The organism is Pseudomonas sp. FP215 (assembly GCF_030687795.1).
Classification (GTDB): Bacteria; Pseudomonadota; Gammaproteobacteria; order Pseudomonadales; family Pseudomonadaceae; genus Aquipseudomonas; species Aquipseudomonas salmasensis.
Genome location: NZ_CP117447.1, coordinates 2464089 through 2521759, shown reverse-complemented (window position 1 = coordinate 2521759; position 57671 = coordinate 2464089). Strand labels below are relative to the sequence as shown.

General features: G+C 61.2%; 35 protein-coding genes and 1 pseudogene (2 of these 36 cut by a window edge). 19 read left to right on the top strand and 17 right to left on the bottom strand.

Translation table 11 applies throughout. The features are described from left to right. The 3 genes in view from pvdM to PSH76_RS11540 are tightly spaced (at most 29 nt apart) and all read left to right on the top strand, a layout consistent with a single transcriptional unit that may run on beyond the window. A protein-coding gene (gene pvdM, locus PSH76_RS11550) for a pyoverdine-tailoring dipeptidase-like protein PvdM (protein WP_305494107.1) crosses the window boundary here: on the top strand, positions 1 to 1252 show its 3' portion. Its footprint begins 98 nt before the window's first position; 1252 of the gene's 1350 nt are visible here — the last part of the coding sequence; the start codon falls outside the window, past its left edge; it ends in the stop codon at positions 1250 to 1252. Between the two features lie 18 nt (positions 1253 to 1270). After that, complete coding sequence (locus PSH76_RS11545) at positions 1271 to 2539, top strand: aminotransferase class V-fold PLP-dependent enzyme (RefSeq protein ID WP_305494106.1); 1269 nt, start codon at positions 1271 to 1273, stop codon at positions 2537 to 2539. 29 nt (positions 2540 to 2568) lie between these two features. After that, positions 2569 to 3441: a formylglycine-generating enzyme family protein gene (locus PSH76_RS11540; RefSeq protein WP_305494105.1), complete on the top strand. Its 873-nt coding sequence runs from the start codon at positions 2569 to 2571 to the stop codon at positions 3439 to 3441. 123 nt (positions 3442 to 3564) lie between these two features. Here the strand turns inward: PSH76_RS11540 and PSH76_RS11535 are convergent, their stop codons facing one another. Next, the gene (locus PSH76_RS11535) at positions 3565 to 4392 is read right to left on the bottom strand and encodes a N(5)-hydroxyornithine transformylase PvdF (protein WP_044274493.1); all 828 of its coding nucleotides are present in this window, start codon (positions 4390 to 4392) and stop codon (positions 3565 to 3567) included. Positions 4393 to 4594: 202 nt separating this feature from the next. Here PSH76_RS11535 and PSH76_RS11530 point away from each other — a divergent pair, with 202 nt between their 5' ends. Then, on the top strand, positions 4595 to 6247 hold the full coding sequence (locus PSH76_RS11530) for a cyclic peptide export ABC transporter (protein ID WP_032896790.1): 1653 nt from the start codon (positions 4595 to 4597) through the stop codon (positions 6245 to 6247). 154 nt (positions 6248 to 6401) lie between these two features. Beyond that, positions 6402 to 8792, top strand: a complete 2391-nt coding sequence (locus PSH76_RS11525) for a TonB-dependent siderophore receptor (protein WP_305494454.1) — start codon at positions 6402 to 6404, stop codon at positions 8790 to 8792. A 307-nt stretch (positions 8793 to 9099) separates the two neighbouring features. On the opposite strand, the gene PSH76_RS11520 is transcribed toward PSH76_RS11525, so the two are convergent. From PSH76_RS11520 to PSH76_RS11510, 3 genes are read right to left on the bottom strand one after another with little or no spacing between them, the layout of a single operon-like run. Then, entirely contained in the window at positions 9100 to 13230 is a 4131-nt protein-coding gene (locus PSH76_RS11520; protein ID WP_305494104.1) for an amino acid adenylation domain-containing protein, read from the bottom strand. Further along, positions 13230 to 24245, bottom strand: a complete 11016-nt coding sequence (locus PSH76_RS11515; protein ID WP_305494103.1) for a non-ribosomal peptide synthase/polyketide synthase — start codon at positions 24243 to 24245, stop codon at positions 13230 to 13232. Before PSH76_RS11515 ends, PSH76_RS11520 begins: the two co-directional genes overlap by 1 nt. Positions 24246 to 24248: 3 nt before the next feature. Further along, positions 24249 to 35246, bottom strand: coding sequence for a non-ribosomal peptide synthetase (locus PSH76_RS11510; RefSeq protein WP_305494102.1), 10998 nt, complete (start codon positions 35244 to 35246; stop codon positions 24249 to 24251). A 210-nt stretch (positions 35247 to 35456) separates the two neighbouring features. Between PSH76_RS11510 and PSH76_RS11505 the strand changes: the two are divergent. Together PSH76_RS11505 and PSH76_RS11500 are read left to right on the top strand one after the other, a co-directional pair. Continuing rightward, a pseudogene (locus PSH76_RS11505) lies at positions 35457 to 35708 on the top strand (type II toxin-antitoxin system HicA family toxin). Further along, complete coding sequence (locus tag PSH76_RS11500; protein ID WP_014718824.1) at positions 35705 to 36070, top strand: type II toxin-antitoxin system HicB family antitoxin; 366 nt, start codon at positions 35705 to 35707, stop codon at positions 36068 to 36070. Before PSH76_RS11505 ends, PSH76_RS11500 begins: the two are co-directional and overlap by 4 nt. Here the strand turns inward: PSH76_RS11500 and PSH76_RS11495 are convergent, their stop codons facing one another. The 3 genes from PSH76_RS11495 to PSH76_RS11485 all read right to left on the bottom strand — a co-directional run bounded on the left by PSH76_RS11495 (position 36071) and on the right by PSH76_RS11485 (position 39551). Next, a complete protein-coding gene (locus PSH76_RS11495) occupies positions 36071 to 37243 on the bottom strand; it encodes an MFS transporter (RefSeq protein WP_305494101.1) in 1173 nt (390 codons plus the stop codon). Positions 37244 to 37284: 41 nt separating this feature from the next. Next, entirely contained in the window at positions 37285 to 38640 is a 1356-nt protein-coding gene (locus PSH76_RS11490) for an MATE family efflux transporter (RefSeq protein WP_032896782.1), read from the bottom strand. An 80-nt stretch (positions 38641 to 38720) separates the two neighbouring features. Then, positions 38721 to 39551: an IclR family transcriptional regulator gene (locus PSH76_RS11485; protein WP_098951094.1), complete on the bottom strand. Its 831-nt coding sequence runs from the start codon at positions 39549 to 39551 to the stop codon at positions 38721 to 38723. A gap of 241 nt (positions 39552 to 39792) precedes the next feature. Here PSH76_RS11485 and PSH76_RS11480 point away from each other — a divergent pair, with 241 nt between their 5' ends. Genes PSH76_RS11480 through PSH76_RS11450 form a run of 7 tightly spaced genes read left to right on the top strand, consistent with a single transcriptional unit; the run spans position 39793 to position 46231 of the window. Further along, the gene (locus PSH76_RS11480) at positions 39793 to 40821 is read left to right on the top strand and encodes an ABC transporter ATP-binding protein (protein ID WP_098951092.1); all 1029 of its coding nucleotides are present in this window, start codon (positions 39793 to 39795) and stop codon (positions 40819 to 40821) included. Next, a complete protein-coding gene (locus tag PSH76_RS11475; protein WP_032896776.1) occupies positions 40818 to 41663 on the top strand; it encodes an ABC transporter permease in 846 nt (281 codons plus the stop codon). The genes PSH76_RS11480 and PSH76_RS11475 overlap by 4 nt, the downstream gene beginning before the upstream one ends. Positions 41664 to 41667: 4 nt before the next feature. Next, positions 41668 to 42462, top strand: coding sequence for an ABC transporter permease (locus PSH76_RS11470; protein ID WP_278918056.1), 795 nt, complete (start codon positions 41668 to 41670; stop codon positions 42460 to 42462). Then, entirely contained in the window at positions 42462 to 42752 is a 291-nt protein-coding gene (locus PSH76_RS11465; protein ID WP_305494100.1) for a (2Fe-2S)-binding protein, read from the top strand. Before PSH76_RS11470 ends, PSH76_RS11465 begins: the two co-directional genes overlap by 1 nt. Next, on the top strand, positions 42749 to 44092 hold the full coding sequence (locus PSH76_RS11460; RefSeq protein ID WP_305494099.1) for an FAD-dependent oxidoreductase: 1344 nt from the start codon (positions 42749 to 42751) through the stop codon (positions 44090 to 44092). Before PSH76_RS11465 ends, PSH76_RS11460 begins: the two co-directional genes overlap by 4 nt. After that, positions 44089 to 45186, top strand: a complete 1098-nt coding sequence (locus PSH76_RS11455; protein WP_098951085.1) for an FAD-binding oxidoreductase — start codon at positions 44089 to 44091, stop codon at positions 45184 to 45186. The genes PSH76_RS11460 and PSH76_RS11455 overlap by 4 nt, the downstream gene beginning before the upstream one ends. 13 nt (positions 45187 to 45199) lie before the next feature. Next, positions 45200 to 46231 (top strand): ABC transporter substrate-binding protein, encoded by a 1032-nt coding sequence (locus PSH76_RS11450; protein ID WP_032896768.1) that lies wholly within the window; start codon positions 45200 to 45202, stop codon positions 46229 to 46231. Between the two features lie 3 nt (positions 46232 to 46234). Here PSH76_RS11450 and PSH76_RS11445 read toward each other — a convergent pair whose 3' ends face one another. Together PSH76_RS11445 and PSH76_RS11440 are read right to left on the bottom strand one after the other, a co-directional pair. Next, a complete protein-coding gene (locus tag PSH76_RS11445) occupies positions 46235 to 46882 on the bottom strand; it encodes an isochorismatase family protein (protein ID WP_032896766.1) in 648 nt (215 codons plus the stop codon). Positions 46883 to 47528: 646 nt separating this feature from the next. Beyond that, positions 47529 to 48302 carry an L-iditol 2-dehydrogenase gene (locus tag PSH76_RS11440; protein WP_305494098.1) on the bottom strand — a complete coding sequence of 258 codons (774 nt, stop codon included), beginning with the start codon at positions 48300 to 48302 and terminating at the stop codon, positions 47529 to 47531. 255 nt (positions 48303 to 48557) lie between these two features. Between PSH76_RS11440 and PSH76_RS11435 the strand changes: the two genes are divergently transcribed. Beyond that, positions 48558 to 49466, top strand: a complete 909-nt coding sequence (locus PSH76_RS11435) for an AraC family transcriptional regulator (RefSeq protein WP_044274524.1) — start codon at positions 48558 to 48560, stop codon at positions 49464 to 49466. On the opposite strand, the gene PSH76_RS11430 is transcribed toward PSH76_RS11435, so the two are convergent. Then, positions 49451 to 50260 (bottom strand): aminoglycoside phosphotransferase family protein, encoded by an 810-nt coding sequence (locus tag PSH76_RS11430; RefSeq protein ID WP_098951080.1) that lies wholly within the window; start codon positions 50258 to 50260, stop codon positions 49451 to 49453. The two genes, PSH76_RS11435 and PSH76_RS11430, sit on opposite strands and share 16 nt — an antisense overlap. 212 nt (positions 50261 to 50472) lie before the next feature. Here PSH76_RS11430 and PSH76_RS11425 point away from each other — a divergent pair, with 212 nt between their 5' ends. Together PSH76_RS11425 and PSH76_RS11420 are read left to right on the top strand one after the other, a co-directional pair. After that, positions 50473 to 51423: a nucleoside-specific channel-forming protein Tsx gene (locus PSH76_RS11425; RefSeq protein ID WP_305494097.1), complete on the top strand. Its 951-nt coding sequence runs from the start codon at positions 50473 to 50475 to the stop codon at positions 51421 to 51423. 14 nt (positions 51424 to 51437) lie between these two features. Then, positions 51438 to 52469 carry a purine nucleoside permease gene (locus PSH76_RS11420; RefSeq protein WP_305494096.1) on the top strand — a complete coding sequence of 344 codons (1032 nt, stop codon included), beginning with the start codon at positions 51438 to 51440 and terminating at the stop codon, positions 52467 to 52469. 114 nt (positions 52470 to 52583) lie between these two features. On the opposite strand, the gene PSH76_RS11415 is transcribed toward PSH76_RS11420, so the two are convergent. From PSH76_RS11415 to PSH76_RS11390, 6 genes are all read right to left on the bottom strand, one after another. Then, positions 52584 to 53543 carry a zinc-binding alcohol dehydrogenase family protein gene (locus tag PSH76_RS11415; RefSeq protein WP_305494095.1) on the bottom strand — a complete coding sequence of 320 codons (960 nt, stop codon included), beginning with the start codon at positions 53541 to 53543 and terminating at the stop codon, positions 52584 to 52586. Between the two features lie 28 nt (positions 53544 to 53571). Further along, complete coding sequence (locus tag PSH76_RS11410; protein ID WP_014718843.1) at positions 53572 to 53745, bottom strand: DUF1427 family protein; 174 nt, start codon at positions 53743 to 53745, stop codon at positions 53572 to 53574. A gap of 69 nt (positions 53746 to 53814) precedes the next feature. After that, a complete protein-coding gene (locus PSH76_RS11405) occupies positions 53815 to 54591 on the bottom strand; it encodes a helix-turn-helix transcriptional regulator (RefSeq protein ID WP_305494094.1) in 777 nt (258 codons plus the stop codon). A 115-nt stretch (positions 54592 to 54706) separates the two neighbouring features. Then, positions 54707 to 54877, bottom strand: a complete 171-nt coding sequence (locus PSH76_RS11400) for a putative metallothionein (RefSeq protein WP_019816816.1) — start codon at positions 54875 to 54877, stop codon at positions 54707 to 54709. A gap of 88 nt (positions 54878 to 54965) precedes the next feature. Then, complete coding sequence (locus PSH76_RS11395; RefSeq protein WP_032896753.1) at positions 54966 to 55421, bottom strand: DMT family transporter; 456 nt, start codon at positions 55419 to 55421, stop codon at positions 54966 to 54968. 4 nt (positions 55422 to 55425) lie between these two features. Then, positions 55426 to 55914 (bottom strand): DMT family transporter, encoded by a 489-nt coding sequence (locus PSH76_RS11390; RefSeq protein ID WP_032896751.1) that lies wholly within the window; start codon positions 55912 to 55914, stop codon positions 55426 to 55428. 118 nt (positions 55915 to 56032) lie between these two features. Between PSH76_RS11390 and PSH76_RS11385 the strand changes: the two genes are divergently transcribed. Together PSH76_RS11385 and PSH76_RS11380 are read left to right on the top strand one after the other, a co-directional pair. Continuing rightward, positions 56033 to 56965, top strand: coding sequence for a LysR family transcriptional regulator (locus tag PSH76_RS11385; protein ID WP_032896749.1), 933 nt, complete (start codon positions 56033 to 56035; stop codon positions 56963 to 56965). A 142-nt stretch (positions 56966 to 57107) separates the two neighbouring features. Next, positions 57108 to 57365 (top strand): type II toxin-antitoxin system Phd/YefM family antitoxin, encoded by a 258-nt coding sequence (locus tag PSH76_RS11380; RefSeq protein WP_032896748.1) that lies wholly within the window; start codon positions 57108 to 57110, stop codon positions 57363 to 57365. A 12-nt stretch (positions 57366 to 57377) separates the two neighbouring features. Here the strand turns inward: PSH76_RS11380 and PSH76_RS11375 are convergent, their stop codons facing one another. Next, positions 57378 to 57671 carry the final stretch of an Nramp family divalent metal transporter gene (locus tag PSH76_RS11375; RefSeq protein WP_305494093.1) on the bottom strand. 1026 nt of this gene lie beyond the right edge of the window, so 294 of the gene's 1320 nt are visible here — the last part of the coding sequence; the start codon falls outside the window, past its right edge; its stop codon occupies positions 57378 to 57380.

Genomic DNA, 57671 nt, shown 5'->3' with positions numbered 1-57671 from the left:
CAAGGGCAACGCCGGCTACCCGCTGGAGGTGATCAAGCAGGCCAATGAAATGCAGGATCGCCTGTTGTCATTCGACAGCCACATCACCCTGCCCCTGGATTTCGGCACGGCGGGCAATGAGGCCGACAAGGATGGCAGCGGCCAGTTCGACCTGGCCAAGGCCGCCCGCGGGCGATTGTCGGGCGCCGCGCTGACGATATTCGGCTGGCCGGAAATCTGGAACGGCGCCAACGCCCCGCACAAGCCCACCGACGGTTTTGTCGAGGAGGCCCGCCACGAGCAGGAGGTGTGCTATAAGATCATCTCCGGCATGGTGCGTGACTTTCCCAACCAGGTGGGCATTGCCTACACCCCGGACGATATGCGCCGCCTGCACGGCGAAGGCAAGTTCGCGATCTTTATCAGCATGCTCAACGCCTACCCCCTGGGCAATGACCTGAACCAGCTGGACCTGTGGGCCGCACGCGGCATGCGCATGTTCGGCTTCAGCTACATCGGCAATAATGCCTGGTCCGACTCCTCGCGCCCGCTGCCGTTTTTCAATGACTCCACCGACGCCCTTGAGGGCTTGTCGCCTATCGGCCAGCAAGCGGTGCATCGCCTCAATGACCTGGGGGTGATCATCGACGTGTCGCAGATGTCGACCAAGGCCCTGGAACAGGTCGCGCAGTTGAGCCGCACGCCGATGGTGGCGTCCCACTCGGCGCCACGGGCGTCGGTGGACATCCCGCGCAACCTCAGTGACAAGGAACTGCAACTGATCAAAAACAGCGGCGGCGTGGTGCAAGTGGTGGGCTTTCCCGCCTACCTGCGGCCCTTGAGCCAGCCGACCCAAGACAAGCTCAACGTCCTGCGCGCACGCTTCGACCTGCCGCCACTGCCCAACCTGGCCATGGCCTTGATGCCCGGCGATGCAATCATTGCCGCCTGGCCCGAGCAACGTTTCGGCCAATACGCCAGCGCGCTGTACGGCATTCTCGAGGAAGAACCCAAGGCCACCCTCAAGGATCTGGGCGATGCCATCGACTACACCGTGCGCAAGATCGGCATCGATCATGTCGGCATTGCCTCGGACTTCAACGACGGCGGCGGCCTCCAGGGCTGGGAGAACGTCGGCGAGGTGCGCAACGTCACTGCCGAACTGATCCAGCGCGGCTACTCCGAAGCCGATATCGCCAAGCTGTGGGGAGGCAACTTCCTGCGGGTGTGGGACCAGGTACAAAAAGCCGCCAAGCCATTGGCCAATCGCTAACTACCATGAAGTAAGTCCATGACCGACCGCCGTACATTTCTCAAGCAGGCCGGCGTCTTTGCCGCGAGCCTGCCGCTGGGCACCGCGTTGCTGCCTCAGGCAGTGGCCGCCGTTACGAACGACCCATGGACGGGATTGAAACAGCTGTTCAACCAGGACCCGAGCTACCTGCACTTTTCCAACTTCCTGGTGGCCTCGCACCCAAGGCCCGTGCGCGAGGCCATCGAGCGCTACCGCCAGCAGATCGACCGCAACCCTGGCCTGGCCATGGACTGGGACCTGCAGGAAACCTGGAAGCGTGAGGGCCAGGTGCGCGAGTGGGCCGGCCGTTACCTGAACGCCAAACCGGCGCAGATCGCCCTCACCGGCAGCACATCCGAAGGGCTGGCGATGATCTATGGCGGGATCAAGGTGCGCGCCGACCAGGAAATCCTCACCACGGTGCATGAGCACTACGCCACCGCGTTCAGCCTGGATTTCAGGGTGCGCAAGGAGCGGACCCAGGTACGTAAAATACGCCTGTTCAACAACGCCCATCAGGTCTCGGCCGACGAGGTGCTGGGCAATATCCAGCGCAATATTCGCCCCAACACTCGCGTGCTGGGCATGACCTGGGTGCAGTCCGGCAGCGGCGTGAAATTGCCCATCGGTGAGATCGGCAAGCTGGTGGACGAACACAACCGCAACCGTGACGAGCCAGATCGCCTGCTCTATATCGTTGATGGCGTGCACGGCTTCGGCGTGGAAGACCTCGACTTCCCCGCTATGCACTGCGACTTCTTCATCGCCGGCACCCACAAGTGGATGTTCGGCCCGCGCGGCACCGGCCTGGTGTGCGCCCGCGAGACCGAAAACAAATACGTCACACCGATGATTCCGACCTTCTCCGAAGACAAGGACTTCGCCACGACCATGACGCCCGGTGGCTACCACGCCTTCGAACATCGCTGGGCCGCCGATGAAGCCTTCAAATTGCACCTGCAACTGGGCAAGGCGCCGGTGCAAGCGCGTATCCATGCCCTCAACACCGAACTCAAGGACCAACTGCTGGCCCACCCGCAGATCGAACTGGTCACGCCGCGCAGCCACGAGCTGTCAGCGGGTTTTACCTTTTTCCGAGTCAAGGATCAGGACAGCGATGCCGTCGCGGCCTACCTGATGAAAAACCGCGTGGTGGTGGACGCGGTGGACCGTGACGTTGGCCCGGTGATTCGCACCTCACCGGGCCTGCTTAACAACTCCGATGAGATCCAGCGCTTCATGACCCTGCTGAGCCAGCGGTTATGACCCCTTTTCCCTTTGAACGAGATGCCTCCATGATTTCATCCCAACTCAAACCCCTCACCGCACTGGCACTCACCGCCCTGTGCGGCGCGCTGCTGCCCGGCCTGGCCCAGGCCGCCGCCCCACAACCTGGCAAGGTGTTCAAAGACTGCAAGGACTGCCCGGAAATGGTGGTGCTGCCCGCCGGCACCTTCACCATGGGCACGCCCGAAGACGAAGTGGGCCGCGAGCCCGACGAAGGCCCGATGCATGAGGTGACCTTCGCCAAACCGTTCGCCATGAGCCGCTTCCATATCACCGCCGGCGAATGGGACAGCTACGTGCGCCAGACCGGAGTCAAGATTGCCAATGGCGACGACCGCCCCGGCCGCGAATGCATCGCCAGCAAGCCGCGTTACCCCCAGGGGCCACGTCAGCCGGCGGTGTGCATGGACATGGACGACATCAAGCAGTACGTGAGCTGGCTGTCGAAGAAGACCGGGCACACCTACCAGATGGTCAGCGAAGCCCAACGCGAATACGCCGCCCGCGCCGGCACCAGCGGCCCGTTCCCCTTCCCGTTCGATGAGGGCAAGGGCTACAGCATCGCCCAACACGCCAACACCTACGGCCCGGCGGACGGCTACAGCTATTCGTCGCCCGTGGGCAGCTACCCACCGAATGCCTTTGGCATGTATGACATGCACGGCAACGTGTATGAGCGGGTGGCTGATTGCGAGCATCCGAACTACGTCGGCGCGCCGACGGATGGCAGTGCCTGGGTTGAGCCCAACTGCGAGGCCTACCAGATTCGCGGCAATGACTGGGGCGAGGCGCCGGTGTTTTCACGCTCGGGCAATCGCAACAACATCTACCCGCAGACGCGCGGGGATTGGATCGGCTTTCGCGTAGTACGCGAGCTCTAACACCTTGTAGGAGCGAGCTTGCTCGCGAAAAACGTCAACGATTACGCGTGTTTCCTGAATAAACGCGGCGTCTGTGAGTTTTTCGCGAGCAAGCTCGCTCCTACAAGGTTCCAGCACGCATGTTCAGCCTTGTTTGGCCAACAGCTCCAAGCCTTCATGCAGCGCCGGGAACAGGCTGTTGTTGAAGTTGTTCCAGCGCAGCTCAAGGATGGTGTCCTCAGGCGAAATCTCGGTCTTGAGCACGTCGTGGAACACCTCTCCCGAATCGATGCCGTTATCCACGTAGTGGAATGACGCACCGGTCCAATACAACGGCTCGCACGCCTGCGTCGCTTTGCTCGCCCAGTCGGTGATTGCCTGCCCACGTGCGCCGTACAGCGCATTCCAAGTGGCGTACGCCCCACGGCGTTCGTACGGCGACTCGAGGCGGGTGATGCCCGGATGAATGTTCATGATGCGCCGCGCAAACGGCGCACCTGGGCGCACCAGTTCGTCGAGGATCACCAGCAAACCATCCAGCACCACGATGTCAGCCTTCAACTCCACCAAAGTGTCATGCAGGCGACGCTCGAAATCCTGCTTGCCGGCGACATGCTCGGCGCTGCCCCGTGGCAGGCGACGATAGGTTGACGGCACGCTCAGCAGCAGGTCATTGACCAACGTGCCCTGCACACGTAAATCCGCCGGATACAGCCACTGGCGACCCGGCTGGTAAGCAAAGCCATAGTCCGCCACCAACTGCTGATCACGCGGGTTTTGCTCATCGTCGTCATACACCACGCCCACCAGGTTGTAAGCCTCGCCCAGCGGCGTGTCGTTGAGCGAGCCCACCAGAAACTCCAGCACCGATTTCATATAGCGCTCGTGGTCTTTATAGGCCACCGGCTGCCCTGCCTTGTCGGCGGCGGCATTTCTCAGGGACCAGACATACACCAGGTTCTTTTTCGTCATGTGTTTCGCTCTCGCTCAAAGGGCCACGCACGGCATTGATGCACGTGCGCCTACAGAACAAGAACGAACCAGGCCCCGGGCAATTTATCGCCCACGGCCACCGCCCGGCACGCCGCGCTAAATAGTCACGCCACAGCTTCGTTTGTCATGGGTAAGGGTCTGTGTGCCCAGCCCCCTCTTTTTCACTTTCCGGGAAGTATTTATGACCGACCCCAAGCGCGGCGCCTTCAAAGGTTTGCTCGCATTGCTCAGGCCCTTTCGCACTATCGTGACGGTCTCCGTCGCCCTTGGCATGGCGGGTGGCCTGGCCATTACCTTGCTGCTGGCGACGATTAACACTGCGCTGCATTCGTCTACCGGCATGACGCACGGTGTGATTCTGACCTTCGCTGCGCTGTGTGCGCTTGCCCTGGTCAGCTCGATCGTCTCAGATATCGGCACCAACTACGTCGGCCAACGCATCATCGCCGCACTGCGCAAGGAGCTGGGAGAAAAGGTGCTGTCAGCACCTATCGAACAAATCGAACGCTACCGCACCCACAAACTGATTCCGGTGCTGACTCACGACGTCGACACCATCAGTGATTTCTCCTTTTCTTTCACCCCGCTGGCCATCGCCAGTACGGTGACTTTGGGCTGCCTGGGATACCTGGCGTACCTGTCGGTGCCGATGTTCCTGATGATGATCGTGGCGATTTTAATCGGCACGTCCGTGCAGTACGTCGCACGCTCTGCTGGGATCAAGGGTTTTGAAGCAGCTCGCGACCAGGAAGATGAGCTGCAACGCTACTACACCGCAATCGCTTCTGGCGCGAAGGAGTTGCGCATTCACAGGCCTCGCCGCTACCGGATGAATACCCATCGAATCCAGGCTACCGCTGATCGCATCAGCGATATCCAGGTTCGCTCGGTGAACATCTTCATTGTGGCCAAGACCTTCGGCTCCATGCTGTTCTTTGTGGTCATCGGCTTGGCGCTGGCGTTCCAGGCGTATAACCCAAACCCCGACCCGGCTGTGATTACCGGCTTTGTGCTGGTACTGCTGTATATGAAGGGACCGCTTGAACACGTGGTCACCGCCTTACCGATCGTCAGCCGCGCGCAGATCGCGTTCTCGCGCATCGCTGAATTGTCCGACCGCTTTTCGTCGCCCGAACCGCATTTGCTGCTCGAAGACAGCGAAGCACCAAAACCGGTGGTCCACAGCCTGGAACTGCGCGACGTAAGCTACAGCCCTCCACCCGTGGAAGGCAGCGAGCCGTTCCACCTGGGACCTGTCAACCTGAGCATCAAGCAAGGCGATATCGTGTTTATCGTCGGCGAGAACGGCTGCGGTAAAACGACGCTAATCAAGCTGCTACTGGGGCTTTATCAACCGCAGTCGGGCGAGATCCACCTTAACGGCGAGGCAGTGATCGCTCCTACCCGCGACGATTACCGCCAGTTGTTTACAACCGTGTTCGCCGACTATTACTTGTTTGATGACCTGGTTCAGGGCGGCGGGCAGCAATCGATGGACAGTGCGGCCCAATACCTGGAACGCCTGGAGATTGCGCACAAAGTGACCATCAAGGACGGCTCATTCAGCACTACCGACCTGTCCACAGGGCAACGCAAACGTCTCGCCTTGGTCAATGCCTGGCTGGAAGAGCGTCCGGTACTGGTGTTCGATGAGTGGGCTGCAGACCAGGATCCGGCTTTCCGGCGAATCTTCTACACAGAGCTGTTGCCGGATCTCAAGCGCTTGGGCAAGACCATCATCGTCATCAGCCACGACGATCGCTATTTCGATATCGCCGACCAACTGGTGCGTCTACGCGCGGGCAAAGTGGTGCCTGAAATGGAACCCGCTTGAATTTTTTTTCCGGTTTAATGAAGGAGGAACGTCCCATTAAAGTTAATGAGAACCAACCTCAATAAATACCTATAATCTGCTAACCAAAAATACAGAAGTGAACGCATCCATGTCAGTACGACTCGGTCTCAGCCCCCTGAGCAAAGCGCTGTCCATGCGACGGGCCATGAGCTTTAACTTGAAACCCTGTACGCTTGCCCTTGCGATCTCCCTGCCCATCGCCGGTTACGTACAAGCCCAAGAGATCGACGTCAACATTCCAGCCCAGCCACTGGGAGCGGCGCTGCAGGAGTTTGGCCGCCAGACCAATCTGCAGGTGCTCTACAGCCCGACGGATGTGCAAGGCAAAAGCAGCAATAGGGTAAAGGGCAAGCTGGCACCGACCCGGGCTATCGCCGCCCTGCTCCAGAACACCGGCATCAGTTATGGGCTGCAGGGCACTACCATCACCATTACGGCCAGTGCCAGTGAATCTTCCACGCTGGAATTGGGTGCAACCCAGGTTAGCGCCAACCAGTTGGGTACGGTGACTGAAGACTCAGGCTCCTATACGCCGGGCACTATCGCCACCGCTACGCGAATGGTACTGACCCCACGAGAAACACCTCAGTCGATCAGTGTTATCACACGCCAGCACATGGATGATTTTGCGCTGACCTCTATCGATGATGTGATGCGTCATACGCCAGGCGTCACTGTATCGAGGCTCGACAGCGAGCGGACCCAATACTTCGCACGTGGGTTTTCGATCGAAAACTTTCAATATGACGGCATCCCAACCCTGCGTAACGCGGCTTATTCGTCTGGCCAGACCCTGACGGACATGGCGATCTACGACCGTGTTGAAGTACTCAAGGGTGCCAATGGCTTGTTGTCCGGCGCCGGGGCCCCCGGGGCAACGCTCAACCTGATCCGTAAAAAGCCAACCAAGGACTTCAAGGCCAGCCTCGAATTGGGGGCGGGCAGCTGGGATAACTACCGTTCCCAGGTCGACGTCAGTGGGCCACTCACACAAAGCGGCAATATCCGCGGCCGTGCGGTGGCTGCTTATCAGGACAAGCACTCGTTCCTGGACCACTATGAACGCAAAACCAACGTGTATTTCGGCACGATTGAAGCCGATCTCAGTGAAGATACCCTGCTGACTGTCGGATTCGATTATCAGAACAGCGACCCATCCGGCGCAGGATGGGCAGGCAGCCGTCCGTTGTTTGACCGTAGCGGTAACCGCATCGACGTAAAGCGTTCGTTTAACAGCGCTGCCAAGTGGAGCAGTTGGGAGCAGTTCACCCAAAGCGCGTTCGCCACGCTGGAGCACCAATTTGCCAATGACTGGGTGGTCAAGGGCCAATACACCCATCAATTCAGTGGTTACGACGCACAGATGGGGTCGATCCAGACAGGCCCATTCGTAGCGACCGGCATGTCGACGCTTTATGCGAACAAATTCACCGGTGATACCCGCGCCGATTCCGGCGATATTTACGCCAGCGGCCCGTTCAGCTTGGGTGGTCGGGAACACGAACTCGTGGTGGGCGCCTCTGCGTCTAACTCCCACTGGAAGGGCAAAAACTACGCCAACCCGATTCACGCTAATGGACGAATCGTCGACTTCTGGAACTTCGACGGTGATTTCCCCAAACCCGACTGGGGCGCAGTGACCCAGAGGTTCGATGAAACCACCCGACAAACTGCCGGCTACGCGACTGCACGCTTGAACCTTACCGATGATTTTAAAGTGATCCTCGGCAGTCGCGTGGCCAATTATTGGCTGACAGGCACCAGCGACAGTACGGAAACCGGCAAACTGATTCCCTATGTCGGCGCCACTTACGACCTCAACGACAACTTTACCGCCTACGCCAACTACACCGAAATCTTCTACCCACAGACGGCGCGCGACCGGGACAACAAGGTACTGGAACCCGATGAAGGCAAGAACTACGAACTCGGTGTGAAAGGCGAGTTCTTCGACGGTGGGCTGAACACCAGCCTGGCCTATTTCGAAGTGCATGAATCCAACCGCGCGGAATCTGACACCGAATACAACGCCAACCCGACCAACCCAGCGATCAACGATGCCTCCAGAGGCATCAAAGCCAAGACCAAAGGTTTCGAAGCCGAGCTGTCCGGTGAGCTTGCACCTGGCTGGCAAGCCCAAGCGGGCTATACCCACAAGGTCATCCGGGACGAGCACGGTGATAAAGCGTCAACCCTGGAACCCCAGGACCAGATCAGCTTCTTTACCACGTACAAGCTCAGCGGCCCGCTGGACCGCTTGACCATCGGCGGCGGCGCTCGCTGGCAGGGTAAAACCTGGCAATCGGTCTACAACAACGCGAGATCTCGATCCGAAGACGTTCGCCAGGAAGCCTACTGGGTGGTCGACGCCATGGCCAAATACCAGTTCACCGACAAAGTCTCCACGACACTGAACGTCAACAACCTGTTCGACAAGCATTACCTCACCAACATTGGCTTCTTCAACACCGGCTATTACGGCGATCCGCGCAACGTCATGCTGACCACTCGCGTGGACTTCTGACTCCGGCGCTGCCGTTCGAGCAACCCAACCCCCGCTAATCGGCGTAATGCCGTTCAGTTAAGGCTTTTTGTAGGAGCGAGCTTGCTCGCGAAAAACTCACAGGCGCCGCGTTCAATCAGGAAACACGCGTTATCGTTGAGGTTCTTCGCGAGCAAGCTCGCTCCTACAAAGGGCGATATACGCTTAAGTGAACAGCATTACGCCAATCGGCGGGGGTTTTGTTTGGCCCCGCCAAACCTGGTCACTATCTGAGACTGCAAGAGAAACACCGGTACGAAGCCGGTGTTCCAAGCCCGAACGCCAGGCCTCACTTGCGTATGACGCGCTTTACCGCGGATACAAACGAAGCGATGAACTCAGGGTTGTGGACGATCTTGTCATGGGTCGTATCGATCACCACCGAAGCCTCAACCCCATGGCCAATGCCTGCTTCAAGCGCCGTGCCAATAACGTGGCGATCCACTTCGGACTTGCTTTGAGCGGCCCACCAACAGCTCACTGGCGCGGCAATGCTCACGTAGTCGGCCTCTTTCAATCGCTCATCCAGCGCAAGTTTCAAAGCCCATGAAACATCCAGCTCTCCACCTTGCTGCAACTCACTGCGCAGGCTGGTGAACGTCTCACCCAGGAACGCATCGGCCCACTCACAGAACATCGCCCACTGTTGATCAGCTGTGGCGCCGCCGTGCTCGACATCCCGCCAGGCATGGGCAATGGCCTGTGCAGCATCAGGGAACATCACCGCCAGCAATGCCACACGCCGGTCCACTAACGTATCGCTGATTGCCTCTGGCTCGGCAATGGGACTCAAGGATTTTTCCCTTTCCCAGAACGCCGTGACGCGCAAGGGTGGAGGCGCATCGATACACCCCACAAACGCGACTTCGGCGCCCTGCTCTTCCAGGACCGCCGCCACCTGCAACGCCAGATTGCCTCCCAGCGACCAACCTCCGAGGTAATACGGCCCCTGCGGCTGAGCCACCTGAAGCTGCCGGGCATATTCGTCGACCATCGCATCCCAGGTCGGCACTTCGCTCAACGGATCAACCAATGCACGGCAAATGACGCCGCGTACCGGCATCTCCAGGCGCAGCGCCATGCCAATGGCTTTATAGCAGTGTGCCGAACCGAAGCTTGGATGAAACAGGAACAATGACGGGACACCCTGATGGCCGTTCAGCTCAACAATCAGCGAATGATGAACCCCATCCGGTGCATCGCTTGCCAGAGCCCTGACGGTGGGGCGTGTCATCAGTTGGTTGACCGTGAGCACCAACCCGCAGTGAGCAGCCAGGCGTTCTTTCACCACCAGAAGCAGCAACGAGTGCCCACCCAGCTCGAAGAAGTTATCGTCAAGGCCCACACGCTCAACACCCAGCACTTGCTGCCAAACCTGCGCCACCTGTTGTTCCAGCGCTGTGAGCGGCGGCGCATAGTCGCGGTGCTCTGTACCCGCTTCAGGACGCGGCAGCGCCTTGCGCTCCAGTTTGCCGTTGGGGCTGAGCGGCATTTTCTCCAACAACACCCATTGGGCGGGCACCATAAAGGCCGGCAGGTGGATTGATAAATAGCCGCCAAGGGCTTCACGCCACTGAGGCACAGTCTCGTCAAGTACCACATACCCAACCAGTTGAGTGCCATCGAGCGCCACGACTGCCGCTTCACGTACCAGTTGATGTTCAAGCAGGCGTGCCTCTATCTCACCCAGCTCGATGCGCAGGCCACGCAGCTTGACTTGATGGTCGATACGCCCGGCGTATTCGATCACCCCATCAGGGCGGTAGCGCGCCAGGTCGCCGGTACGATACATCCGCTGCCCCACCCCGAAAGGGTTCGCGACAAAACGCTCGGCGGTCAACGCAGGCCGACGGTGATATCCGCGCGCCAGCCCTTTCCCCGCCAGGTATAACTCGCCGAGCACGCCGACGGGTACAGGCTCCAGGTTAGCGTCCAGTACATGGCAACCCAGGTTTGCGATGGGTTTGCCGATGGGCACGGCATCTTTGCCCTCATCGACACAGGTCCAGTGGGTGACGTCGATGGCCGCTTCCGTGGGGCCATAGAGGTTGTACAACCGGGTCTTGGGCAGCTTCGCAAATACCTGGGACTGCGCGTCGACGGGAAGTGCCTCACCGCTGCAAATGATGCGCTGTACACTGGTGCAACGCCCCACTTGGCCGTCCTGCAAGAAGGCTTGCAGCATCGACGGCACGAAGTGCAACGTCGTGACACGTTCGCGCACGATCAGGTCGACCAACTTTCTCGGATCCCGATGATCGTCGGGCAGCGCCACCACCAATCGGGCGCCGCTGAGCAAAGGCCAGAAAAACTCCCACACCGACACATCAAAGCTGAACGGTGTCTTCTGCAGCACGGTATCGCTGGCGTCCAATGCATAGGCTTGTTGCATCCAAAACAAGCGATTGGCCAGGGCTGAATGACTATTTCCCGCGCCTTTAGGCTTGCCGGTCGAACCCGAGGTGTAGATCACATAGGCAAGGTTTTCACCGCCGAGCGCCACGTCGGGGTTCACCTGGCTGTATGCACTCAGCCAGGCGTCATCAAGATCCAGGTCAATACGCACCACATTGTCGGCCGTCGGCAGATTCACGTGCGACTGGCTCAACAGCAGCTCTACCGCACTGTCCTCAAGCATGTAGGCCTGACGCTCCTGGGGATAGTGCGGGTCCACAGGCACATAGGCGCCCCCGGCCTTGAGGATGGCTATCAAGGCCACGACCATCTCAACGGAGCGCTCCATCGCCACGCCCACCAGACTATCGGGGCCGACACCGTAAGCGATCAAGGCATGGGCCAGGCGGTTTGCGCGATGATTCAAGGCCGCATAGGTCAATTGTTCTGTGCCAAACACCAGGGCAGGCCGGTCCGGAGTACGTTCGGCGTGCTCTTCAAAGCAATGATGCACCTGCTCGAGAGGGTAATCAGTGGCGGTCGCATTCCAGGCATCGACCATCTGCCAACGCTCTTGGGCATCCAGCAGTGCCAGCGAATTGATCGAAGCGTGCGGCGCCGCAATCATTTCATTCAATAGGCGCTGCCAGTGATGCGCCATGCGTTCGATGGTTGTGGCCTCGAACAGGTCGGTCGCATAGCCAAATGAAGCCTGGATACTCGAACCCTCCTCGCAGACATTCAAGCTGAGGTCGAACTGCGCCGTGCGGCTTTCCCACTCCAACCCTTCCAGTATGAGACTGGATGCCTGTGCCTCGCTGTCGCTGCCGGCCCCTCGGTTCTGATGATTGAACATCACTTGGAACAACGGGTTGTAACTCAAGCTACGCTCAGGACGCAGTGCTTCAACCAACTGTTCAAAGGGTAAGTCCTGATGCGCCTGGGCCTCGAGTACCCGCTGACGAGCCTGGCGCAACAGCGTCAGAACAGTGGTGTGCTCGTCGATATCGGCTTTCAACACCTGGGTATTGACGAAGAACCCGATCAGACGCTGCGTCTCCACCCGGTTACGGTTCGCGGTCGGCACACCTACACGGATATCCCGCTGCCCGCTGTAGCGATACAACAGCGCCTGGAAGGACGCGAGCAGCAACATGAAACTGGTCGCCCCCTCGCGCTGGGCCACAGTTCTGACACCCGCAGCCAGTGCGTCATCCAGTACCAGCTCCAGGGACGCGCCGCGATAGCTCTGTACAGCAGGACGCGGGCGATCCAACGGCAACTCCAGTACGGGTTGCTCACCACCGAGCAGCTTGAACCAGTATTCCAGTTGCCGCTCCTTCTCCCCTGCTTCCATCCAACTGCGCTGCCAGAGGGCGTAGTCTGCGTACTGGATCGGCAAGGCGGGCAAGTCAATCCCATGTCCATGGCTGAGAGCGGTATACGCCTGCACCACTTCTTGCACCATGACTTGCATCGAACCGCCGTCGGAGATGATGTGGTGCTGCACCAGCACCAACACGTGCTCCTCCTCGGCCAGGCGCAGCAATGTGATGCGTAACAGCGGGCCTTGTTCAAGATCGAAGGGCCGCGCAATCTCTTGTTCAATCCGCGCTTTGAGGTGGCCTTCATCGATCTCCTCAGGTGCCAGGACGATCGAAAATCCTGGCAGCACCGCCTGCTGCGTGACCTCACCGGCCCGTCGAAACCGCGTGCGCAAACTTTCGTGTCGCGCGATCAGGTACTCAAAACTCTTCTGTAGCGCGGCGATATCCAGGCGTCCCTTGAGTCGCAAGGCACTGGGAATATGATAAGCGGCACTGTGCGGGTCCAACTGCCAGAGGAACCACTGACGCTCCTGGGCGTACGAGAGCGGCAATGCAGCCGCTTCAAGCCGCACTTGCGGAATAGGCAGGTTCGCGGGGGAAACACCCTCCTGCAACATCCTCTGCAGATAAACCTTGCGCTGCTCCAGCCCCAGGCCGATAAAGCGCTTCATGATTTTCTGAGCCATCTGGCTATCCATTACACCTCCTCCATTTCGTCGAGGAGCGAATCCAGGAACGACAATTTTTCTGTACTGACACGGGTGCCCTTCCCCTGCAGGTGGTCTGCTAGCAGTTTGAACTGAGCATGCTGGAACAGCTCATGCACGCTGATCTTCACCCCCAATTCCAACTGAATGCGTGACATCACATTGATCACCAATAGCGAGTGCCCGCCCAGCTCAAAGAAATTGTCGTTGAGGCCTACCTGTTCGACGTCCAGCACGTCTTGCCAGATCCCTGCCAACTGTTTCTCAAGATCGCTTTGAGGTGCTACATACTCGCTCTGCGATACTTGGTTACCAGGCTCGGGCAACGCTTTGCGGTCCAGCTTTCCACTGGGGCTCAACGGCATGCTGGGTAGGCGCACGAAGTATTTGGGCACCATGTAGTCCGGCAGTTGTGCCTGCAGGGCGTCGCGCAGTGTCTGGTTGTGCTCGGGTTCGTCAGAGGCCGACGGCTGGGCAACGTAGTAGCCAACCAATTGGCCGCCGCCGCTGCCCGAGCGCAGAATCACTTCGGCGTGCGCCACTTGTGCCTGACGCAGCAGCAAGGCGCGCACTTCCTCCAGCTCCACACGGAAGCCGCGAATCTTGATCTGCTGATCCAGGCGTCCCAGGTACTCCAAGGCGCCATCATCCCCCCAGCGCACTCGGTCGCCTGTGCGGTACAAGCGCCCTCCCGCACTGCCGAATGGGTCGGCAATAAAACGCTCGGCCGAAAGCCCCGCACGCCCGAGGTAACCGCGAGCCAAGCCTTCTCCGCCAACGCACAATTCTCCGGCAACGCCGGCAGGCACCGGGTTCAGGTCACCGTCCAAGACCCGACAAACCACATTGCCCAAGGGCCGGCCGATCGGCGAACGCGCGCCGTCCTCCAAAGAGCATGCCCACCACGTTGCATTGATCGTCGTTTCAGTCGGGCCGTAACGGTTGTGCAGCTCAACGGCCGGAAGGGTCCGCAGGATCTGATTGCGCAGTTCAGCACTCAGCGCTTCGCCACCAGAGAACATTCGGCGCACATGCACGCACTGCGCAACACCCGGCGTGTCCATGAACAGCTGCAGCAACGAGGGGACGAAGTGCAACGTGGTTACGCCGAATGCCTGGATCAACTCCATCAGGCGCACCGGGTCCCGGTGTTCGCCCGGCGCCGCTATCACCAGCCGGCTGCCGCTGATCAATGGCCAGAAACACTCCCATACCGATACGTCAAAACTCATCGGGGCCTTTTGCAGCAACACATCGTCGGCCTGCAAATGGTAGGTTTCCTGCATCCACGCTAGACGTTGTGCCAATGCGTCATGTGTCACCCCCACCCCTTTAGGGTTGCCAGTGGTGCCTGAGGTGTAAATCACATACATCAGGTTCTGGCCGCTCACTGCAACCTGCGGATCGGCATCGCCGCCGGCACTCAACCAAGCTTGATCACCGTCCAGGCTCAGGCACTGCACGCCTTCAGCCGGCGGTAGGTCCAGGTCCGACTGAGTCAGCAGCCATTTAACGCCACTGTCCTTGAGCATGTAGGCGAGGCGTTCTTGCGGATAGTCCACGTCAAGCGGCACATACGCGCCGCCAGCTTTGAGAATCGCCAGCAAACCCGCCAGCATGTCGAACGAGCGCTCCAGCGCGATACCCACCAGCGAGTCAGGACCCACACCTTGTTTTATCAATCCGTGCGCGAGGCGGTTGGCGCGCCGGTTCAACGCATCGTAGGTCAATTGCTGGTCGTCAAAGATCGCTGCGATTGCCTTTGGCGTACGGCGTACTTGCTGCTCGAATTGGTGCTGGACAAGACTGTAAGAGCCGCTATTGACCCCTCCATTGCCTTGCGCCATCAGCGCCCGGTGCTCCGGCGCTGTCAATAGCGTCAATTGCGCCAGCGCCTCCTGCGGCCTGGCAACCATTGCCATGATCAGATGCAGTAAATGTTGGTGCAGGCGTTCAACCGTAGTCGCCGCAACTTGGCCAAGGTCATAGGTGTAGTGCAGGCTAAGCGTTTCACCGGAACCGACGGCAATCGACAAGGGGTAATGCGTCTGCTCGCGACTCTTCACCTCGCCGAACCGAACCCCCAGCGGGGCACCCTGCTCCAGGACCTCTGATACCGGATAGTTCTCAAACACCAGAATGGTGTCGAACAACGCCTCACCGCCCAATCCGGCCAGGCGCTGTAGCTCGAACAACGGCGTGTGCTCGTGCTCGCGCAATGCAAGATTCTGTCGCTGGACTTGCTGCATCCATTGCGCCGCGGTCATGTCTGGCCGAGGTGTTGCCACAACCGGCAGTGTATTGATGAATAAACCGACCTGCTGCTCCACGCCGCGCAGGTCCGCGGGACGTCCCGAGACGGTGGCACCGAAGGCCACGGTGTCCTGCCCAGTGTAGCGTTGCAACAGTAATAGCCAGGCCGATTGCACCAAGGTGTTGAGCGTAATCTTCTGCCCCTGGGCAAATGCTTTTAGCCTGGTCATCTGCGCCACTTCCAGCTCATGCGCGTACTCCCCAAGGCACGATGCAGTCTGCTCCTTGTTGCGCGGCAGTGCCTGGAACAACCGTGTCGGTTCGTCCAGATTGGCCAGTTGCGTCTTCCAGAAGGCTTCGCGCAGGGTTTTATCCTGGGACTGCACCCACTCGATGAAGTCGCGGTAGCGCGTGAGCTGAGCTTGCGGAGTCACGCCTGCGTAACGCTCCAGTACTTCGCCGAGCAGCTGGGAACTGCTCCAGCCATCCATCAAAATATGGTGGCTGGTGTAGATCAACTGACAACGCTGCGGCCCGGTGTGGGCCAGTGCGATACGCACCAGCGGCGGATGCTCCAGGTTGAAACCTTGTACGCGTTGCGCGTCGGCCAGACGGTCCAGCATTTGCTGCTGCCCGGCGCCCTCAGGACATTCGGTTTCAATAAACGGCAACTGCACGTGGCGATGCACGACTTGCAATGGATGCTCCAGGCCGCCCTGCCAGATAAAGCCAGTACGCAGGATGTCATGGTTATCCAACGCGGCCTGCCAGGCATCGCGAAAGCGCGGAACATCCAAGCCATCTACGTCCACGCGCATCTGGTTAACGTAATCACCCGCCTGCGGTTCATACAACGCGTGAAACAACATGCCTTGCTGCATGGGCGACAACGGATAGACGTCTTCGGCGCCCGCCAATTCGAACTGCTCCAGTTGCGCTTGAGTGAGCGCGGCCAGCGGGAAGTCGGACGGCGTCGCCCCCTGATGGGATGACAGGCAGCAATGCTCGATCAGTTGCTTGAGTTCTTGTGCATACGCGTCAGCCAACCGCTGCACAGTGGCTTCACTGAACATTTCACGGCTAAAGCTCCAACTCAGGTTCAGCTCACCGCCGTAGACCTGGCCGTTAATCTCCAGCCAGTTACCCAACTGGGCCTGTTCGCTTTGTTCAGGCCCAGCCTCCTCGCCCGTCGGAGTAAAAAAGGCCCCCGTGGCATCCTCTTCGAAGGTCCCGTCGAACTGGCCCAAGTAGTTGAACGTAATGCGCGGCTGTGCCAGCCCGCTCAACACCTGCCGAGCATGATTATCACCCAGGTAGCGCAGCGCGCCGAAGCCGATGCCTTTGTCCGGCACCGCGCGTAACTGCTCCTTGATCCCCTTGATCGAATCCGCAAGGTTCGCCGCCGGCGTCAACGCCAATGGGTACATACTGGTGAACCAGCCGACAGTGCGGGTCAGGTCCATATCGTCGAACAGATCTTCACGGCCATGGCCTTCCAATTTGACCAGTAGCGAATCACTGCCTGTCCAGCGGGTAATCACGCGGGACAAGGCGGTCAACAGCAAATCGTTGACCTGTGTGCGATACGCCGCTGGCGCCTCTTGCAAGAGACGACGGGTAAAGGACTGATCCAGGTGGGTGGTCACAGAAATTGCCAGCGCGTTATTCAGGCCACCCTGCGGGTTGTCGCATGGCAGACCGGCATCGGCGCCCTGCAATTGTGTTTGCCAGAATCGCAGCTCTTCCTGCAATGCCGGGCTCTGTGCATGGGCCTGCAAGCGTTTTGCCCAGGCCTGGGTTGAACTGGTCTTGGCCGGCAATGCAATTGCCTGCCCGCTTTGACGCTGGGTATAGGCGGTCTGCAGGTCCTCGAGCAGAATGCGCCACGAAACGCCGTCCACCACCAGGTGATGGATCACCAGCAATAGTCGTTGGGACGCATCCGGCAACTCAACCAGCACCGCACGCATCAACGGTCCTTGCGCCAAGTCCAGACTGCGTTGTGCCTCCCGGCCTAGAGACTCAAGCGCCCCAACAGTTTCCAAGTGCCTATGCCAGAGCAGATCGCCGTATGAGGCTACATCGCGATACTCAGCCTTCCAATGGCCCGATAACTGACTGAAGCTCAGGCGCAATGCGTCGTGATGCTCGATCAACGCCAACAACGCAGCGTTCAAGGTCGCTTCATCCAACCGTGTACCGGGGCGTAGCACCACGGACTGATTCCAGTGGTGACGTTCGGCAATGTCTTCCTGGAAAAAGTACTGATGAATCGGCAACAGCAGTGCTTCACCCGTGGCCAAGCCTTGCTCGATGATGAGCCCCTGCCCACCTGTCTGAGCGACGGCCGCCAGGCTCTGTACCGTTTGATGCTGGAACAGATCCTTGGGGGTGAAGCGAATACCGATCTGTCGGGCACGGCTGACCACCTGGATCGAGATGATCGAGTCGCCGCCCAACTCAAAGAAGTTGTCATTCAACCCCACACGCGGCAGGCGCAGTACATCGGCCCAGAGGCTGGCAATCTGCTGTTCCAACCCATTCTGTGGCGCCACATACACCTGCTGCAATTGGCTGGCATCCGGCTGTGGCAAGCCTTTGCGGTCGAGCTTGCCGTTGGGCGTCAGCGGCATTTGTGCCAGAAACATGAAATGCGCCGGCACCATGTAGTCCGGTAAGCGAGCCTTCAGTACACGACGCAAGGCATCACGGAACTCAACCTCGTTAGCTTGAGTGGCGGCAGGCACCACGTAGGCCACCAGTTGCTTTCCATTCGGCCCCTCTTGGGCGACCACTACGGTTTCGCCCACGCTGTCCTGTTCACGCAGACGCGCTTCGATCTCACCCAACTCAATACGGAAACCCCGGATCTTCACCTGATGGTCAACACGCCCCAGGTAATCCACCACGCCATCCGCACGCCCACGGGTCAGGTCGCCGCTGCGATACACGCGGCTGCCCGGTTTGCCGAACGGGTCCGGTACGAAACGCTCGGCAGTCAGTGCCGGACGCTCCAGGTAACCCCGGGCCACGCCCTCACCGCCCAGGTACAGCTCGCCGGCCACGCCGATGGGTTGCAGGTTCAGTTGCGCATCCAGCACGTAGCCACTGCGGTTGCCCAACAAGGTGCCGATGGGCGCGTAGACGGCGCCACATGGGTCGCCTTTACGGGCCTTCCACAGCAGCGGCGTAACCACGGTTTCGGTAGGCCCGTAGCCGTTGAACAGGTATTTGGGTTTCAGCGCGCGCCACGCCAGGTCATAGCTGGCTTGAGCAACGGCATCACCACCAAAGCAATACACCCGCACCGGCGGTGGGTTGCCGTCGCGCTCGGCGTGTTCGGCCAACTGTTGCAGGTACACCGGCGGGAACACCGCCATGGTCACGTTGTGGCGATGCATCTGCTCGTAGGTGTATTCCGGCAGCCATAGGCTGTCATCACGGATCAACACGCTGGCGCCGTTGATCAGCGGGTGCATCCAGCCTTCGTGGGAGCCGTCGAAGGCAAACGACATGAAGTGCAGTTCGCAATCGCTTGGTGAGGTTTCATAACGCTCGCCAGTGGCGATGATATGCGCCACCAACGGCCCGTGGGACACCGCCACGCCCTTGGGCAAGCCGGTGGAACCGGAGGTGTAGATCACGTAGGCGAGGTTGTCGCCATCCAGCGCCACATCCGGCGCTGTATCGCTGTAACCGGCCCATTCTTCGGTGCGATCAATGGCCAGGGTATCCAGGCCCTCGGGGACCGGCAGTTGCTGCAACGCACGGCTGTGGGTCAGCAGCAATTGCGCACGACTGTCTTGCATCATGTACAGCAGGCGATCACGTGGGTATTCGATATCCAGCGGCACATACACGCCACCGGCTTTCATCACCGCCAGGAACGCCACCATGCTCTCGGCACTGCGCGGCATGGCGATGGCCACCCGCACTTCCGGGCCGACGCCACGGGCAACCAGGGCATGGGCCAGGCGGTTGGCCTGGCGATCCAGCTCGCCATAAGTCAGGGTTTGCGCGTCGAATTTCACGGCAATTGCTGCCGGATTCTCGCGGGCACGGTCGGCCACGAGCTCGTGCACCAGGCGCTGGGCCGAAAAGCCTGAGTCGGTACGATTGCAAAGCTGCAGGATATGCTGCTGCTCGTCGACACCGAGCAGGTTCAACTGGCCAATCGTCTGCTGCTGATCGGTAACCAACGCCCGCAACAGGTTTTGCCAATGACGAGCCATGCGTTCGATGGTGGCAGCGTCAAACAGATCGGTGCTGTAACCCAGGGAGGCCCAAAGCCCGTCACGGCTGTCATGAGCATCCAAGTCCAGATCAAAGTGAGCCGTGCGGCTTTCCCAAGTGAGGTTTTCAAAACGCAGTTGCGTGAATGTCGGCGCATCGACGGTGGGTCTGTCGGCCTGGTAATTGAACATCACCTGAAACAGCGGGTTGAGGCTCAGGCTGCGCTCCGGTTGCAACGCCTCCACCAGTTGCTCGAACGGCAGGTCCTGATGAGCCTGGGCTTCCAAGGCGCGCAGACGTACCTGAGCCAGTAACTCGCGCACGGTGGTGTGCCCGTCAATGTCAGCCTTGAGCACTTGGGTATTGACGAAAAAGCCGATCAGACGCTCGGTCTCAACCCGGTTTCGATTGGCAATCGGCACGCCGACGCGGATGTCTTGCTGGCCGCTGTAACGATGCAAGAGGGCTTGGAAGGAAGCCAGCAGCAGCATGAACATCGTCACGCCTTCAGCCTGGGCCACCCCTTTAAGGTCTGCAGCGAGCGTGGCCGGCAGCAACACCTCCAAACGTGCACCACGATGGCTTTGCTGGGCCGGACGCTGATGATCGAACGGCAACTCAAGGACCGGCTGTTCACCGCCCAACAAGTCACGCCAATAGCTCAGTTGCCGCTGCTGTTCCCCGGCCTCCATCCAGTCGCGCTGCCATAGGGCGTAGTCGACGTACTGGATCGGCATTTGCGGCAGCTGCAGGTCCCGGCCTTGGCTGTAAGCGGCGTACAACTGCATCAGCTCCTCGACCATGACTTGCATCGACCAGCCATCGGAAACGATATGGTGCTGCACCAACACCAGTACATGTTCCTGCGCAGACAGGCGCAGCAAGGTCACGCGCAACATCGGCCCCTGCTGTAAATTGAACAGCCGTGCGATCTCCGCTTCGACCCGCATTTGCACATCGGCCTCTTCCACCTCGGCCAACACGATAGAGACAGGGGCGCACGCTTGAATGACCTGCACGGCCCCCTCGTCCGTCTGCTGCACATGTGTGCGCAAGCTTTCGTGGCGTGCCACCAGGGCATCAAAACTGCGCTGCAAGGCAGCAATATCGAGTTGGCCGTGCAGGCGCAATGCGCTGGGGATATGGTAAGCAGCGCTGTCAGGGTCCAGTTGCCACAGGAACCATTGGCGCTCCTGGGCATATGACAATCGCAACGGCTGATCACGATTGGCCACTCGCATCGGCGGCGCCGACGGCGCTGCGTGCGCCGTGTCAGCCACCACGCTGGCCACAAAGCCTTGCAGACGCGGCTGCTCGAACAGGCTGCGCAGCGGCACATCACGCCCAAACAACTGACGCAACTGCGAGATGACTTGCATCGCCAGCAACGAATGCCCACCCATTTCAAAGAAATGGTCCGTCAACCCCACTCGCTCGACGCCCAGAATCTTGGCCCACACGGCCGCCACTTGCTGTTCCAGCGCAGTCACCGGTGCGACCCATGCCTGCTGTAACTGGCTGACATCCGGTTTGGGCAGGGCTTGGCGGTCGAGCTTGCCGTTGGGGTTGAGCGGCATGTATTCCAGGAACATCAGATGCGCTGGCACCATATAATCAGGCAGTTGCTCGCGTAGCACGCGTTTAAGTGCGTCGGCGTCTTGGGGGTCGGCCACCAAATAGGCAACCAGCTGGTTATCGGCCGCCAGAACCAGGGCTTCACGCACGCCCTTTTGGGTTTGCAATAGCGCTTCGATCTCTCCAAGCTCGATGCGAAAACCGCGAACTTTTACTTGGTGGTCTACCCGGCCTACATACTCGATAACACCGTCAGCGCGGTAACGCGCCAGGTCGCCGGTGCGATACAGACGAGCGCCGCCGCCACCCAATGGGTTAGGCACAAAGCGTTCGGCGGTCAGCGACGGGCGGTTCAGGTAAGCACGGGCCAGGCCGCATTGGCTGGCGATATACAACTCACCCACTGCACCCAGTGGCGCCAGGTTCAGGTCGCGGTCCAACACATACAACCCACGGCCCGGCAGCGAGCGGCCAATCGGACTGGCTGTGCCAACGATGTCTTCACCCGTCGTACAGTCCAGTACGCTTGAGACCACGGTGGCCTCGGTCGGGCCGTAGGTGTTGAGCAGCCGTACATGCCCCAGACCAGCTTTCAACCATTGAGCCGGGCCTTCCAGCGGCATCGCTTCGCCACCAATATGGACCTGACGCAGCGCGCCATACGAACGTGGCCCCGCCGCCAGGCAGTCAAGCAGGAACAAGTTCCAATAGGCTGTCGGTAAGTCTGCCAGGGTAATGCCCTGAGCGATGATTTCAGCATACAGCCGTGCGCTGTCCCACAATTGGGCGCCACGCAAGACGACGGTGGCCCCATGGGTCAATGCCGGGTAAAGCTGCTCGACGAAGCCATCGAAGTTCAGGGTCGAGAATTGCAGCACGCGATCATCAGGCACCAGACGGGAATAATCGGCGGCGATGCTGGAAAACTCAGTCAGCGCCGCATGATTGATCGCCACGCCCTTGGGTTTGCCGGTGGAGCCGGATGTGTAAATCACATAGGCGAGGTTCAGTGGGTCCACTGTCACCTGCGGGTCATTTTGCGCACAGCGTTGCAACGCCTCTTCGGCGCGATCTATGTCCAACCGTGCAACATCACCAGGCAACGCCAGCTGCTGCGTGGAGTGGCTCAGCACCAAACGTACATCACTGTCTTGCAGCATGTGCAAAAGGCGCTCGCGTGGGTATTGCGGATCGAGTGGCACATACGCACCACCGGCCTTGAGGACCGCGAACAGGCTAATGATCATGGCAAACGAGCGCTCTACCGCGACCCCAACCATCACCTCGGGGCCGACGCCCTTGCCGATGAGGTAGTGGGCCAACTGGTTGGCCTGGCGATTCAACTGGGCGTAGGTAAGCGACTGATCGTCAAGGCAGAGCGCGACGGCCTGCGGCCGCTGCTGCGCCTGCACTTCAAACAAGCTATGAACACAGCTTGCAACTTCTGACGCGGCGGCGCTGTTGTTCCAGTCGCCCAACAGTTGCCGCTGCTCTTGACTGGCCAGCATCACCAGCTGGTCGATACGCTGCTGCCCAGCATTGGCGAGCGTATGCAGGAGGGTTTGCCAGTGCAGCGCCATGCGTTCGACGGTGGCCGGTTCAAACAGGTCGGTGGCGTAAGTCCATGAGGCGCAGAGTTTTTGATCGACTTCCTCGGTGTCCAGGCTGAGGTCGAACTGCGTACTCTGCTCTTGGAACGACAGCGCCTGCACGGCCAGGCCCGGCAATAGATGCCCGCCACTGGATGCGCGCCCCTGGACCTGGTGATTGAACATCACTTGGAATAAGGGGTTATGGCTCAGGCTGCGCTCAGGTTGCAATGCCTCCACCAGTTGTTCGAACGGCAGGTCCTGGTGGTTCTGAGCCTCCAGCGAACGCTGTTTGACCTGGGCCAGCAACTGACTGAACGTCATCTGCCCATCCATATCAGCCTTGATCACCTGGGTATTGACGAAGAAGCCGATCAGGCCCTCAGTCTCGCCACGGTTTCGGTTGGCGTTAGGCACACCCACACGGATATCGGATTGACCGCTGTAGCGATACAGCAAGGTTTGGAACGAAGCCAGCAACAGCATGAACAGGGTGACGCCCTCGCGTTGCGCCAAGGCCTTGAGGCTGGCGGCCAATGCAGGCTCCAGCACAACATCATGGCGTGCGCCCCGGTAACTCTGCCGGGCTGGGCGCGGATGATCCAAAGGCAACTCCAGCACCGGTTGCGCGCCACCCAACTGTTGGCACCAATAAGCAAGCTGACGCGCTTTCTCTCCGGCTTCCATCCAGCTGCGCTGCCACAGGGCATAGTCGGCATACTGGATCGACAACGGCGCCAACTGACACTCAAGGCCTTGGCTGAAAGCAGCGTAGAACTGCATCAGTTCTTGCACCATGATCCCCATTGACCAGCCATCCGAGACAATGTGGTGCTGCACCAGCACCAGCACATGTTCGCGTTCGCTCAGGTGCAACAGGCTCAGCCGCAATAACGGACCGTGCCGCAAATCGAATGGCCGCATAATTTCTGCCTGCACATTGGCCTGCAACTGCGCTTCGTTCACAGCGCGCTCAGCCATCTCTATGTGCGCATGTTCCAGTACCACTTGGGAGCGGCTTTCGCCGTCCAGATTCAAGCGCGTACGCAAGCTTTCGTGGCGCGCCAGCAAGCTGTCGAAACTGCGCTGCAACGCCTGCTTGTCCAAACTGCCGCTGAGGCGCAATACGCCAGGAATATGGTAAGCAGTGCTTTCTGGGTCCAGTTGCCAGAGAAACCACTGGCGCTCCTGGGCATAGGACAGCGGCGTAGCCTGGCCGGCCTCGCGCACCGAGGCAATCGGCAGCTGAGCGAAACTCATGCCCCGGGTTTGCAGGCGCTGATAAAACTGCTGGCGCTGCTCCAGAGGCAAGCGAAGAAAGCGCGACACCAGGTCGATATTTGGGTTGGAAAGCATGGTTCAAATCGCCTCTAGTTCGCTCAAAAAGTCACGAAGATCATCAAAGTCTTCCGCGGTGCCGGCGCGGAAAGTGGCAGCAGCCTGGACATAGGCGCGCAAGGAATCGGTCTGGAACACTTCCACCAGCGGCACTTCCAAGCCCAGCTCGGCCTGGACGCGGGACGTGATCTGGATAGCCAACAAAGAGTGGCCGCCGATTTCGAAGAAGTTGTCGTTCAGGCCCACTTGCGGCAGGTGCAGGATGTCGGCCCAGATCGCGGCAATCTGCTGTTCAAGCTCGGTTTGCGGCGCCACGTAGTGTTGTTGCAGTTGGCTTGCGTCCGGCTCGGGCAGGCTACGGCGGTCGAGCTTGCCGTTGGGCGTGAGTGGCATCTGCGCCAGGAACACGAAGTACGCTGGCACCATGTAATCCGGCAGGCGTGTTTTCAGAGCGCGGCGCAGGGCGTCGCGCCATACGGCTTCGTCACCCACCGACTCTACCGGTACAACATAAGCCACCAATTGCTTACCGGTCGGGCCGTCCTGAGCCACCACCACGGTTTCACCGACATTGTCCTGTTCACGCAAACGCGCCTCGATTTCCCCCAGTTCGATACGGAAGCCCCGGACCTTCACCTGATGGTCAACACGCCCCAGGTAATCCACCACGCCATCCGCACGCCCACGCGTCAGGTCGCCGCTGCGATACACGCGACTGCCCGGCTTGCCGAACGGGTCCGGTACGAAACGCTCGGCAGTCAGTGCCGGACGCTCCAGGTAACCCCGGGCCACGCCCTCACCGCCCAGGTACAGCTCGCCGGCCACGCCGATGGGTTGCAGGTTCAGTTGCGCATCCAGCACGTAGCCACTGCGGTTGCCCAACAAGGTGCCGATGGGCGCATAGACAGCGCCGCAGGGGTCGCCTTTACGGGCCTTCCACAGCAGCGGCGTAACCACGGTTTCGGTAGGGCCGTAGCCGTTGAACAGGTATTTGGGTTTCAGCGCGCGCCACGCCAGGTCATAGCTGGCTTGAGCAACGGCATCACCACCGAAGCAATACACCCGCACCGGCGGTGGGTTGCCGTCGCGCTCGGCGTGTTCGGCCAACTGTTGCAGGTACACCGGCGGGAACACCGCCATGGTCACGTTGTGGCGATGCATCTGCTCGTAGGTGTATTCCGGCAGCCATAGGCTGTCATCACGGATCAACACGCTGGCGCCGTTGATCAGCGGGTGCATCCAGCCTTCGTGGGAGCCGTCGAAGGCAAACGACATGAAGTGCAGTTCGCAATCGCTTGGTGAGGTTTCATAACGCTCGCCAGTGGCGATGATATGCGCCACCAACGGCCCGTGGGACACCGCCACGCCCTTGGGCAAGCCGGTGGAACCGGAGGTGTAGATCACGTAGGCGAGGTTGTCACCGTCCAGCGCCACATTCGGCGCTGTATCGCTGTAACCGGCCCATTCTTCGGTGCGATCAATCGCCAGGGTATCCAGGCCCTCAGGGACCGGCAGTTGCTGCAACGCACGGCTGTGGGTCAGCAGCAATTGCGCACGACTGTCTTGCATCATGTACAGCAGGCGATCACGTGGGTATTCGATATCCAGCGGCACATACACGCCACCGGCTTTCATCACCGCCAGGAACGCCACCATGCTCTCGGCACTGCGCGGCATCGCGATGGCCACCCGCACTTCCGGGCCGACGCCACGGGCAACCAGGGCATGGGCCAGGCGGTTGGCCTGGCGATCCAGCTCGCCATAAGTCAGGGTTTGCGCGTCGAATTTCACGGCAATTGCTGCCGGATTCTCGCGGGCACGGTCGGCCACGAGCTCGTGCACCAGGCGCTGGGCCGAAAAGCCTGAGTCGGTACGATTGCAAAGCTGCAGAATGTGCTGTTGCTCGTCAGCACCGAGCAAGTTTAACTGGCCAATTGTCTGCTGCTGATCAGCAATCATTGCCTGCAACAGGTTTTGCCAGTGCAGTGCCATGCGTTCGATGGTGGCGGCATCAAACAAGTCTGTGGCGTAGCTCAGGGAAGCATTCAACTGGTCCTCGGACTCCTCAATATCCAGGGTCAGGTCGAATTGCGCTAGCGCTTCATCCCAGCTCACCGGGCTCATGTGCAACTGCGCCAAGCGCTGCAAATGGCGGCCGGACAGGCTGATATGGTGGTTGAACGCCACCTGGAACAATGGGCTCAGGCTGAGGCTGCGTTCAGGTTGCAGGGCCTGCACCAGTTGCTCGAACGGCAGATCCTGATGGGCCTGGGCCTCCAACGCGCGCTGCTTGACCTGTGCGAGCACTTGGCGAACGGTGGCATGCCCGTCGATATCCACCTTGAGTACTTGGGTGTTGACGAAAAAGCCAAGCAGGCGTTCGGTCTCGACACGGTTGCGATTGGCGATCGGCACGCCGACACGGATGTCCTGCTGGCCGCTGTAGCGATGCAGCAAGACTTGATAGGACGCCAGCAACAGCATGAACAGCGTGACGCCTTCGCACCGGGCCAGGTGCTTGAGGCTATCGACCAACGGCGTCGGCAGCGCGATATTCAAACGTGCGCCGCGATGGGTCGGCACGGCTGGACGCTGGTGATCAAACGGCAACTCCAATACTGGCTGCTCACCGCCGAGCAGATCGCGCCAGTAATCGAGTTGACGAGCCTTTTCCCCAGCCTCCATCCAGTTGCGTTGCCACATCGCGTAGTCGGCATATTGGAAAGGCAGCGGCGGCAGGTCCAACGCCTGACCTTGGCTGAACGCGGCGTAGAGTTGCACCAGTTCGTCGACCATTATTTGCATCGACCAGCCGTCAGAGATGACGTGATGCTGCACCAACACCAACACGTGTTCCTCTGGAGCCAAACGCAACAGGCTGATGCGCATCAGCGGGCCCTGGCGTAGATCGAATGGCTGGGTGATCAACGCTTCGACCATCGCCTTCAACCCTGCCTGATCGGCGTCCATTGAGGCTATCGGAATGCGTGCCTGCGGGCTGATGACTTGTACCGTGCCCTCGGCGGCCTGATGCAGATGAGTACGCAGGCTTTCATGACGCATCACCAGCGTATCGAAGGCGCGCTGCAAGGCGGCCTTGTCCAGGTGCCCGGTGAGGCGCAGAGTGCTCGGCACATGATAGGCGGCGCTCGCCGGGTCCAGTTGCCACAGGAACCATTGACGCTCCTGGGCATAGGACAACAGCAAGGGCTGGTCACGCGATACCGCCGTCATCTTGGGTGCCGAGTCACTCTCGTAGCCCAGGGCAGTAACGAAATCCGCCAGCAACGGCTGCTCGAACAACGTCTTGAGCGCCACCTCGATACCCAAGCCATGGCGCACGCGGGACACAACCTGCGTCGCCAACAGCGAGTGTCCGCCCATTTCGAAGAAGTGATCACTGAGACCAACCCGCTCGCAACCCAGTACCTGCGCCCAGATCGCAGCGACTTGCTTTTCCACGACACTCACCGGTGCAATCCAGTGGGCCAGTGGCTGGCTGACATCGTGCTTGGGCAGTGCAGCGCGGTCCAGTTTGCCGTTGGGGCTCAGGGGCAACCGATCGAGCAATACCAGATGCGCGGGCACCATGTAGTCCGGCAATTCCTTGCGAAGGCGAGTCTTTAGCTGTTCACGCAAGGCGCCCCACGCTGGTTCGGACAGCGTCTGTTTCGCCACAATGTAGCCCACCAACTGGTTATCAGCGGCGATCACCAAGGCTTCGCGCACACTGGCCTGGGCCAGTAGTCGCGCTTCAATTTCGCCTAATTCAATACGGAAACCACGCACTTTCACCTGGTGGTCGATGCGCCCCACGTACTCGATCATGCCATCGGCGCGGTAGCGTGCCAGGTCGCCGGTGCGGTAAAGGCGCCCCGCCCCGCCGGTGCAGAATGGATCGGGGATGAAACGGTGCGCCGTCAGGTCGGGGCGATTGAAATAGCCGCGCGCGAGCAACGGCCCACCGATCACCAGTTCGCCCGCGACCCCCACCGGCACCGGATTGAGGTTGGCGTCCAGCAGGTAGATGGCGCGCCCATCAAGCACCCGCCCGATAGGCATCATCGACGGCAAGGCTTCACGCCCTTCCACGTAGGTTGCGCAATCAAGCGCGGTGACGGTCACCGTCGCCTCAGTCGGACCATAAGTGTTGAGCAGCCGCACAGGCTGCAAGCCTGCTTCGCGCCAAGCATTCAGCCCTTCCGGTGGCATCGCTTCGCCACCAATGTGCAATTGGCGCAAGCGCCCGTAATCGCGCGGGCCCCGCTCGGCAAAATCGCGCACCAGTTGCAACCAGTAGGCGGTGGTCAGGTCGACCACGGAAATGTCGTGGTCAAGCAGCTGCTGGTAGAAGGTGTCGCTGTCCCATAGCTCGCCGCCACGTACCACTACAGCTGCACCACAGCACAAGGCCGGGTACAACTGCTCGACGAAACCGTCGAAATTGAAGGTGCCAAATTGCAGCACACGATCATGAGGCGCCAGTGCAAACAACTCACTGAACACTTCCACATGCCGTGCCAGGGAAGCATGGTCGATACCCACACCTTTGGGCCGGCCGGTAGAGCCTGAGGTGAACATCACATAGGCCAGGTTGCCGGGCTGGGCACGCGGCGACGGATTTTGCGCGCTGTAGTCAGCAAGCCAGCCGGGCGCGTCGATCAGGCAAACCAGCGCCAGGTTGTCGGTGATCGGTAACCCTTCGACCAGTGGCTGCTGGGTCAGCAGCAGTTTCAGGCCGCTGTCCTCGATCATGCATTGCAGGCGATCGGCCGGGTATTTCGGATCCAGTGGCACATAGGCGCCGCCGGCCTTGAGCACCGCCAGCAGGCCTATAATCATTTCCAGGGAACGGTCCACCGCGACACCCACTAAGCTGTCGGCTGCGACGCCCAAATCGATCAGCCGATGAGCGAGGCGATTGCTGCGCATGTTGAGCTGGGCGTACGTCATGCGTCGCTGATCAAGGATCAGCGCGACGTTATCCGGATAAAGCTGCGCCTGTTGCTCGAAGCGCTGTAACACGCTGGCCTGTGCCGGTTGAGCGACGTGACGCGGATTCCAGTCATGGACCACACGCAGATGTTCATGGGCAAGCAGCAAAGGGATAGCGCCGAGGGCTTGCTGAGGGGAGTCGACAAACTGCTGCAACAGACCTTGCAGGTACGCCGCGATGTGTTGCACCGCATCGGTGGCAAAATCCGCGCACAGGTACTCCACGTGCAGGTTCAAGCGCTGGCCGCCATGTACGGTAAGAGTCAGTGGGTAGTTGGTACGTTCCTGATGGCTGACGCCGCTGAAGCGTAGCCCGCCCTCGTGCGACTGCTGCAGACTCTTGGCCACCGGAAAGTTTTCGAACACAACCAAGGTATCGAACAGCGCTTCACCGGCCGAACCCGCCCAGCGCTGGATATCAAACAGCGGTGTGTGCTCATGCTCGCGCATTTGCAGGTTAAGCGCCTGTATCGTGCTCACCCAGTCGATGACACTCTGCGCCGGATTGGCCGCCGCGATCAGCGGCAAGGTGTTGATGAACAGGCCGACCTGCTGCTCGACGCCCACCGACTGCGCCGGCCGCCCCGATACCGTCACCCCGCAGGCCACGCTGGCCTGGCCGGTATAGCGTTGCAGCAACAATAACCACGCTGATTGCACGAGCGTGTTGAGCGTTACTTGATGAGTTCGGGCGAAGGCGACCATGCGTCGGGTCTGTTCCTCATCCAGTTCGCAGTGAACTTCCCCATATTCACCGGCACTCTGCACTGCGGTCCTGGTCACGCTGCGCGCAAGGTGCGTCGGTTCGTCCAGCTGCTCCAAGCGTTGACGCCAGAACCTCTCCCCCGCCATCGGGTCCTGTTGCTGCAACCAGGCAATGTGCTGGGAAAACGCCGCGCCAACCGGCGGCAAGGTCTGGCCCTTGCAGGCTTGCAGTACCTCGTTGAGCACCAGCGCGTTACTCCAGCCGTCCATCAAGATGTGGTGGCTTGTGTAAATCAGGTGCCAACGATCTTCGGCGCTACGAACCAGTGCCACCCGCAATAATGGCGGCCGGGCCAGTTCGAAGCCTTGGCGGTGATGTTCGGTGGCCAGGCTATCCAATGCTGCGCCAAGGTCTTCACGCCCGCGCCAGTCGTATTCGGTAAACGGCAGGCTGACCTGACGATACACCACTTGCAGGGCCTGCCCCTGGTCGTCCTGCCACACAAATGCAGTGCGCAACATGTCATGCCGCGCCAGTACCTGCGCCCAGGCGCTCTGGAACTGCGCCACATCGATACCCTGCACATCGGCGCGCAGTTGACCGACGTAGATATCACCCTCGCCCTGCCGATAGAGGCTATGGAACAACATGCCCTGCTGCATCGGCGAGAGCGGATACAGGTCTTGCACCTGGCGTGCGGGCAGCGCCAGCTCGTCCAATTGCTGTTGGGTCAGTCGGGCCAAGGCTACATCGGCCGGAGTGAGAGCGCCTTGTTGCGGGTCGATGCAATGCGCAATCAATGCCAGCAGCTCTTGCCGATAATCATCCGCCAGCCGCTGAACAGTCGCCGCCTCGAACATCTCTCGACTGAACCCCCATTGCAGCGACAGCTCACCGCCATAGACCTGTCCTTCCACCGTCAACCAGTTGGCCAGCGGTGCCTCTGGATCCTGGGCCTGGCCACTGCCCTGGCTGGCCGGCACGAACAGTGCCGATTCGTTGAACTGGCGGTCGAACTGGCCCAGGTAGTTGAACGTGATGCGCGGCGCGGCCAGGGTCGACAACGCTTCGCGGGTGTCAGGCGTGCCGAGGTAACGTAACAGGCCGTAGCCAATGCCTTTGTTCGGTACGGCGCGCAGTTGCTCCTTCACCGACTTGATCGCCGCCGACAGTTCGCCTTCGGCGTGCAGGCGCACCGGGTACAAGCTGGTGAACCAGCCGACGGTGCGGCTCAGGTCGATATCGTCGAACAGGTCTTCACGGCCGTGACCTTCCAGCTGGATTAGCGCAGCCGGTTGCTCGCTCCAACGGCTGATCACCCGCGCCAGGGCGGTCAGCAACAGGTCATTGACCTGGGTGCGATAGGCCGCTGGTGCGTCTTGCAGCAAGCGGCGGGTTTGCTCGGCATCGAGGCGCGTTTCCAGCTTGGCGCCCAGGCGGTTTTGCAGGCCGCTTTCGGGGTGATCACACGGCAGTTCCGCGTCGACGGACTGAGCTTGCCAGTACGGCAGTTGCTCATCGAGGGTCTGCGCGTGGCTGTGCAACTGTTGCGCCCAGTGCTGGTAGGCACTGGTTTTCGCCGGCAGTGCCTGTTCGCGGTAGGCCTGTTGCAGGTCTTCAAGCAGGATGCGCCAGGACACGCCATCCACCACCAGATGATGGATCACCAGCAGCACACGCTGGCTGCCATCGGCCATGCTCATCAACACGGCGCGCAACAGTGGGCCTTGGGCAAGGTCAAGGCTGCGCTGGGCTTCATCACACAGCGCCGTCAACTCGGCGTCGGTGCTGGCCTGGCATTGCCACAACAGCGGTTCGCTGACGTAGGCGGCATGGCTCTGCTGCCAGCCGTCAGCCTGCTGCACAAAACGCAGGCGCAAGGCGTCGTGATGCTGGATCAATCGCGCCAGCGCTGCTTCCAGGCGTGCCGGCTCAAGCATCTCGCCGGGTACCAGCAACAAGGATTGATTCCAGTAATGCCGCGCCGGGATCGGCTGGTCGAAAAAGCTGTGCTGCACGGGCGTCAGCATGACCGCGCCGCTGACCGGGCCCTGGTCGATCAGGCTGACCTGCTCGAAGCTGGCCGCCAGCGCCAGGCTGCGGATGCTCTGGTACTGGAACAGGTCACGCGGGCTCAGGCGAATGCCGGCCTGACGGGCGCGGCTGACCACCTGGATGGAGATGATCGAATCGCCGCCCAGTTCGAAGAAGTTATCGTCCTGGCCGACCTGCTCAACGCCCAGCACATCGCTCCAGATGGCGGCCAGGGCTGTTTGCAGGTCGCCTTGTGGCGCCACAAACGCCTGTTGCAATGCCGCGTCCGGCACTGGCAACGCCTTGCGGTCGAGCTTGCCGTTGGCGGTCACCGGCAGCTTGGGCAGCGCAATGAAATGCGTCGGCACCATGTATTCCGGCAAGCTGCTAAGCAACCAGGCCTTGAGGTCCGTTGGCGCCTCGCCTGCGTGCACCAGATAGGCGACCAACTGCTTGCCGCCATGTACCAGCACCACGGCTTCGCGCACGTGTGGATGCTGCATCAGGCGTGCTTCGATTTCGCCCAGCTCGATACGCAAGCCACGCAACTTGACCTGATGATCGAGACGGCCAAGGTATTCGATCACCCCATCGGCACGTTGGCGCACGCGGTCACCGGTGCGATACAGGCGTTCGCCCGTCACGAACGGGCTAGACACAAAACGTTCGGCGGTCAACGCCGGGCGTCGGTGGTAACTGCGCGCCAGACCAACGCCGCCCAGGTAGAGTTCGCCGCTGACGCCAGCCGGCACCGGGTTGAGTTGCGCGTCCAGCACGTAGGTGCCGAGGTTGGCGATCGGGCGGCCGATGGGCACGCTGTCGGCGCCTTCGTCGATGCAGGTCCAGTGCGTGACGTCGATGGCCGCCTCGGTCGGGCCATAGAGGTTGTACAGCGCCGCAGTCGGCAACTTGGCGAACACTTGCTGTTGCGCATCCAGGGGCAAGGCTTCGCCGCTGCAGACGATACGCGTGAGGCTTGCGCACGCCTGTACGCCCGGTTCATGGATAAACGCCTGCAGCATCGAGGGTACAAAGTGCAAGGTGGTGATGGCGTGCCGGCCAATGGTGTCAATCAGGCGCGCCGGTTCACGGTGCTCCCCAGGCGCCGCGACCACCAGGCGTGCGCCGGTCATCAGCGGCCAGAAGAACTCCCACACCGACACGTCGAAGCTGAACGGGGTTTTCTGCAAGACCGCGTCATTGGCACCCAGGCCATACGCCTGCTGCATCCAGCTCAAGCGGTTGACCAAGGCGCGATGGCTGTTGCCGGTGCCTTTGGGCTTGCCGGTGGAGCCCGAGGTGTAGATCACGTAGGCCAGGTTAAGGGCATGCAAGGCCACATTCGGCAATTCGCTGCTGTAGCCGTCGAGCCATAGCGCCGGCTGGTCCAGGGCAATCACCTGGATACCGGCGACGGGCAGCGACGCCAGCAGGCTCTGCTGGCTGAGCAGCAGTTGTATGCCGCTGTCTTCGATCATGTAGGCCAGGCGTTCCTGGGGGTACTCAGGGTCGAGGGGCACGTAGGCGCCACCGGCCTTGAGAATCGCCAGCAGGCCAACCACCATCTCGATGGAGCGCTCGATGCAGATGCCCACCAGCACGTCCGGCCCTACGCCCTGCTCGCCCAAGGCATGGGCCAACTGGTTGGCGCGCGCATCCAGTTGGGCGTAGGTCAAGGTGGTGCTACCGAACACCAGCGCCGGTGCATCAGGGCTGCGCCGCGCCTGGTCTTCGATCAGGTGATGAATGCCGCGTTCGGTCGGGTACGTCTCGGCGGTCTGGTTCCAGCTGTGAACGAGCCGTTGCTGTTCATCCGCATCAAGCATGGGCAATTCGCCGATGCGCTGTTCGCCATCGAGCACCATCGCCTGCAGCAGGCGGGTCCAATGCCGGGCCATGCGCTCGATGGTGGGCGTATCGAACAAGTCATTGGCGTAGGTCAGCGCGGCATGCAGGGTGCCGGACTTTTCGTAGGTGTCCAGGGTCAGGTCGAACTGGGTGGTGCGGCCTTGCCATTCCACCAGGGCCAATTCCAGCCCCGATGCGGTACTGACCGAGGCGATGTCGGCGACTACCGGCTGATGGTTATACATCACCTGAAACAGCGGCGTGTGGCTCAGGCTGCGCTCGATTTTCAGCGCTTCAACCAGACGTTCAAAGGGCAACTCCTGATGGGCCTGGGCGCCCAGGGCATGCTCCTTGATACCTTGCAGCAACTCGGCAACCCGCGTTTGCCCGGTCAGTTCGGTGCGCAACACCTGGGTGTTGACGAAGAAACCGATCAGCCCCTCGACTTCGGTTCGATTGCGATTGGCAATCGGCACACCGACGCGGATATCGCCCTGGCCGGTATAGCGGTGCAGCAGCACATTGAAGGCGCCGAGCAACAGCATGAACAGGGTGACGTTGTGTTTTTGCGCGCAACTGCGCAGTTGCACGGCCAGCGCCGGCTCAATCGCGAAGTTATGCCGTGTGCCCTGGTAGCTGGGCATGGCCGGGCGTGGGTGATCAGTGGGCAGTTCCAATACCGGATGCACATCACCCAGGCGAGCCTGCCAGTACTCCAACTGACGCGCCTGCTCGCCCGCTTCCAGCCAGCGGCGCTGCCACAGGGCGTAGTCGCTGTACTGGATGGGCAGCGCTGGCAGTTGGGGCGTTTCGTTGCGTTCATGGGCGTCATAGCAACGGATGAATTCGTCGATCAGCACGTTCATCGACCAACCGTCGGAGACGATGTGGTGCAGGGTCAGCAGCAGCACGTGTTCCTGCTCGGCAAGCTTGAGCAGTTGCAAGCGCAGCAGTGGCCCATGTTCCAGGTCGAACGGCAACAGCGATTGACGGGTGGCGGCGGCGTTGACGGCCTGCTCCCGCGCGTCGACGGCCAAGGCGGTGAAGTCCAGGTGCTCGACGGTCACCGACGGCTCCACCGCCACCTGCGCCAGCCGCTCATCGGCCTGACGCTGGAACACTGTGCGCAGGGTTTCGTGCCGCGCCACCAGGCTGGCGAACGCTTGCTCCAGCGCTGGCAGGCTCAACACGCCACTTAAACGCACCGCGCCGGGCAAATTGTAGGCGCCGCTGGCCGGGTCCAATTGCCATAGAAACCACATGCGCTGCTGTGCGTAGGACAGCGCCTGGCGGTCCTCCACCTCCACCCCTGCCGGAATCGGAAACCTTGAAAAATCCACGCCTTCTTTCTGCAAGGCTTGCAGGAACAATTGGCGTTTTTCCAGGGGCAGCCCGATAAACCGGCGAGCAAGTTTCAAGGAGTCTTCAGCATTCATTTCTTGGAATCCGGGGCAATAGGCGGGAAGCACAAAGGCACGTCGTCCCTATAAAACGAACCGGGCGGGGAAAAATTAGCGAGGGGATGGGTGGCGCCGAGGGAGCTGTCATCAGGGGTTACATCAATCCCCGGGAAGCAACGCGAACCTGAGCTAGGATTGACGAACACCATTTTTTGCAACTACATTTAGTTACACGCAGGGAACGCCGTGTCCAAAAATGAAAAGCTGCTCGCCAAACTGCTCAATGAGCACATGGCATTTACCTAGTCTGAGCTCGTCACGTTATTACGCCGATTGGGATACACACAGATTGAAGGGGCCGGAAGCCGGGTCAAGTTCGACATTGGCGACCCCAGTGCAATGATCACCCTGCACAAGCCTCACCCCGGCAACGAACTGAAACACTACATTCGGCGCCAGATCATCGAACAATTGAAATCAGGAGAACTGATTCAGTGAACAACCAACTGAAACACAAAGGCTACATCGGCTCCATCGAAGCCAGCCTCGAGGACAACTGCCTGTTTGGTAAAATCCTGTTCATCAAGGCATTGGTGAGCTATGAAGGCAAAACTGTGGCTGAACTGGACGCAGCCTTCCGTGGCGCGGTGGATGATTATCTCGCTACCTGCCAGAGCCTGGGGCACACGCCGGAGAAACCGTGCAAAGGTTCATTCAACGTACGCGTCGGGCATGACTTGCATTTGGCCGCTGCCCTGGCGGCAAACCGTAAGAAAGTGACATTGAATGATCTCACGCGTCAGGCGCTGAACGAGTTTCTGCAGCATCATTACCCAGAGCCATGCCCAACGATTGGCTGACTAGCCCAACCGCCGGTAACCCAACACCGCCGAGCCCGCTACCACCGCCCCCGCCGCCAGCGCCACCCAGAACCCGCTGGTGGCGCCAAAGTGGTCGATCATCCACCCCGAACTGGCGGCGCCAATGGCCACGCCGATGCTCAGGCCGGTGATCAGCCAGGTCATGCCTTCGGTCAGGCGGCTGGCCGGGACGATCTGCTCCACCATGGCCATCGACACAATCAAGGTGGGCGCGAAGAACAGCCCGGAGATAAAGATCGCAGCGGCCAAGCCGGGAATATTGCTCACCAGCAGCAAGGGCAAGGTGGTCAACGCCGTGGCTACGCCGCAGTACAGGAACTGGCGTGGCAACGGTGCCTTGAGTTTGAGGGCACCGAAGGCCAACCCGGCCAGGCACGAACCAATGGCATACACCGACAGCACGATACTCGCCGCCGCCGGCTGGCCCTGATACTGGGCGAAGGCCACGCTGACCACATCCACCACGCCGACGATCACGCCCATGGCCAGCAGCAGAATCATCAGGATCAATACCGACGGCGAAGCAATCAGCCAGCGACCGTGCGCCCCCTGATGCGCGTGTACCGGAGGCTCGGTTTGCCGTTGCAGCACAAAGGTGGTGACGCCCACCGCGAGCAACAGCGCCGCTACCAAGGGCCCGGCTTCTGGAAACACCGCCACGCTCAACCCCACCGAAATGGGTGGGCCGATGATGAAGCACACCTCATCGAGTACCGACTCCAGGGCAAACGCGGTTTGTAGCCTGGGCTGGCCACGGTACAACTCGGTCCAGCGCGCCCGCACCATGGCCGACATATTGGGCATGCAGCCCGCCAGCGCGGCGAACAGAAACAGCGTCCAATTCGGTGCCTGCAACCGCGTACACAACAGCAACATCAAGAGCGCGCCGCCGCCAATCAGCGCGGCAATCGGCAGCACCCTGCCCTGGCTGTAGCGGTCCACCCAACGCGACACTTGCGGCGCGCAAATCGCCGTGGCCAAAGCAAACACCGCCGCCACCGAACCGGCCAGGCCATAGCCGCCATGCACCTGGGACAACATGGTGATCAGGCCGATGCCGGTCATGGATATCGGCATACGCGCCAGCATGCCGGCGAGCACGAAGGCCCGGGCACCGGGGGCCTGGAATAATTCGGCGTAGGGGTTCGCCATGACGTTAATGCCTTCTTTGCTTCAAGTTGCGCAGCTTTTTATCACACCAACCGCTTGATCTGCTTATGCCGCCACACCAAGCGGTAATAGGCGATCTGCAACACCAGCATCGCCAGGTAGGTCACCGGAAATGCCATCCACACCCCTTCCAACCCGAAGTGGGCGTTGAACAGATAGGCCATTGGCAGTTCCACGCAGAGTACACAGAAGATCGAGATCGCTACCGGCATCAGCACCACGCCGCTGGCGCGCATGATGCCGCCGATCACCGCCTGGAAGCCGAATACCAGAATGCTCCAGAGCATGATGTGCAGCAGGTGTTCGGCCCGCACCCGTGCGCTGTCGTCGGTGATGAACAGGCCCAGCAACCAGTGGGACAACCCGTAGCCGAGCACGATCAAGCCACCGGTGAGGCACAGGTTGATCACCAGCCCAGTGCGCAGGATCGGCCCGATGCGCTCCAGGCGCCCGGCGCCAATCGCCTGGGCGCCGAGGATCGAGGCGGTGATGGCGATCGACAGCGCTGGGAACTGCACGTAGTTGACGATCTGCGTCACCGCGCCATAGGCCGCCGTGGCCTGGGAACCGTGGCCGTTGACCAAGGCCAGGATGACCAGCTCCGACAGCGACAACACCACCATCTGCAAGCCCGTCGGCAGGCCGATGCGCAGGACTTTGCCGAGAATGACGCGGTCCAGGCGTAAGGCGGCAAGCAGCTCGCGGTCTGGCGCCATCACGTGGTTTTTGTGGCGCAGGCGCAGGATCAAAAACAGCATCGCCAAGGCGTTACCCACCAGCCCGGCATACACCGCACTCTGGATGCCCATGGGCGGCAGGCCGATCCAGCCGCGAATCAGCGCAGGCGTCAGCAGCAAGCCCACCAGGGTGGAGACCATCAATGCCAAGAGCGGCGAAATCGTGTCGCTGACCCCGCGCAGCAGTTGGGTATAGAGGATGAACACCAGCAGCAACGGCATGATCAACATCATCATCTGGGCGTAGCCCACCGCGTCGTCGAGCACGTCCACCGGGGTGCCCAACGCTTGCAACGCCGGGCGCGCAAACAGGCTGCCCAGCACGGCGGCCACCAGGCCCACCAATGCGCCCAGGGTCAGGGTGGCACCGGTGATCGCCTTGACCATCCCGGTCTCCTGGGCGCCCCATGCCTGGCCGATCAGTACCGAGGCGCCCGCCCCCAGGCCGATCACCAGAGCGATGAAGAAAAACACGATGGGAAACATCCCCGACACCGCAGCCAGCGCCTGGGTGCCCAGCATTTGCCCAACGTAAATGCCGTTGAGGGTACCGGAAAAGCTTTGCAGGAAATTGGACAGCACCATCGGTGCCAGGAACAACAGGTAGATTTGCCACAGTGGACGTTGCAAAGGGTTTTGCATGAAAAACGGGGCCTCGAATGACGAAAGCGTCTCAGGGTTATACCGTAACTGGATCCAATATGCTGTTGTGAAGGCTCGGGTTAACCCCCAAAGGTCTGCGAGGGCCTGCGCAACGTCGGATCAAACGGATTGAGGCGCGGCCCGATGGCCGCCGCCTCGCGCTTGAGCAACTCCACCACCATCGGCAGGCGGCTCGGCCCCAGGCGGTCGCTGATGGTCGCCACGCTCAACGCCGCGACCGCATACCCGTCGCGGTTGAGGATCGGCACCGCCAGCCCCGCCATGCCTTCCAGCACACCAGTGTTGCGTGCCGCGTAACCGAGGTGGCGCACGTTCTCCACTTCGGAGCGCAGCAGCACTTCGTCATACAGGTGGAAGTCCTTGAGCCGTGGCAGGTTGTAGCGGATCACCGTCTCGCGCTCTTCCTCCGGCAGAAACGCCAGGATCGCCAGGCTGCCCTGCCCCACGCCCAGGGCCACGCGCCCGCCGATATCACCGGTGAAGGTACGGATCGGGTAAGGACCCTCGCTGCGGTCCAGGCAAATGGCGTCAAAGCCTGAGCGCGCCAGCAGGAACAGCGAGTCCCCCAGCGAAGCGCTCAGGCGCAACAGGCTGGGGCGGACCAAGTCGCGCAGGTTGCCGGTCTTGCCTGCGTTGGCCGCCAACGCGAAGAACTCCAGGCTCAGGCGATAGCGTTTGCTGCGCGCATCCTGCTCAACCATGCCTTCGTCCATCAGGCTACGCAGCAGGCGATGGGTGGTGGGTTGGGACAAGCCCACCTGTTGGGCGAGCTGGGTAACCCGCTCGCCACCCTCCGGTACCTCCCCCAGCGCTCGCAGCACGGCAAACAACCGGGACACGCTGCCCGCACCGATATCCTTACCGTCGTTATTCCGCTCAGTGGAATCCATAACACCTAATCTCGTTAATAATTCTGCTCAATGAATAAATCTTAAAATAGTAGTCCACTGAGTGAAATTCTATCTTCCGCCCATCCTAGTCTTCGTCCTAATCTGCGTCCACAGGGGCGAAATGAACAACAACCGGCAGCCGACTTGAGATCGAGCGCCAACGCACCGGCACCACTTTTCGCATCTGCCCAAAACAAGAAAGCGCGTTTTTGACGCGACTGAATAAAGGTGGAACGCAAACATGGCATTTCTCCAACTCAAGGCCTTGAGCAAACGCTATGGCGCCGTCGATGCGGTGGTCGCCACTGATCTGGCGGTGGAACAAGGCGAATTCGTTTCCCTGCTCGGCCCTTCAGGCTGTGGCAAGACCACCACCCTGCAAATGATCGCCGGTTTCGTCGACGTCAGCGGTGGCCAGATCCTGCTCGACGGTCGCGACATCACCCACGCCAAGCCCGCCAGCCGTGGCCTGGGCGTGGTATTCCAGAGCTACGCGCTGTTCCCGCATATGAGCGTGCGCGACAACGTCGCCTTCGGCCTGAAGATGCGCAAGGTGCCAGCGGCCGACATCGCCACCCGCGTCAACAGCGTGCTGGAGCTGGTACGCCTGGCTCAACATGCCGAGCGCTACCCCCGCGAGCTGTCCGGTGGCCAGCGCCAGCGGGTGGCCCTGGCCCGTGCGCTGGTGATCGAACCGCCGGTGTTGTTGCTCGATGAGCCGCTGTCCAACCTCGACGCCAACCTGCGTGAAGAGATGCAGTTTGAAATCCGGCGTATCCAGTGCGCGGTGGGCATCACCACCTTGATGGTGACTCATGACCAGGCCGAAGCCCTGTCCATCAGCGACCGCGTGGTGGTGATGCAGGCCGGGCGCGTGACCCAGATCGACGCGCCCTACAAGCTCTATGAACACCCGCGCACGCGCTTTATCTCGGACTTCGTCGGCAAGGCCAACCTGCTGGCCGGCGACTACGACGCGCTCGGCATCCCTCAAGTGCGCCATGACGGTGGCAAAGGTGAACTGACCCTGAGCCTGCGCCCGGAAAAAATCCAACTGGTGGCCGCGGGCACCGGGCGCATGCAAGGCGCAGTGCTGGACCGCTACTTTTTCGGCAGCCAATGGCTGTACCGCGTCCACACCGCCCTGGGCGAAATCACCGTTGTGCGCAGTAACGACGGCAGCGCGCCCTTGGCTAACGGCGCGGTGGTGGGCCTGCAATGGCAGGCCGATTTGCTGCGCGTACTGGCGGCCGATGAGGTGCACCCATGAGTCGCGGCTACCTGCTCTCGCTGCCTGCACTGGTGCTGTTTGCCGGGCTTTTGATCATGCCGCTGGGCCTGACCCTGGTGCTGTCGTTCAATGTGTTCGACTACCAAGTGGGCGTAAAGGCCGATGAGTGGACCTTGGCCCATTACTGGGCGCTGTTGAGCGACGCCTACTTCTACGAGATTTTCTGGCGCACCTTCTGGATCAGCGCCCTGGTGACACTGCTGTGCGTGGTGATCGGCGTGCCGGAGGCCTACATTCTCAGCCGCATGGGCACGCCGTGGCGCTCGATCTTCCTGATCGTGATCCTCACGCCGCTGCTGATCTCGGTAGTGGTGCGTGCGTTTGGCTGGAGCCTGCTGCTGGGTGCCGACGGGCTGATTAACCAAATGATCCAGGCCCTCGGCGGCAGTCCGATGAAGCTGCTGTATACGCCCTTCGCCGTGATCATCGCGTTGGTGCACGTGATGCTGCCGTTCATGATTATCCCGGTGTGGACCTCGCTGCAAAAACTTGACCCGTCGGCCGAACAGGCAGCGTTGTCCCTGGGCGCCAGCCAGGCCACGGTGATGCGCAAGATCGTATTGCCCCAAGTGATGCCCGGTGTGCTGTCCGGCACCTTGATCGTGTTCGGTTTGGCTGCCAGCTCCTTTGCGATCCCCGGCCTGCTGGGTGGGCGGCGCCTGAAGATGGTCGCCACCGTGGTGTACGACCAGTACCTCTCGGAACTCAACTGGCCCATGGGCGCGACCCTCGCGGTGGCGCTGCTGTTGGTCAATCTGCTGATCATGCTGAGCTGGAACCGCATGGTCGAAGGCCGCTACAAAAAGTCCCTGGGGGTTTAAGCGCATGTCTAGAAACGGTCCTTTGGCCCTCGGTTTCCATGCCATGGTGGTGCTGTTCATGATGGCGCCACTGGGGGTGGTGTGCCTGGTGGCGTTCACGCCAGAGAACACCTTGAGCCTGCCCACGTCGGGCTTCTCTCTGCGCTGGTTTCGCGCGGTGTTCGAACGCGCCGACTTTATCCAGGCGTTCTATAACAGCCTGATCCTGGCCTTCACCGCCGCCACCCTGGCGACCCTGATCGCGGTGCCCGCGGCCCTGGCGATCAGCCGCTATTCGTTCCCGGGGCGCAATTTCTTCAGTGCGCTGTTCCTGTCGCCCATCATCATTCCGCACCTGGTGCTGGGGGTGGCGATGCTGCGCCTGTTTGCGCTGATGGGCGTGAACGGCAGCTTCACCTGGCTGATGCTCGCACACGTGGTGATCATCACCCCCTATGTGTTGCGCCTGGTATTGGCGGCGGCCATCGGCATTGATCGCAGTGCCGAGCAGGCCGCCGAATCCCTAGGCGCTGGGCGCTTTACGCTGTTCCGGCAGATCACCCTGCCGATGATTTTGCCCGGTGTGGCCGGTGGGTGGTTGCTGGCGTTCATCAACAGTTTCGATGAAGTGACCCTGTCGATCTTCGTCAGCTCGCCGGCCACGCAAACCCTGCCGGTGCGCATGTACGTGTACGCCACCGAGTCCATCGACCCGATGATGGCGGCCGTGTCGGCGCTGGTGATCGCACTGACGGCAGCGACCATGATTGTGCTCGACCGGGTCTACGGCCTGGACCGCGTGCTGGTGGGGAAACACTGATGGCCTTGTTCAAGCGACTGAGCGAAACCCAACGCCCTGCCCTGGCCTTCACCCTCGACGACCAGCCCGCCACGGGGTTGCTCGGCGATACCCTGCTGACCGCCATACTGACCTGCGCCGAGCACCTGCGCGGCAGTGATTTCAGCGCCGAGCGCCGCGCAGGCTTTTGCCTGATGGGCGCATGCCAGGATTGTTGGGTGCGCCTGGCCGATGGGCGGCGGGTACGCGCCTGCTCGACCCTGCTGGAAGAAGGCCAGGCGATCAGCCGTGATCCGGGGCGCCAGTCATGAAGCCGGTAGTGATAGTGGGAGCAGGCCCGGCGGGAATCAGTGCGGCGCGCACCTTGCTCGACCATGGCATCACACCGTGCCTGGTGGATGAGAGCCCGCGCGGTGGCGGGCAGATTTATCGGCGCCAACCCCCAGGGTTCCAACGCACTGCCCGGCAGATCTACGGATTTGAAGCGCGCAAGGCCCAAGCCGTGCACCGCACCATGGATGAACTGGCAGCGCTGATCGACTACCGGCCGGACACCTTGGTGTGGAATGCCGAGAATGGTCGTCTGGACATGCTCAATAACGGGCGCGCCGACAGCCTCGAATACGCGCAGGTCATTGTCGCTACCGGCGCCACCGACCGCATCCTGCCTGTGCCCGGCTGGACGTTGCCGGGTGTCTACAGCCTGGGCGCGGCGCAAATCGCCTTGAAGTACCAAGGCTGCGCGATAGGCGAACGTGTGGTGTTTTGCGGCTCCGGGCCATTGCTCTATTTGGTCGCTTACCAATACGCAAAGGCCGGTGCCAAGGTGCTGGCGGTGCTCGACAGTGCACCGCTGAGCGCCCAATGCCGTGCCTTGCCGGCGCTGCTCAGACAACCGGCGACCCTGGCCAAGGGCATGTATTACCGCGCCTGGCTGACCGCCCACGGGATTCCCGTGCATCAGGGCGCAATGCTCAAGCAGATCGATGGCGACCAACGGGTACGCGGCATTCGCTGGGGCGACCAGACCCTGCCATGCGATGCGGTGGCCTTCGCCCATGCCCTGCGCAGCGAAACGCAATTGGCGGACTTGCTCGGCTGTGAATTTGCCTGGAACTCCCTCAATCGCGCCTGGCTGCCGCAACGCGACCGCGCCGGGCGCAGCAGTGTCGAAGGGGTATACCTGGCTGGCGACGGCGCCGGCATCATGGGCGCCGATGCCGCACACATGGCCGGCGAATGTGCTGCGCTGGCGCTGCTGGAAGATACCGGCGTCGCAGTCGACCCGCACCGCCGCGTCACACTGGAACGGCAGTTGGCGCGTATCCAGTGCTTTCGCCAGGGCCTGGAAACCGCGTTCCCCTTCCCCGAGCACTGGGCCGCGCAGGCGCCCGATGACCTGATCCTGTGCCGCTGCGAAGAGGTCAGCGTCGGCGAGGTGCGCGCCGTGGTGGATGAAGGTCACTGGGAAATCAACCGGGTCAAAGCCCATTGCCGCGTAGGCATGGGCCGCTGCCAGGGGCGAATGTGCGGGTTGGCGGCGGCGGAAATCGTTGCCGAGCGTAGCGGGCGTGACCTCCCCCAAGTTGGGCGCTTGCGGGGCCAGGCGCCGATCAAGCCGCTGCCGTTTGGCGTGCAGGTGCAGCCATGATCGACGTCATCGTCTTGGGGGGCGGCATCGTCGGGGCTTCGGCGGCCTTGATGCTCGCCCAGAAAGGCCAGCGTGTGGCCCTGGTAGAACGGGATTTTTGTGGCTCGCATGCGAGCGGCGTCAATTACGGCGGCGTACGGCGCCAGGGGCGGCCCTTGCATCAGTTGCCGCTGTCGCAACGCGCCCATCAACTGTGGGCCGACCTGCCCGGGTTGATTGGTATCGAGGGTGAATACGTGCGCTCCGGGCATTTGAAGCTGGCACGCAGCCTTGGGGATTTTGCCGCACTGCAAGCCTACGCCGAGCAGACCCGTGGCTTCGACCTGGGCTTGCAGCTGCTGGACCGCAGCGAGTTACGCAGGCGTTTCCCCTGGGTGGGCGACGTGGCAGTGGGCGCCTCATTGTGCCCGGACGACGGGCATGCCAACCCGCGCCTGGTGGCCCCAGCCTTTGCCCGTGCCGCCCAGCGCCATGGCGCTGCGGTGTACGAGCAAGCCGAAGTAATCGGCATCGAGCACGACAGCCGGCTGTTCCAGGTGCACTGCGCCAACGGCCTGCACTTGCAAGCGCCCTGGCTGCTCAACTGTGCGGGCGCCTGGGCCGGCAAGGTCGCCGCGCAATTGGGCGAGCCGGTGCCGATCATCTCGGCGCACCCGGCGATGCTGGTCACCGAGCCGCTGCCGGGGGTGATGACCGTCAGCACCGGCGTCGAGGGTGGCGGCATCTATGCGCGGCAAGTCGCCCGTGGCAATTGCATCCTCGGCGGCGGGCGCGGCTTTGCCCTGGGCCCGCAGCAGGCCAGGCCGGGCCAGGCGGCGGTGCTGGAGATTCTGCGCAATGCCGGCGAACTCTACCCCTTTCTTCAGGGTGCCCAGGCCATTCGCACCTGGAGTGGCACCGAAGGTTACCTGCCTGACCACGAACCGGTGATCGGCCCCAGCAGTACCCAACCTGGGCTGCTCCACGGTTTCGGCTTTGCCGGCGCCGGGTTCCAGCTCGGCCCCGCCGTCGGTGAAGCCCTGGCAGAGATCGTCTGCGACGGCAGCAGCCGCCAACCCATCGAAGCGTTTTCCATCCGTCGTTTCCAAGCCTGAGAGGAAAAACTCCATGCAATCACGTCTCGCGTTGTCCTGCTTGTCCCTCGCCTTGCTCACCGGCACGGCCCATGCCGCACCCACGCTGTACCTGGGCATGAACGGCGGCACCATGGAACGGGTGTACGCCGACAAGGTGCTGCCCGCCTTCGAAAAGGCCAATAACGTCAAGGTCGTGATCGTACCCGGCACCTCCTCGGACATCCTCGCCAAGGTCCAGGCCAACAAGGCCAACCCGCAGATGCATGTGATGTTCCTCGACGACGGCATCATGTACCGCGCCATCTCCATGGGCCTGTGCGACAAGCTCGCGCCGAGCCCGCCGCTGGAACAGATCCCGGCCAAGGCCCGGATCAAGGACGAAGCCGTGGCCGTGACCCTGGGCGTCACCGGCCTTGGCTACAACGCCAAGATGTTCAAGGACAAAGGCTGGGCCGCGCCCACCTCATGGATGGACCTGGCCGACCCGCGCTTCAAGGACAAAGTGGTGTTCCAGTCCCTGGCCTCCTCCACCTTCGGCCTGCATGGCTTCCTGATGTTCAACCGCATCCAGGGTGGCGATGAAACCAATGTGGAACCGGGCTTCAAGGCCTGGCCTACGAGCGTGGGCCCCAACGTGCTGGAATACATCGCCAGCTCCGCGAAGATCTCCGAGATGGTGCAGACCGACGAGGCCGCGATCTTCCCCCTGACCCCGACCCAGGTCGCCACGCAAAAGCTGCTCGGCATACCGATGGAGTACGCGCAGCCCAAAGAAGGTGCCGTGGTGCTCAACGTGGCCGAATGCGTGATCGCCCGCAATGACCAGCCAGAACTAGCGCAGAAGCTCGCAGCATTCTTGCTGACCGCCGAAGCCCAGGCGCCGGCGTTGGAAGAAGGTGACCAGATCCCGTCGAACCCGACTACCCCCACCACCGACAAAACCCGGGCGCGGGTGGAGGCCATGCAGGGTTATTTGCAAACGGCCATTTCGATTGATTGGGACCAGGTCAACCAGGCACGGCCAGAGTGGAACGCGCGGTGGAGTCGCTCGATTGAACGTTGAGGCTTAGCCTTGCGCAATCAGGGCCAGTTCTTCGCGGGTGCGGCTGATGTGTGCACCGGCCTTGAGCAATTCGTCGACGGCCTGTACACCGCCCTCCTCGCTGATGCTGCGGCACGCCGGCAAATGCAGAACGACGTGCAAGCCGGCCTTGAGCAATTGCAACGCGGTAGTCTTGACGCAGTAGTCCAGCGCCAAGCCGCCGACGATCACACGAACCACGCCGTGGGCCTTGAGGTACTCGATGACGCCAGTGGACAGCTTGTCGTGCAGGTCGTGATAACAGGCGCCATAGGGGTGCAGGTCGGGTTCGACACCTTTCCAGATGAAGTAGTCGTAGTCATAGGGCGTGGGCAACTCATCAAGCAAGGAGAACCCCTCGGTGCCCGGCACACAGTGGCTGACCCAGGTCACATCGGCATGGGCCAGGCCAGTGGGTTGCAGCATCTCGCTGTGCTGCGCGACCACCCAGGGCGCGTGGGGGGTGTGGGCGTCCTTGCTGCCAATGCGGTGGCCGGCGAGGCTGGCCATGTAGTTGAGTTCGGCGCCAATGTGGTCGCCACCGGCTACCGGCAATTCGTTGGGGCATAAAGGTGTGAAGCTCTTCTGGGCGTCGACGTCGAATGAAGCGATGGCGGCTTTCGAAAGGCTCATGGTCGTTCTCTGGTGGTCTGCACGTACGACCGCCTCAGGGCGAGCGTAGAGAAGTTGAAGTATGGGGTAGTTTACTGCGTGGATCGATGCGTTCACCCTATTCTCAAAACGCTGAAGTTCCAAGGTGGGCTTGCCTGCGATGACCATAGGTATCTACACAACGCTGTAACAGTGGACGGTAACCACGATGCGAAGCGAGCCGCTCTTGATCTGCTTTTGATCTTAGGCGCCCCGTTAAACCACGCTGGCCGAACGCAGGCTTGAATTCGTGGGTAACCCGGCAGGACGCCGGGTTAGCCGCCACGCGCCATGGATGGCGCGTGGCGGCGGCCCACGGATTCAAGCCTGTGTTCGGGCACACCGAGCCTAAGCGAGGTGCCGAGTGGTGGGGCAAGAGCGTTTTGCTTACTTTTGCCTGGGCCGGCATTCCGGCTTTTCAAAAGTGAGCCGCCGTCAAGGCGGAACCCTAAGTGGTCGTTACCGCAGCAATGGATATATACCCAATCCAACTGTGTTGACTGCCAGGCCGCCTTCGCGAGCAAGCCCGCTCCCAAAGGTTGATCGTGGGGTGCCAGGTAGATAGTTGGCGGCTGTCAGGCCACCATCGCAGGCAAGCCAGCTCCCACAGTTGGATCAGCGTCAACCGCTAGTTCATCCAATTCCCGCCATCAACGTTATAGGTCTGGGCCACCACATAGTCGGCGTCCTTCGACGCCAGGAAGATCGCCATGCCGGTCAGGTCTTGCGCCGTGCCCATCCGCCCAAACGGCACCTCATCGCCTACGCGCTTTTTCTTCTCACCAGGCGCCAGCCCTTCATGCCTGGCGAACAGCGCATCCACCCCATCCCAATGCTCACCGTCCACCACACCGGGAGCGATGGCGTTGACGTTGATGCCTTGCTTGATCAGGTTCAACCCCGCCGATTGCGTCAGGCTGATCACCGCTGCCTTGGTCGCGCAGTAGACCGCCACCAACGGCTCACCCCGCCGCCCGGCCTGGCTGGCCATGTTGATGATCTTGCCGCCATGCCCCTGGCTGATCATCTGTCGGGCTGCGGCCTGCAGGGTGAACAAGGTGCCGGCGACGTTGATCGAAAACAGCCGCTCAAAGCTGTCGCGGGTGATGTCGACGATGGGGGCCAGGTCGAACAGGGCGGCGTTGTTGATCAGGATATCGAGCTTGCCGGCATGGCCCACCACTGTGGCGATGGCCGCGTCGATGGAGGCTTGGTCGGTGACGTCCATCGCCACGGCGTAAGCCTGGGGGCCCAGTTCGGCGGCAGTGGCCTGGGCCCTTTGCAGGTTGATGTCAGCAATGGCCACCGTGGCGCCTTCAGCGATGTAAGCCTGGGCAAACGCACGGCCAATACCCCGCGCCGATCCGGTGATCAGCGCGCTTTTGCCTTCGAGTCGTTTCATGGGAGGGTCCTGTAAAGGTTATTGCCGGTAGCCGGTGAGCGCCGCCGAGAACAGCTTGCCGACCTTTGTTGTTGAGCTTCGATTACAGCAGCTTGGCCTGCCATCTCACAAACGACTGACGAAGGCTCGGCTGATACTTTTTTAACCGCAGGCATAGGATCAAAAAAGTATCAGCCTCAGGCGAAACCGGGGCTAGCGCACCGATTGCCAGTGCGGGTATTTTGGGGCGATTGCACCCTCACAAGAGGCAGCACCATGCCCATCAGCCCCGCCACCCTGTTCGAGCACCGCCCTGCGGAACTTGAGGTGATCCTGCCCGAACCAGAACATGGCTTTCGCTGGTTCGAACATGACTATCCCTATGAATTGGCGCGCTGGAACCATCACCCTGAATTCGAAATACACCTGATCCGCCAAGGCAGCGGCAAGTTGGTAGCGGGCGACTATATCGGTGCGTTCGGCGCCGGGCATGTGGCACTGATCGGCCCTGACCTGCCCCACGACTGGATCGGCGACCTGGCCCCCGGCGAACACCTGCACGGGCGCGATGTGGTGCTGCAATTCGACGGCGCCGCCCTCCTCGCCCTGCGCACCACCCTGCCTGAGCTCGGTGATTTACAGCCACTGTTTGAACGGGCGCGCCGGGGCATCGAATTCACCGGCGAGACCGCAACGGGCGCGGCACGGCTGATGGAGGCCATCGGCAGCGCCCAGGGCTTGCAACGCCTGACCTTGTTCCTGCAACTGCTCGATACCCTGAAGAACGCACCGCCCGCACAGGCCAAAACCCTGGCCAGCCCTTGCTACGCACCAACCCTGGACGCGCGCAGTGCCCAACGCATCAACAAGGCGTTTGACTACCTGATGCGGGAGCTGACCGGCGATGTACGCCTGTCGGACATCGCCCGGCAACTGGACATGAGCGAACCGGGCTTTTCGCGGTTTTTCAAACGCAACACCGGTCACGGTTTTATCGACCTGATGCGCAAGTTCCGCGTGCAGCGTGCCTGCCGCTTGCTGTTGCACAGCCAGATGTCAGTGGCGGACATCTGCTTTGAGGTGGGCTACGTCAACCTGTCGAATTTCAACCGCCACTTTCGCATCGAAATGCACCAGACGCCGAGTGAGTACCGGCGCCAGGCCGCACTTCAAGTATTCAACTGAGCCAGTGCCTTCTGTGCCAGGCGAGCAACCTGCAACTCATTCATGGCACGCTCGCGCTCCTGGTCTTCCAGAAACCAGGCGGCGGACAGCCCGGCATGAGCCACTACCCATTGCAACAATCGCGGACGCGAGAGGCTGGCCGCCTGGGCGATAACCTCGACCTGGCGGCTGAAACGCAGCGGGTCGCTACTGGTCGGCAAATCCGGGTTGCAGATCAAATTAGCGTAATCGTAACCGCGCTCGCCCATCACCCGCTTGGGATCAATCGCCAGCCAGCCCCGCGGGCCAAAGTCGAGGATATTGTCGTGATGGCAATCACCGTGCAATACCACCACCTCCTGTTGCGCAGCCAGCAATGTGCGGGCCATCGTCGCGCAGTCGCGTAAGTCGCCGCCCTCCTGGTCGGCGGCGTGCCACAAGGAACTGAACCACTCATCCAGCCCAACCAACCCTTCAGGCGGTGACGCACGAGGCGCATGCAGTCGGGCCAGGGTGGCGCAGGCTATCTGGCTGGCTTCATCGTCCTGGCCATTGAGGGCCATGCGCATCAAGGAACCTGGCCCCGTGGCGCGTTCCATCAACACAGCGGTGTGGTCATGGGCGAACACGCGTGCCGCGCCGTCACCTGCCCACCAGCTCAACAGGCGGCCGCCGAGTTTTTCTTCAGGGGTATGGGCAATTTTCAGCATCGCCGGCACGCCTTGCCAGCGCACCGGCAAGAGGTGGCTGCCCGGTGTGACGATAGGCTCTCCATCGGCACTCAGGTTCCAGGCACGCAGGTAGTGTTCGAACATCGGGTTCCTCCACAGGGTTGGCGCGTCAGGATGACAGAAAACCCACTGTTTTCCTGACCAAAGCGTCGGCAAATTCGTCTTTTTTCTAAACAGTTCAAGCCATTGAGCCAAGTTGGTACAGCCTGTGCAAACGTTTGCGGAACGAACTTGACCGCCAAGTTCACTCCTACCCGTCTGATCGGGTTTAAACCGCGTAAGAATAAGGACTTTCAATGCACCCCACCTCAAAGCCTCGCGCTTGTCTTGGCGCTTCTTTGCTACTGGCCGCCGTTACGGGAGTACTCAGTGCACCCATTTTGGCGCAGCAAAAGCCCGTGGATGACTCAGCACAGGGCGAAACCCTCAGCCCTGAAGCCAACCCCCCGGCGAAAAAAGGCGTCTATTTGTCCGAGTGGTTCAACCAGGACCTTACGCTGATCGGCAGCAAAGACATCAGTTTCGGCCCCAAGCCCCAGGATGACGTCTACCTGGAATACGAGTACTTCGGGCGCAAAGGCCCCTTTGAGTTGTACGGCTATATCGATGTGCCGAAGATCCTCACCATCGGTAACAGTAATGACAAAGGCGTGTGGGACCATGGCTCGCCGGTGTTCATGGAGCATGAACCGCGGATCTCCATCGACTACCTCGCAGGACGCAGCCTGGCGTTCGGCCCGTTCAAGGAATGGTATGTGGCCTTCGACTGGATCTACGACCACGGCAGCCGCAAGGAAAACCGCGCCAACACCCTGTACAGCGGCCTGGGCACCGATATCGACACCCACTCGCGGGTCAACCTGTCGGCCAACTTCTACGGGCGCTACCAGTGGGAAAACTACGGCGCCAGCAATGAGTATTCCTGGGACGGCTACCGGGCGCAGATGAAGTACATCGTACCCATCGGCAAGTTCGACAACGGCGCCTCGCTGACCTACATCGGTTTTACCAACTACGATTTCGGCTCGGACCTGCACAAGGACAACCCGGCGCGCACCGCCAACTCCCTGGTGGCCACCAACGTGTTGCTGTACTCGTTTACCCACCTTCGTTTTACCCTGGTCGGCCGTTACTTTCACAACGGCGGCAATTGGGAGGACGGCAGCGAGTTGAATTTCGGCGAAGGCAACTTCCGCGCACGCTCAGACGGCTGGGGTTACTACGCCGGCGTGGGCTACCAATTCTGATCAAGGAGCTGTAGATGAACGCATTGACCCGTATCTCGCTGGCCGCAGGCCTGGCCCTATTGCCCCACGTGGTGCTGGCGGATAACCCGACGCCGATCAAATCCAAGGTGATGCTGATCACCATGTTCGCCCCCGAGGCGCAAACCTGGATCGACCGCCTGGCCCTCAAACAAGAAGTGCGCGTACCGGGCCTGTCCGCCGAATACCCGGTAATTCGCTGCAACGCCCAGGACGTGTGCCTGCTGGTGACCGGCATGGGCCAGACCAACGCGGCCGCGTCTACCCTGGCCCTGGCCTTATCGCCCAAGTTCGACCTGCGCCAGAGCTACTTCCTGGTCGCCGGGATCGCCGGCATCAACCCCAAGCACGGCACCATTGGCACCGCCGCCTGGGCTCATTACCTGGTGGAGTTCGGCACGCAGTGGGAGCTGGATTCACGGGATGCACCCAAGGACTGGCCGACGGGCTATATCGGGATCAACACCAAGGGCCCCAACGAAAAACCCCCGCTGGACTACAAGACCGAAGTGTTTGAGCTCAACCAAAAGCTGCAAGCCAAGGCGTTTGCCTTGTCGCACAAGGTGGAACTGACAGAAAGCAAAGAGTCCGCCGCCTGGCGCAAACACTACCCCGCCGCCCCCGCCAACCAACCGCCGCAAGTCACGCGCTGCGATACCCTGGCGGGCAACACCTGGTTTTCCGGCACGCGGTTGAGCGAACGTGCCGAGGTCTGGACCCAGTTGCTCACCGACAACAAAGGCGAATACTGCACCACCCAACAAGAGGACAACTCCACCTACGAAGCGCTGCTGCGCGCCAGCCGCGAAGGTTTGGTGGATATCCAGCGCCTGGCCGTGGTACGCGCCGGCTCCGACTTTGACCGGCCTTATCCGGGCTACAGCGAGGTAGACAACCTGCTCAAGTATGCCGACCAGGGTGGTTTTGTACCGGCGCTGGAAAACCTGTACCGCACGGGCAACCCGTTGGTCCAGGCGATTGTGAAGAACTGGTCGGCGTGGGAAAAAGGCGTTCCCGAGGTCGAGTGAAGATGATCGTTCCCACGCTCTGCGTGGGAATGCCGCTTTTGACGCTCTGCGTCCGCTTTGAACGTTTGGCGCAGAGCGCCGCTGGATGCATTCCCACGCGGAGCGTGGGAACGATCAGGGTAGGAAAATGATTTTGTCGGGGCTGCCGCTGTTCACTTCTGCATAGCACTGAACACCGTCCACCAACGCCACTTCACGCAACCCCGTAGGCAGCGGCAACAGGCCTTCATCAAAGAAGCGCCCAAACGCCTCCAACATCACCGCGCATTGTTCGCAGCTATAGAGCAACGAGTTGACCCCCACTACCGAACCACCCTTGCGGTACAGCGCCAGGGCCGGTAACTGCACATGGCCGTCAACCGGGGCGGCGATGATGGCGATGCGGCCGAACGGTGCCAGCCCTGCCACCGCGGCAGGCAGCCAGAAACCGGTGGTGTCAAAGATCACGTCGGCGCCGCCCTTGAACACGGCCTGCACTTGCGCGCCCAGCGCTTCCGGCTTGCCCAAGGCAATCGCCTCCAGACCTTGAGCCTGCAACAACTCGAGCTGATCGGCCTTGCGCACAGCCGCCAGCACCTGCGCACCGCGTATCTTCGCCAGCGCCAGCGCCGCACTGCCGACCGCGCCGTTGGCGCCAATCACCAGCAAGCGCGTGCCCTGGCCAACGCCACTGCGTTCCAGGGCATCCCAGGCGGTGGTATAGGGCACGCCGAGGCTGGCCGCCTGGGCAAAGCTCAAATGCGCGGGTTTGTGCGCCACGCCCTTGGCGGATACGCGCAGGTATTGGGCATGGGAACCGTCAGCGAAAAAACCCAGGTCGCGACCGGTGCCCCAGACTGCCTGGCCGAGCAATGCTTGCGGCCCCTCCACCACCACGCCGGCAAAATCACGCCCTGGGATGCGTGGCAGCGTGGTGTAGGGGAAGCGGCCAAGCACGTTTTTCACGTCGCTGGGGTTCAGGCCCGCAGCTTTAATCTGCACCAGCACTTCGCCGGCAGACGGCACCGGCACGGGCACCTCCACCAGGCTCAGGTGGGCGAGGTCGCCGGTGGCGGTAAATTGCAGTGCGTTCATCGAGGGCATCCGTCGAAGGGAAAAGGGATCAGGACAACCAACCACTGACCAACTGTCGCGCCATGGGCCAGAGCTTTTCACCGAGCAGCATGCCCATCAGGCCGACCAGTGCGATAGCGGGCGGTGCCGGTGAACGGAAGTCCAGCGCGCCGTAGATCACGCCGACAAACAGGCCGATGGCCAAGGAAATCAAATAGCTCATGAAGGCTGCGCCCGGTGGATTGATGGGCTCAGTCTAGGGCGCGCCAACCGTGGGTATCGGCCAAGTGCTTCAGGATTTCGGCCAACCCCGGTACTGCGACGGCGACACGCCCAGTTCGCGTCGGAACATGTCGCTGAAGCTGCTGGGCGAGTAACCCAGGGTGCGCGCTATGCCGCTCACCGACTGGCCTTGGATCAACTCCGCAGCCGCCGTGGCCAACTGCACCTGACGGCGCCACTGGGCAAACCCCATGCCCAGGTGATGCTGGAACAACCGCGCCAGGGTGCGCACGCTGGCGCCCGCGGCCTCGGCGTGCTGCTCGAACGGGATGTCCAGGGAGGGCGACGCCATGACCGCCTGGCACGCATTGATCAGCCGACGATCCGCCGCCACCGGCATGGCGATGCGAATAGACGAGCGACGTGCGCGTTGCAACTCCAGCAGAGCCAGGCCTACGACAGCCTCGTAGTAGGCCGCATCGCCGTGATCGCCCTGCTCCACCAAGGTCACGATCAACTCCCGCAACAAGCGACCCACTTCGATCACCTGCACCTGGCTGTCCAGCGTCGCCGCCAACGCCGGGCGCAGGTAGATATTGCGCATTTGCAAATCGGAGACCACGCGGATCCCGTGCTCCACCCCCGGCGGCAACCACACCGCGCGCTGGGGCGGCACCACCAGGGCCTCATGGGGCGTCTCGACCCACATCACCCCGCTCATGGCGTAGAGCAGTTGACCCCAATCGTGACTGTGCGGCTCTACGTACAACCCACGCGGGTAGGTACGCGCCAACGGTTGCACGGGAACGGCGTGATCAGTGAGGTCGGGAGGCGCGGCCAGGGCCATGGCGGGTACACATCAATCAAGGACGGGCGACCATGGTAAAGACTGGTCGCCTGCAAACGAACTGTTTTTACTCATCCTGCAGGCACCGGGTGCCCGGGCCTGCAGGTCAATCCTGTCAACCGTGGGCCGACTTGGCGCATTCGCAGCCCGTCGCTGCGGCGCATGGCTCACCGTGCGCATGGTGCTCGGCACAGCCCTGGCAGCAATAGCCCTTGCCGTCTTTCATGATTGCGTCAGCGCCCAATACACATTTGCAGTGAGGGCAAGCACAGGTTTGATCTGGCATGGTCAGACTCCTTTTTCATGGTCGTCCGATGCAGCGAGCGCCGCACCTTAAGCAGTGACCTTGGGCAAGCAAGCATGGTTCAGCGCCGTCAGTCGGCCCGGCGGCTATTGCTGCGGTACATGAACACCAACGCCAGGGCGAGCAACAGCATGGCGAGGATACGGCTGCCCGAAAGCTCGATGGCCGGGTTGCCCAGCCAGCCAAAGTTGTCGATCAACATGCCCATGCCCAATTGCCCGACAATCACCGCCACCGTGGCGACGGCCGTGCCGACCACAGGCACCGCGCCGACCATCACTATCATGTACACCACGCCAAACAGGGCACCGGTCAATTGCCACTTGGGCACCTCCAGCAGGCTGACGGCCTGGGCCGGCTCGAAGAAAAATATCAACAGCGCCGTGGTCAGCGCGCCCACCGCAAAGGTCAACAGACTGCTGCGCAATACCCCTACAGTCTGGCCCAGACGCCCATTGATAGCGGCCTGCACACTCAGCACCGCCCCCGCTGCAATCACCAGCACCAACAACATAAACAGATTCATCGCCTTAACCTCGTGCAATCAGAATCAATGCCGCCACAATCAACGCCAACGCGATCCAGCGCTCACCATTGACCCGTTTGCGCGCCGTGCCGAACCAGCCGAAGTGGTCGATCAACACGCTCTTGCCCACCTGGCCCGAGAGGATCGCGATCATGGTCATCGCGATACCGATATGCGGTGTGGCCAGGGTTAGCACCACCACGTACATCGGCCCCAGAAACCCGCCGATCAGCTGCCAGCGCGGCAACTGCGTGAATGCCGGGCCCTTTTGCGGGCCGCTGAACAGCAGCAGTAAAAACAAAATCGCCGTGCCAACGCCGAAGATGCTCAACGTCGCCCACAAATGCCCGACCTGCGCACCCAATGGCCCGAGCAACCCGGCCTCCACCGACAGGCCCATGCCCGCCAGAATTACCAACGGCAACAGCAGCAGCCGTAGAAGGTTATTGCTCGGCCTGGCCTGCGCCAGCCCCTCGGTAGAACGTGCCTGCATACATCACCCGTGTATCAAGAAAGAAAAACATGGCGCGCATTATCCGGTGGCCGTGCTGTGCGATAAATGGGAGCATGCGTACAACACCTTTGCGCAAAACGCACAGCCTGGAGAGATGATGCAGGGCTTGAATGAACTGAGTTTCAAGGCGTTACGCCTGTTTGTGGCCGTGCTGGACCAAGGCAGCTTTTCCGAAGTGGCCCGCCGCGAAGGCTTGGCGCCCTCCTCCATTTCGCGGCAGATCCAACTGATGGAACAGGCCGTCGGCCAGCAATTGCTCTATCGCCATACGCGTGCCGTCAGCCCCACCGAAGCCGGCCGCCTGCTAGGCCGCCACGCGCGCTTGCTATTAGAGCAACTGGAAACGGCGAACCAAGCCCTGCAGGAGCAAGACAGCGAGCCCAGCGGCCTGGTGCGCATCAACGCGCCCATGGTGTTCGGCCAGCGCCACCTTTCACCCTGGCTGGGAGCGCTGTGCCGGCGCTACCCGAAGTTGCAGCTGGATATCCAGCAGACCGACACCTTCGTCGACCCGCTGCAAGATGGCACCGACCTGCTGTTTCGCATCGGCGTGCTCAACGACTCGGGCATGCAGGCGCGCATCTTCGCGCCGCAACGCTTTCGCATCGCGGCCAGCCCTGCCTACCTGGCCCAGCACGGCACGCCGCGCCACCCCGACGAACTGGCGCACCACCACTGCCTGGCCTACAAAGGTATCACCGGCCAGCAGCGCTGGTTCTTCCGCCGCGGCCAAGGCGACTGGACACCCTACAGCGTCAGCGGCCCCATCACCGGCAACCACGCCGACACCCTCACCCACGCCGCCGAACAAGGCCTGGGCCTGGTGGTATTTCCGTCCTGGCTGATTGGCGAAAGCCTGCGCGCCGGTACCTTGCAGGCGGTGCTCGGCGAATACGAAGTGGCGACAACCCTGGAGCCCCAACAGATCGCCGCGTTGTGGCCGGGCAGCCGCAGGCTCTCGCTGAAGGTGCGCACGGTGATCGACTATTTCGTGGAGTGTTTTGGGACGGTGCCGTATTGGGATCGGTGACGGAGGTTGGCGCTGCTGAACGGCGCCAGTGAAGGAATATTCCTAGTAGGAAAAGTAGGCTCGTTCTGATTTTGGGGGCCAGTATTTCTGGGGACGGTGCGCTGGGGCAGACTTTGGCAACGTCCACTACCGAGATACCGACATGAACGCTACGTGTTCGACACTGACTGTCTCACTCAGCCAAGCAAAAGCCGATTTTTTGAAATTGGCTCATCAGGCCAGCACTGGCCAGGTGATAACTATCACCAGAAATGGAGTGGCATTTGTCCAGCTTTTGGCTGTGCGAAAGGCTCCTCAACGCCGGATAGGAGCGATGAAAGGGAAACTGATTATTCCTGATGACTTTGATACACCGCTTCCTGACAGCCTGCTTCGGGAGTTTGAGAAAAAGAGCACATGACTCAACCCTAGCTCAGAACAACCACTGCCCAATCAACCAAGCATTCGCCCCACTGATGACCGCGAACAGAAACCACGCCAGCAGCCGTGTGGGTAGCCGGTTGACGAACGGCCCCATCAGTTGCTTGTCGCCGGTCATGCGGATCAACGGGTACAGCGCAAAGGGCAACTGCAGGCTCAGTACCACCTGGCTGAGAATCAGCAGCTTGCCGATGGCATCGTCGCCCATCAGCCATACCCCCAGGAACGCCGGGATCAGCGCCAGCCCACGGGTAATCAGGCGGCGCTGCCAGCAGGGTATGCGCAG

What these genes read in the sequence shown, in the direction of transcription:
- PSH76_RS11490 (WP_032896782.1), bottom strand. Translation starts at nt 38,640, where the DNA reads ATGCAAAACCCTTTGCAACGTCCACTGTGGCAAATCTACCTGTTGTTC.
- PSH76_RS11445 (WP_032896766.1), bottom strand. Translation starts at nt 46,882, where the DNA reads ATGAGCCTTTCGAAAGCCGCCATCGCTTCATTCGACGTCGACGCCCAG.
- PSH76_RS11475 (WP_032896776.1), top strand. Translation starts at nt 40,818, where the DNA reads ATGAGTCGCGGCTACCTGCTCTCGCTGCCTGCACTGGTGCTGTTTGCC.
- PSH76_RS11510 (WP_305494102.1), bottom strand. Translation starts at nt 35,246, where the DNA reads ATGAATGCTGAAGACTCCTTGAAACTTGCTCGCCGGTTTATCGGGCTG.
- PSH76_RS11435 (WP_044274524.1), top strand. Translation starts at nt 48,558, where the DNA reads ATGCCCATCAGCCCCGCCACCCTGTTCGAGCACCGCCCTGCGGAACTT.
- PSH76_RS11495 (WP_305494101.1), bottom strand. Translation starts at nt 37,243, where the DNA reads ATGGCGAACCCCTACGCCGAATTATTCCAGGCCCCCGGTGCCCGGGCC.
- PSH76_RS11410 (WP_014718843.1), bottom strand. Translation starts at nt 53,745, where the DNA reads ATGAGCTATTTGATTTCCTTGGCCATCGGCCTGTTTGTCGGCGTGATC.
- PSH76_RS11540 (WP_305494105.1), top strand. Translation starts at nt 2,569, where the DNA reads ATGATTTCATCCCAACTCAAACCCCTCACCGCACTGGCACTCACCGCC.
- PSH76_RS11440 (WP_305494098.1), bottom strand. Translation starts at nt 48,302, where the DNA reads ATGAAACGACTCGAAGGCAAAAGCGCGCTGATCACCGGATCGGCGCGG.
- PSH76_RS11525 (WP_305494454.1), top strand. Translation starts at nt 6,402, where the DNA reads ATGCGACGGGCCATGAGCTTTAACTTGAAACCCTGTACGCTTGCCCTT.
- PSH76_RS11515 (WP_305494103.1), bottom strand. Translation starts at nt 24,245, where the DNA reads ATGCTTTCCAACCCAAATATCGACCTGGTGTCGCGCTTTCTTCGCTTG.
- PSH76_RS11470 (WP_278918056.1), top strand. Translation starts at nt 41,668, where the DNA reads ATGTCTAGAAACGGTCCTTTGGCCCTCGGTTTCCATGCCATGGTGGTG.
- PSH76_RS11395 (WP_032896753.1), bottom strand. Translation starts at nt 55,421, where the DNA reads ATGAATCTGTTTATGTTGTTGGTGCTGGTGATTGCAGCGGGGGCGGTG.
- PSH76_RS11535 (WP_044274493.1), bottom strand. Translation starts at nt 4,392, where the DNA reads ATGACGAAAAAGAACCTGGTGTATGTCTGGTCCCTGAGAAATGCCGCC.
- PSH76_RS11530 (WP_032896790.1), top strand. Translation starts at nt 4,595, where the DNA reads ATGACCGACCCCAAGCGCGGCGCCTTCAAAGGTTTGCTCGCATTGCTC.
- PSH76_RS11405 (WP_305494094.1), bottom strand. Translation starts at nt 54,591, where the DNA reads ATGGCCCTGGCCGCGCCTCCCGACCTCACTGATCACGCCGTTCCCGTG.
- PSH76_RS11425 (WP_305494097.1), top strand. Translation starts at nt 50,473, where the DNA reads ATGCACCCCACCTCAAAGCCTCGCGCTTGTCTTGGCGCTTCTTTGCTA.
- PSH76_RS11380 (WP_032896748.1), top strand. Translation starts at nt 57,108, where the DNA reads ATGAACGCTACGTGTTCGACACTGACTGTCTCACTCAGCCAAGCAAAA.
- PSH76_RS11400 (WP_019816816.1), bottom strand. Translation starts at nt 54,877, where the DNA reads ATGCCAGATCAAACCTGTGCTTGCCCTCACTGCAAATGTGTATTGGGC.
- PSH76_RS11430 (WP_098951080.1), bottom strand. Translation starts at nt 50,260, where the DNA reads ATGTTCGAACACTACCTGCGTGCCTGGAACCTGAGTGCCGATGGAGAG.
- PSH76_RS11450 (WP_032896768.1), top strand. Translation starts at nt 45,200, where the DNA reads ATGCAATCACGTCTCGCGTTGTCCTGCTTGTCCCTCGCCTTGCTCACC.
- PSH76_RS11520 (WP_305494104.1), bottom strand. Translation starts at nt 13,230, where the DNA reads ATGGATAGCCAGATGGCTCAGAAAATCATGAAGCGCTTTATCGGCCTG.
- PSH76_RS11385 (WP_032896749.1), top strand. Translation starts at nt 56,033, where the DNA reads ATGCAGGGCTTGAATGAACTGAGTTTCAAGGCGTTACGCCTGTTTGTG.
- PSH76_RS11420 (WP_305494096.1), top strand. Translation starts at nt 51,438, where the DNA reads ATGAACGCATTGACCCGTATCTCGCTGGCCGCAGGCCTGGCCCTATTG.
- PSH76_RS11460 (WP_305494099.1), top strand. Translation starts at nt 42,749, where the DNA reads ATGAAGCCGGTAGTGATAGTGGGAGCAGGCCCGGCGGGAATCAGTGCG.
- PSH76_RS11485 (WP_098951094.1), bottom strand. Translation starts at nt 39,551, where the DNA reads ATGGATTCCACTGAGCGGAATAACGACGGTAAGGATATCGGTGCGGGC.
- PSH76_RS11455 (WP_098951085.1), top strand. Translation starts at nt 44,089, where the DNA reads ATGATCGACGTCATCGTCTTGGGGGGCGGCATCGTCGGGGCTTCGGCG.
- PSH76_RS11545 (WP_305494106.1), top strand. Translation starts at nt 1,271, where the DNA reads ATGACCGACCGCCGTACATTTCTCAAGCAGGCCGGCGTCTTTGCCGCG.
- PSH76_RS11480 (WP_098951092.1), top strand. Translation starts at nt 39,793, where the DNA reads ATGGCATTTCTCCAACTCAAGGCCTTGAGCAAACGCTATGGCGCCGTC.
- PSH76_RS11415 (WP_305494095.1), bottom strand. Translation starts at nt 53,543, where the DNA reads ATGAACGCACTGCAATTTACCGCCACCGGCGACCTCGCCCACCTGAGC.
- PSH76_RS11390 (WP_032896751.1), bottom strand. Translation starts at nt 55,914, where the DNA reads ATGCAGGCACGTTCTACCGAGGGGCTGGCGCAGGCCAGGCCGAGCAAT.
- PSH76_RS11465 (WP_305494100.1), top strand. Translation starts at nt 42,462, where the DNA reads ATGGCCTTGTTCAAGCGACTGAGCGAAACCCAACGCCCTGCCCTGGCC.